Below are 57,671 nucleotides of genomic sequence, written 5' to 3'. Positions count from 1 at the left end.
TGCCTTCAAACAGCCCAAAGTGTTGGGAATCTTCTTCCTTTCTTCTTTTATGATTGGCTTGAACTGGCTGGCTTATTTGTGGGCAATTACTAACGAGCACATTTTAGATGCCAGCCTTGGTTATTTTATTAACCCAATCTTCAATGTATTTGTTGGCTATTTGGTACTCAAAGAACAATTAAATAAAGCTCAATTGCTCTCTGTCGGTTTTGCGATAGCAGGCATTTTATGGCTGGCAATTCCTGCAGGGCAAGTGCCTTGGGTAGCACTCATCTTAGCCGCCAGTTTCTGTATTTATGGGCTAATCCGCAAACTCGCCCCAATGGAGCCATTATCGGGCTTAGCCCTTGAAACCTTGCTGATGTCGCCTTTTGCAATAGCCTACCTTTGCTTTTGTTATAACCAAAACATCTTAGTATTCGGCGAACTCAATAGTTTGCAAATGACAGTACTACTCTGCTCAGGAGCTGCCACCACCATTCCACTACTTTGGTTTGCAATGGGGGCAAGACGCATTTCAATGTCTTTACTCGGTATGTTGCAATACATCTCACCTTCATTACAATTTTTATGTGGCGTGCTGATCTTTAATGAAAAACTCTCTGCCGAACGTTCGGTTGGCTACATTTTGGTTTGGATTGGTGTCATTATTTTCTTACTCAGTATGAAAAAAACCAGAGCAAAAAACACTAAAAAGCATTAAATATTTCGTTTCGGCAATCCTAATGCAGCAAAGCCGAGCAACGGCAAATAGGAACAGGCTTTAAAAATAGCATCTAAGCCGTATCCGTCAGCAAAAAAGCCTAATACAGCAGCACTTAAGCCGCCAATACCAAACATTAAGCCAAACATTGTACCTGAAATCAGCCCAACTCTACCCGGCACCGCTTCTTGAGCATAAACCACCATTGCCGAAAACGCCGATGACATAATAAAGCCGGCGAAAATTGCACATACAATCGTCCAAAACAAATCGGCGTGAGGCAATAATAATGCAAAAGGTGCCATTCCTAAGAAAGAGAACCAAATTACCGCATTTCGTCCGATCTTATCGCCAATCGGTCCGCCGGCAAAAGTGCCTGCTGCCACCGCCCCTAAAAAGGCAAAAAGATAGAGCTGTGCAGTTGCCATATTCAACTGAAATTTTTCCATTAAATAGAAAGTGAAATAGTTGCTAAGGCTGGCGATATAAATAAATTTCGCTAACATTAATAAGGCAATAATTAATAATGCCCTAGCTAATAATTTGCCGTGCAAACGTTGTTGAATATGGTTTGATGAAACAACGAGCGGTTTAGCTTCATATTTTACCCAACGGCTCACTTTATATAAAATCCATAAGGCTAATAATACAAATACGACAACCCAAATCACCGCATTTTGCCCTAACGGTACAATAAATAACGCCACCAAGAGCGGACCTAACGCCGAGCCACTATTTCCTCCCACTTGAAAAAGAGATTGAGCTGTACCAAATTTCCCACCTGATGCCATTCGAGCCACTCGAGAGGCTTCGGGGTGAAAAATCGCAGAGCCAATACCCATTAACGCAGCCGCTATCAGCAATACCCCAAAGTTAGGAGCGAAGGCAAGTAAAATCACAGAGAAAAGCGTAATCAGCATACCAATGGGTAACAGATTTGGCTTTGGGTATTTATCGGTATAAAGCCCGATACCCGGCTGAATAATAGATGCGGTAATTTGGTAAATTAACGAAATCATACCGATTTGAGCAAAACTCAGTTGATAATTTTGTTTCAGCATCGGGTAAATTGAGACCATTACCGCCTGAATTAAATCATTCAGCAAATGAGAAAGGGAGATCAAAAGTAAAATGGGTAAAACCATTTTGGGAGCACTATGTTGTGTATGCATTGTCTTTTTGTTTTTATAAATAAAAAATATTCTACTCACAAATAATGAATGTGCAAGCGGTTGCTTTTTACGACTTTTTTACAAAAGTTATGCTTATTACAAATTCTACCTAATTTGTCATTTTTATAACTTTTTGCTATATTCGGACTTCTGAATAATAAATGATAGAGGTAAATACCATTGGATTTCATCAAAAAATTACAAACAGGAAGTACCTTTAAAGCACCTATCTTCCTTCCTAGTGTCTTTTTTGTCGGCTTTGTGGCGATATTCTGTATTGTCTTTCCTCAGACTGCACAAGCCTCCCTTGATGCAATTAAAAATATCCTTTTTAAAAATTTTAGTTGGTTCTACATTTTTGCCGGCTCAATCTTTTTTCTGTTTCTGATTTTTCTTTCTGTCAGCCGCTTAGGCGATATTAAATTAGGGGCAGATACTGATGAACCTGAGTTTAGTTTTGGCTCTTGGATTGCGATGCTATTCGCCGCCGGTATGGGTATCGGATTAATGTACTTTGGCGTTGCTGAGCCGATTCTGCATTATCTCAAGCCTGTACACGAAAATTTAACGCAAGCAGAACGAGCAAAAGAAGCGATGGTTACTACTTTCTACCATTGGGGAATTCACGCGTGGGCAATTTATGGCGTAATCGCCCTCGCTCTGGCTTACTTTGGTTTTAGATACAAATTACCACTTACGGTTCGTTCCGGCTTTTACCCACTACTAAAGCACCGTATTTCAGGCTTTTGGGGACATACGATTGATGTTATCGCCCTTTGTAGCACTATTTTTGGTTTAACTACCACGCTCGGCTTCGGGGTTATGCAAGTGAGTGCCGGCTTTAATAACTTAGGGTTAATTGAAAACAGTGGTTTTGCAGTGCTTGCGGTAATGGTTATTGTGGCGATGTCATTAGCCGTATTTTCTGCTATTACAGGAGTTGGAAAAGGCGTTAAAATTTTAAGTGAAATCAATCTAACCCTTGCGGGCTTACTACTGATTTTTGTCATTGTTACGGGTCCAACGCTATTCCTGTTCTCAAGTTTAACCGAGAATTTAGGCTACTACTTTAGCTCATTGCTAGAACTCAGTTTCCGAACATTCGCTTATGAGCCTGAAAGTCAAGGCTGGTTAAGTGGCTGGACAGTTCTCTACTGGGCGTGGTGGGCTTCTTGGGCTCCGTTCGTCGGCTTATTTATCGCTAAAATTTCCAAAGGCAGAACCATTCGTGAATTTATTTTAGGCGTGTTATTCGTACCATCGCTGTTTAACATTTTATGGATGACCAGCTTTGGTAGCTCTGCTATCTGGTTTGATCAACAAACCGCCGGAGCATTAGCTGAAGTAAGCAATAACACAGAACAACTACTCTTTACGCTCTTTGAGCAATTACCGTTTGGCATCATTGCCTCTTTCGTTGCGGTTGTTGTAATCTCTATTTTCTTCATTACTTCCGCCGATTCAGGTATCTTTGTGCTTAACAGCATTGCCTCACAAGGGGAAGAAAAAGCCCCGAAATGGCAGACTATTCTCTGGGGTGTGTTGCTCGCCGTATTGGCACTGTCATTGCTTTATTCAGGCGGTTTATCATCGCTACAAACAATGACGTTGATTATCGCTCTGCCATTTACGTTTATTATGCTTATTCTTTGCGTTGGCTTATGGAAAGGTTTAATGGTTGATAACCAATACTTCAATAAAAAACTTTCTCAAGGCAGCCAAAATTGGGCAGGTAAAGATTGGAAACAACGTTTGGAAAAAATTGTTAATCCAAGTAAACAACAAGATGTTCGCCACTTCTTTATTAAAGTCGCAAGACCTGCTTTCCTTGAATTAATTGAGGAATTTGAAAGCTATGGTTTAACCGCAAAAATGAATTTTACCAACCAGAATAACCCTAAACTAGAGTTTGAGGTGGTAAAAGAGAATTTACGTAATTTCATCTACGGTATTGAAAGTGTGCCACGTCAATTATCCGATTTAGTTGTAGGCGATGATAACTTACCGAATATTGAAGAAAATATGGTTTACGAGCCGATCACTTATTTCCTAGACGGGCGAGAGGGCTATGATGTGCAATATATGACCAAAGAAGAATTAATTGCCGACGTGCTACAACAGTATGAACGCTTTATTAATTTAGCGATGGATAACTCGCACAACTTAATGACGGCTGATGTCAATAATTTAGACTAAGTCTTCAACGATTAAACAAGCGGTTAGATTTTCGGAAAATTTTGCAAATTTCTATTAAAATCTAACCGCTTGTATTTTAAAGCCAGCGTCTCACCCGACTTGCATAATCTAAATAAAGTTGTCCAAATTTTTGTGTGAGGATTTGTTCTTCCGGTTTAATTTGAAAATGGGTAATTAGCCCAACGAATAGTGGCAGAACGAACCACGCAAAAATCGAACCAAGCCACAACGCCCACACAATTAAGCCTAACAATAGTGAAAGATACATCGGATTTCTGCTTTTACGATAAATCCCCCAATCTACAATCTGGCAGGTATGTTGTGGCTGAAAAGGGCTTGAAGTTGTCTCTGCTTTTCTCATCGTAACTACTGCTGATACGGCAATTATTAACCCGATTACTGCAATCAATGCCCCTAATATAAATATGATGGGGTGCTGATAATTGGGTAAATGGACCGGTAAAACTCGCTTAATCCCCCACATTAATGCCGCACAAAGTAGAAACCAAACCGGCGGTGGTATTTTTAATTTCAACATTTATTCTGCTGCTCTAAAATCTTTTTTGCGAATGCCTAAGGTAATAATTGCTACAAAATAGCTACCGGCGGCTAAAATCATCAGCCAAACCAGCCAGTAAATTTTCTGCCATAGTGTCATTAACACCCAAGTTTCAATGGCAGGTGTGAAATAAGCCAATAACGCCCCCATCACACAAGCAGCAATCAATAGTTTTAGCACAAAAATAATGGTGGTACGGCTCACTTTATAATATCCGTTTTTTGCTAGGTGGAAGTAAAGCAAGCTCACATTTACTAACGCTGAACAAGCCGATGCCAACGCTAAGCCGATATAGCCTAAAAACGGGGCGAATGCTAATCCGAAAAAAATATTGCTAATAGCGGCAATAATCCCCACTTTCACCGGCATTTTGGTATTTTGGTTAGCGTAAAAACCGTTTGCCAGCACGCTAATCAACATATAGCTGTTCAGCCCCAAGCACATTACGTAAAGCGGATAAGAGGTTGCCAGCACGTCCTCAAAGCCGAATTTACCTCGCATAAACATCGTCATAATGATCGGTTGAGCAAGCACCGCCATACCGATCATCGCCGGAATACCGAGCAATAACACCATTCGCACGCCCCAATCCATTGTATTTTGGAAGTTCTCACCCCGTTGTAATTCGGTCAGATCTTTATTTTTAGCAATTCGGGAAAGGCTTGGCAGCACTACAGTGGAAATCGCAATGCCAAATAAACCAAGCGGAAACTCAATGAGGCGGTCAGCGTAATACATCCAACTGATTGAGCCGGTAATCAAAAATGAGGCGATCACTTGATTGAGCAATAAGTTTAATTGGGTAACTGAAACTCCAAATAAAGCAGGAATCATTAATTTACGAACTTTCGTTACCCCTTCATCTTTCCACGCCCATTTTGGCTTAACCAATAATCCCTCTTTTTTCATAAACGGAATTTGGAACAGGAATTGCAATAATCCGCCTAAAAATACCCCCCACGCAAGAGCAACATCCGGCGAGTCGAAATAATCTCTACCCAGTAACGCCACACCAATAATTGCCACATTCAGCAATACCGGCGAAAACGCCATTACGCCAAACTTTCCGATGGTATTAAGCACTGCTCCGGACAATGCTACGAAGGTGATAAACCACAAATAAGGGAAAGTGATTTTCAGCAAAAAAGAAGCTTGGGTAAATTTCTCCGCATTTGGTCCATCATTCAACCAATCTAAAAACCAGCCTGTTCCGAATAGGGCAGCCACCACAGGCGAGGCAACCATTGCCACAAGGGTAACAATAGTTACTAAGCCTCCCAGTGTACCCGATACTTTGGCGATGAATTCTCTGGTTTTGTTTAGGTCATTATCGGCATTATATTCCGCCAACACGGGAACAAAGGCTTTGGAAAATGCCCCTTCGGCGAACAAACGACGGAGAAAATTAGGAATACGGTTGGCGAATAAGAAAATATCGGCACTCACACCTGTACCTAACAGGGTTGCTACCACAATGTCGCGAATTAATCCCAAAATGCGTGAAATTAAGGTCATTCCGCTTACGATCATTCCTAATCTTAAAAGTTTTTTGCTCATAATAATAGAGTGTAATATTGGTAAAATTATTGAAAAATCAGACCGCTTGTAGTGCGATCCTAAAAATCGATCATAATTTTAGCAGTTTGTTATAGGAAAATCAGAAAAAAACTGTTAAAATCTCGCCCTATCGTTTTCTATCAGAAAAACGGTGTTATTTTCAAGCACGTGTCTCGTTGAAAATGAATTAAAAACTATCGATAGGCAATATAAACCAAAACGGTTTATATCTAATTTTTACACAGATATTTTAGGAGTTTGACCTTGGCTAATATCAAGTCAGCAAAAAAACGTGCGGTTCAATCTGAAAAACGCCGCCAACACAACGCAAGCCAACGCTCAATGATGCGTACATTCATCAAAAAAGTATACGCAGCAGTAGCAACCGGTGATAAAGCAGTAGCAACAGCCGCTTTCGTTGAAATGCAAAAAGTCGTAGACCGTATGGCGTCTAAAGGCTTAATCCACGCTAACAAAGCCGCTAACCACAAATCTAAATTGAGCGCGCAAATCAAAAAATTAGCGTAATATCGAATAGATATGAAAAACCGACTAGCAATAGTCGGTTTTTCATTTTAGGCTTTCGGAAAAAGAAAAAGGACTGTTGTTACACAGTCCTTCCATCTTCAAATCTACAATTATTTTTTCAATAAATCTCGGATTTCGGTTAATAATTTCTCTTCTGCTGTTGGCTCTGCAGGTGCTTTTGGCTCCTCAACCGGAGCTTTCTTCAGTGAATTGAGTACTTTTACCATACCAAATACTGCAATTGCAATGATTAAGAAATCAAATACATTTTGGATAAATGCACCGTATTTTAACGTTACTGCTTCTGCTTCACCTTGTGCTTCTTTTAACACGATAGCGAGATCTTTAAAATCTACCCCACCAATTAACATACCGATTGGTGGCATAATAACATCACTTACTAATGATGAAACAATTTTACCGAATGCACCGCCGATAATCACACCGACAGCCATATCTACAACGTTACCTTTTACCGCAAATTCACGGAACTCTTTTAAAATGCTCATTTAGCTTTCCTTTAATTTAGAAATTAAGATTTTGAATTGTGACCCATCAAGGATCTGGTGGGCGGCTATTATAATCAAAATTGCTAAAATTTATATAAACTTTACACTTCTTTGATTTAGATCATATTTACAATCACTGAAAGTTTAATTTTTCACCAAAACTCTCCACTTTTTGCCAATCCGTATATTCATACTCTTTGCTGGTATCCGTTTCGCCTTTGGTGATCTTCATAATAAAGCGGATCATCACACGGTCGAACAGATTGTATCGTGGATAGAATAACGCTCCGGCGAACACTTCCACCTGTGTTGGTTGCCATTTGATTTTAGCGAGGAACTTTCGAATGTAGGTATTGGTTTCCGGCGTATTGCGGTTCGCTTTACGAGCGGTCAGATTTACGCCATAAAAAGCTGTTTTCTTCTGATTTAACACCACATAATGCTGTTCCACAAACTGATAAACCAGCGGGTTAAAATGCCCATAGCGAATGGAAGCACCAATCACAATTTGATCGGCATTTGCAATTTTTTCACCAAAATCGACCGCTTGATCTTTCAGAGAAATCAACTCAACGTCGTGCGTAATGCTATCTGCCAATCGTTCGGCAATCTTTTTTGTTTGACCATCGGTCGTAAAATAGAGAATTAAGGTTTTCATTAGTCTTTCCAAAATACAGGGCTTAAAATAACCAGTAAAGTAAATACTTCCAAACGCCCGCATACCATCGCAAAAGTGAGCACTAATTTTGCACTGTCCGGTACTTGGGTGAAGTTGCTACTCACATTACCTAATGCAGGACCTAAGTTGTTGAGCGTGGCAATAACCGCATTTAAGGCATCAAAGGTTTCCATTCCGCAGGCAATAGAACCTAGCCAGCAAATCACAAATACAAAAAAATAAGCAGAGAAAAATGCCCAGATGCCGTCCACAACACGTTCCGAAAGCACGTGTTTGCCTAATTTGATTGGTTGAATAACATTCGGGTGAATGTAACGATGGATTTCTCGCTTACTTTGTAAATAAAGCAGTAACACACGGATTACTTTCAAACCACCACCTGTTGAGCCGGCACAACCACCAATAAACGAGGCAAGCACCAATAAAGTCGGTAAAAAAGAAGACCATTGGCTGAAATCATTGGTGGTAAAACCTGCGGTGGTAGAAATTGAAACCGATTGAAACAACGCTTGGCTAATAGTTACCGAAGCGGTATCAAAATAACTGTACGCCATCAGCACTGTTGTACAAATCAAAAACAGTCCAAATTGCACAATTAAGAAGAAGCGGAATTCATAATCCCCCCAGTAAAGACGACTTAGGATATCCCCTCTTTTTCTGGATTGCTTATCACGCAAGCGGTCAATTACTGCAAAATGCAAAGCAAAGTTACAAGCGGAAAGCAGTAAGAAAAAGACAGTAATATAGTTAATCACCGGGCTGTTGAAATAGCCGATACTGGCATCGTGAGTGGAAAATCCGCCAATCGAAACGGTAGAAAAGCTATGTGAAATCGCATCAAAAGCACTCATTCCAGCCAGCCAAAAAACAAAAGCACACAATAAGGTTAAACTTAAATAAATGAGCCATAGTGCCTTAGCCGTTTCGGCAATGCGAGGTCGCATCTTTTGCTCTTTAAGCGGACCTGGCATTTCGGCACGGTAGAGCTGCATTCCACCAATACCCAGTAATGGGATAATTGCTACCGCTAATACGATGATCCCCATTCCGCCGAGCCATTGTAAGAATTGGCGGTAGAACAAAATCGCTTTCGGGAGACTATCTAGCCCTGTAATCACCGTTGCCCCTGTGGTAGTTAAGCCGGAAAAAGATTCAAAAATCGATTCCACTACGTTGAGATCAGGATTTTCTAAAATAATAAAAGGCACAGCCCCCAGTAGCCCTAGCACTACCCAGAACAGCACCACAATTAAAAAACCTTCTCGAGATCGTAGCTCATTTTTGTTATGGCGACACAACCACCAAAGCAGTGTGCCGACTAAAAAATTCAGCACAAAGGCTTCTAAAAAGGCTCGCCCACCGCCATCACCATAGATCAGGGCAACCGTTGCCGGCACAAGCATTGTGAACGAAAAGCACATCACTAAAATGCCGACAATACGAATAATGGAAAAAAATTGCATAACTTAGATGTCTTCTTTAATTAAAGTCAATTTGCCCGAAAAACGCTGGGTAAGCTCTTCAGAAAATGGCTCAAATTCTGTTGGGTTGAAAGCAAGCAATAAATCCACTTTCTCCCCAAAATGCTGCTCTATAATATCAATATCTCGTCCGCTAATTAGATGCGAAATGGTATTAAACTGCTCATATTCACACTGCAAGCGGTAGTTTTTTCGCAAAACTTTACGAATTCGTTCCAGCTGCAATAATGCCTGCTGAACACCGTTACCGTAGGCTTTCACCAATCCGCCCGTACCCAGCTGAATGCCTCCGTAATATCGCACCACCACCGCAGTAATTTCGCCCAAGCCTGAACCGAGCAAATAATTTAACATTGGTTTACCTGCCGTGCCGGACGGCTCGCCATCATCGGAAAAACCGTATTGTTGGGAATCATTCGGCGTACCGGCAACCGTTGCCCAGCACCAATGGCGGGCGTGTGGATGCAACACTTTCATCTCTTGCCAAAAGGCTTTAGCGTACTCCATACCCTCAGTATGGCGAATATAGGTAATAAAACGGCTTTTTTTGATCTCTTCTTCAAAAATTGTATCCGCTTTGGGGATAAAAAATTCCATTGTTTGCATCTCTTAATTTTAACCTTGTAATAATACCACATTAAAGCCACTTTTTATTTGTGCTGTTTAATGGTTTAATACCCCTTTCATTGATAACTTGAACAAATATACTATGTCAAAACTCAATATTATCTTTGCCGGCACGCCTGATTTTGCCGCTCAACATTTACAAGCTTTATTAAATTCCGAACATAACGTGATTGCCGTTTACACCCAACCGGATAAACCGGCTGGACGAGGCAAAAAATTACAAGCAAGCCCGGTAAAACAGCTTGCTGAAGCTCATAACATTCCGGTTTTTCAACCGAAATCGCTCCGTAAAGAAGAAGCTCAAGCAGAACTTAAATCCTTAAATGCAGATGTAATGGTGGTTGTAGCTTACGGTTTAATATTGCCTGAAGTGGTATTAAATGCCCCTAAATATGGTTGCTTAAATGTTCACGGTTCACTCTTGCCACGTTGGCGTGGAGCTGCCCCAATTCAACGTTCTATTTGGGCAGGAGATAAAGAGACGGGTGTAACCATTATGCAAATGGATATCGGCTTAGACACTGGCGATATGCTACATAAAGTAACAACACCGATTGAGCCTAATGAAACCTCCGCCTCACTTTACGCCAAACTTGCCGAGCTTGCTCCTCCTGCGTTACTTGAGGTATTAAATGGCTTAGAAAATCAGACATTCAAAGCACAAAAGCAAGACGAAAGCCAATCTAACTATGCGGAGAAACTTTCTAAAGAAGAAGCAAAATTGGATTGGAATTTATCTGCTATACAGCTAGAGCGTAATATCCGAGCCTTCAACCCGTGGCCTATTAGTTTTTTAACGTTAGAGGTGGAAGGAATTGAACAAAGCATCAAAATCCACCAAGCCAATGTTTTACCTCACCAAAATAAAGTAGCGGGTTCAGTAGTGAATGTAGATAAAACCGGCATTCAAATTGCCACTCAAGACGGTGTGTTGAATATTACCCAACTTCAACCGGCGGGCAAAAAACCAATGTCGGTACAAGATTTCCTCAATGGTAGAGCGGATTGGTTTAAAGTAGGCGAACAACTTTAATTTCAGAGAAAAATAAATATGCACTCACAACATTTAACCATTAAAGAGGCTCAGTTTTCGCTTGCTAAACATCAAAAGCTAACCATTGATGAACTCACTATTCAACCAAATACCTTTTGGGTGATTGTAGGCGGCAACGGCTCTGGCAAAACGGCTTTTTCTCTTGCCTTACAAGGCAAACTCTCGCTATATTCAGGGCAATATGAAAACCGCTTTCAAAATATTCAGCTACTCTCTTTCGAGCAACAACAAAAAATTATTGAGCAGATTTTCAAAGATCGTAACAACGATACTATCTCGCCCGATGATTTCGGCTTAACCGCACGCCAAGTGATTTTAAACGGTAGCTCTAAAACCGCATTATGTGAGGAATATGCAGCAAAACTGCATATTCAGCACTTACTGGATCGCCCTTTTATTCATCTCTCCACCGGCGAAAGTCGCAAGGTGCTATTTTGCCAAATGTTGGTGAGCGATCCTGATTTGCTGATTTTAGACGAGCCTTTTGAGGGTTTAGATCAGCAATCCGTACAGTATTGGACGCAATTAATTTCCGAGCTTCCCGCTAAAATGGCATTAGTGCTGATTGTAAATCGTTTCAATGACATTCCTGATGCTGCTAATCATATTGCCTTATTAGATAACTTGTCGCTGATTTTGCAAGGAAAACGAGCAGAAATCGAACAACAAGCGGTCTATTCTCAGCTAAAATTTGCAGAAGAAAATGTAAATGTGCCACTGCCGGAAAGTGCTGCTCCACTTACTTCTCTACCTGAAAATATCAATCCGTTTGAGCTGGAAAATGTGAATATCCAATATGGAGAGAAGAAGATTTTAGATAATCTCAGCTGGACAGTTCACCCTAAACAACATTGGTGGATTAAAGGACCAAATGGGGCGGGTAAATCGACCCTGCTTTCAATTATCACCGGCGATCATCCACAATCGTATGCCAATAAAGTCCGCCTGTTCGGTCGCCAACGAGGCAGCGGCGAAACCATTTGGGATATTAAGAAAAACATCGGCTACGTCAGCAGCCAATTACATATGGATTATCGGGTAAATTGTGCAGCGATTGATGTGATTATTTCCGGCTTTTTCGACAGTATTGGCGTTTATCAGCAGATCCCGAACAGCTTACAGCTCAAAGCGATGGAGTGGCTGGAACGGTTGAATTTGGCGAGTGTGGCGAAAAAACCGTTCCGCTCGCTCTCGTGGGGACAACAACGCTTGCTACTGATTACCCGAGCGATGGTCAAACACCCGCCGATTTTGATTTTGGACGAACCGCTGCAAGGCTTGGACGGCATTAACCGCAAACTGGTGAAACAGTTTATCGAACAGCTTGTCAATAACAGCCAAACACAGCTTTTATTTGTGTCTCACCAAGACAGCGACGCCCCAAACTGCATTACGCATTTGTTTGAATTTGTGGCGAAAGGGGAAACGAACGAGTTTGGATATGAATATCAGCAAACAGAACTCGGGGCATAAATGAATTTTCTTGCTCACTCATTAATTTCGTTTGAAATTGATGCAAAAACCAACCAGCAAACCTTATATGGCAATTTTTCCGGCGATTTTTATAAAGGCTTAATTCACAACCTTGACTTAGCTGATGATTTAAAAAGCGGTGTCGTATTGCACCGCCTAATTGATAAAATTTGCGACAGGCAAGCTAGTTTAACCGCTAGATTACTACGAGATAGCTTCGGACTTTATAAAGGCATTGTATCAGATATTATGATTGATCATTTTTTGGCTAAAAATTTTCAATCATTATTTGGTAAAGATTTGAATGCAATTCAAAGCAAAATCTTTCAACAAATCAATCAACATCGAGCCATTTTTCCTGAAAACTTTATGCCAATGTTTAATTGGCTGGAAACTCGCAATGCATTGAGTAGTTATGCTGACTTGGTTTTTTTAGAAAAAGTATTCTTAGGAATGTCATCAAGAGTTAAAAAGGGAGAAATTTTAAGAAATGCCGTTAGTGAAATTCAGAAAAACTATACTCTTTTAGAAGAAATGTCGATTAAAGAGTTTTTCATAGTAAAAGAGAGAGCGATCCAAGAATTTAGTAAAATACTTTAGTGACTATCTCGGATATCCTTGAATTTATAGAACTTTTCTCTTATCCTGTCTGATAATAATTCTCAAACATTAAATTTTTATGCAAACAATGCTTTCCCCTCAACAGATCGCTAAAAAACAGCGAGCTATCGAAAAAAAACGCGGTTTTTTATTGCTCTTTTTCTTACTCATTTGTTTACTCAGCCTGATTTTTGACATTATGACCGGTCCTTCCCTACTTCCCTTTAATGAGGTTTGGAAAGCATTATTCCAATTAGGAAAAATTGAAGAAACCACCAAGATTATTGTCTATGAGCTACGATTACCAATGGCGATAATGGCATTAATAGTTGGGGCAGCCCTTGGTGTCGGGGGAGCTGAAATTCAAACTTTGCTCAATAATCCAATGGCAAGCCCTTATACTCTTGGTTTAGCTGCAGCGGCTGGCTTTGGAGCCTCAATTGTGATTGCCTTTGGTGGTTTTGGTTTACCCACCGAAATCGCAGTACCCATTGGGGCTTTTGTAATGACAATATTCTCTTCTGGCATTTTATTTGCCTTTTCTTCCTTGGGGCGTTTTAGCTCGGCAATGTTAGTGCTGGTCGGAATTGCGTTATTGTTTTTATTTCAGTCTTTACTTTCATTGGTGCAATTTATTTCTGCCCCTGAAGTATCCCAGCAAATTCTGTTTTGGCTGTTTGGCAATTTAACTAAAGCCACTTGGCAAACTATCTCAATTGCCTTTGGCGTAACCGCAGTCTGTATTTTATTGCTCCTTCAAGATGCGTGGAAACTGACCGCTTTACGTTTGGGGGAGGCTCGAGCATTGAGCTTAGGTATTAACTTGACTTGGTTGCGAATGAAAACTCTACTGATTGTATCAATTATGACCGCCACCTGTATTAGTTTTGTGGGCATTATCGGTTTTATTGGCTTGGTCGCTCCTCATATTGCCCGAATGCTATTAGGCGAAGATCAACGCTTTTTTCTACCCGGCTCTATGTTAGTCGGGGCGGCATTTCTCTCAATGTCTTCCGTGCTATCAAAAAGCCTTGTGCCGGGTGCATTATTTCCGGTCGGCATTATTACAGCGTTAGTCGGTGTGCCGTTCTTTTTCTGGATTGTGTTAGCGAAACGATAAGGATTTTCTATGCTCAAATTAAACGATGTTACGATTAAGCGTGGAAACTTAGTAGTAGCAGACAAAATCAATCTACATTTTGAACAAGGTAAGATCTATACTTTACTTGGACCAAATGGCGCGGGTAAATCATCTCTACTTAAAACACTGTTTGGGGAAATTGCTCATCAAGGGGCAATTGATTTTGACGGCAATAAATTAACTTCAAGCCACTTGCATAGCTGGCGTAAGAAAATTGGTTATATGCCACAAGATACGCAAGTAGAAGCCTCTCTAAGTGCCCTAGAAGTCATCTTATTAGGGCAACTTGATAGCCTAAATATGTATATTAGCGATGAATTACTCAATGAAGCCGTTGATATTATGGATAAACTCGGCATTTCACACTTAGCTCATCAAGATATTATGAGGCTGAGCGGTGGACAACGGCAGATGGTAATGTTCGCTCAAGTATTATTGCGTAAACCACATATTTTGTTGCTTGATGAGCCTGTCAGTGCGTTGGATATGTATCATCAAATCAACTTGCTTGAATATGTGAACGCCTATACTCGAGCGAATAATTTAATCACTATTATGGTGCTGCACGATTTAAGCCTTGCGGCTCAATTTTCTGATAGTGTGATGTTATTAAGCGAGGGCAAAATTCAAGCACAAGGCAGAGCTTGTGATGTGTTGGAATGCGATATTATTCGAAGACTTTATAATGTCAATATTGAGATTTTATATGATGGAAACGGTTCCCCAATTATCCGCCCACTTCGCAAATGTTTAAATATTGATTGCTGTTTGAACCGCAAATAGTAAGGGAAAATACAAGCGGTCATTTTGCAAATTTATTTTGTAAAATGACCGCTTGTTGCTTTTATTTCATTTGAATAAAGAAAGTGCCTTTTGGCTCAATTGGTAAGTAGTTTTTGTGGAAATCTAAATACGTTTTTTCAGGCTCAATATCTTTAAACAATTCAGGATAAAGTGCTTTCGCCATAAATTGTGAGCTGGCTAAATCTGAAATTGAGCGAGACGCTGTGTGGTATAAACCATAGACACGACCTGATTTTACCGCAGGTAACTCTTTCCAGCCTGTACGCTCCATAAAACCTTTCAAACGTTTTTGAGCATCAGTTTCTTCAATATTGATCCCCATCGACATAATCTCAGAGTTTGTATCATTACCGAGCTCCGTACCAGAGATCATAATCACTTCTGGTTTAGAAACTAACACCTGCTCAGGATTAATCTGCCCCCAGTTTTCTACAAATGGGGCACTAATATTATCGCCTCGTACCGTTTCAGCAATGGCGCCCCACATATTTTTACCAAAGGTAAAACTATGCTCTTTCGGGCCTTTATTACCAAACTCAACATAGATTTTCGGTTTGCTCACTTTTGCATTATCGATACGGTTCTGAATATCCGCAATGCCTTCCGCATACTCTTTGGCAATTTTTTCTGCTCGCTCTTCAGTACCCGCAAGCTGACCAAAAATTTTCACACTTTTAGTATGATTTTCAACAGTTTGTGCGTTGAAATCCACCACTACAACAGGGATTCCTGCTTGTTCAATGCGTGGAATTTCACTTGATAATGCTTGATATTGGATTTCAGGTAAAACTAACACATCAGGTTTTAATGCGATGGTTTTTTCAGTAGAAAACGTCCCGCTATTCACATAACCAATATCCGCAATATTTTTTAAGTTTGGCATTTTTTCTGAAAATAATCCCCAACTGCCCGGGTTGAATTTCTCCCAAAATTCACGGGAAATTCCCACGACATTATCGAAATTTTCAACACCTGTTACCGCAATATAGTCTGGATAATAGAAAGTCAGAGCAACACGTTTAGCTGGCACATCAACCTTTACCTCACGCCCTAATACATCTGTGATAGTTTTAATCTCAGCATTCGCACTTGCACCGAACGCCAATAATGTTGCAGCAAATACGCTTTTTAATAGTAATTTTTTCATTGGAACTCCAAAAAAGAAATGGAAAGCTGAATTGTAGCTTCCTGTAACAAATAGTCAATGAAAATAATTCGCAACAACTGATTTATACGACATCAATTTATAGAAGGATAAAGTAGAGAAGCTACAAGCGGTGCACAAAAAGCACCGCTTTTTGAACGTTGGCTCTGCCAACGGCAGCGAAGCTGTGAACAATCCTTACAAGGATTGTGAATAATTTTCCAAAAACTTTGCAAATAGCAAAAACAAAGGGCGAATAATATTCGCCCTTATCGATGTTATTTCACCAATTCGCCTTTTGCTTGTAAGTCTGCGTGGTAGGAAGAGCGGACGAATGGACCGCAAGCAGCGTGTTCAAAGCCCATTTTTTCAGCCTCTTCTCGGAACATATCAAACTCTGCCGGTGGAACGTAGCGTTCTACTTTTAAGTGGTGGCGACTTGGTTGTAGATATTGCCCAATGGTCAGCATTGTTACACCGTGGTTACGTAAGTCTTGCATTACTTCTAAAATTTCTTCGTTAGTTTCACCTAAGCCCACCATTAAGCCTGATTTAGTCGGAATATTCGGGAACTCTTGTTTGAAGATTTTCAGCAACTCTAACGACCATTTATAATCCGCTCCCGGGCGAACCTCACGGTATAAGCGTGGCACATTTTCCAAGTTGTGGTTGAACACATCAGGTGGATTTTGTTTGAGAATTTCGACCGCTTGTTCAACACGCCCACGGAAGTCCGGCACCAAAATTTCCACTTTGCAGTTTGGATTTAACGCTTTGATTTCACGCACGGTTGCTGAGAAATGCGCTGCACCACGATCCGGTAAATCATCGCGATCCACCGAAGTAATCACCACATATTTTAATTTCATATCCTGCACGGTTTCTGCCACTTTGCGTGGCTCGTCTGGGTCAAGCGGCAACGGTTTACCGTGAGCAACATCACAGAACGGGCAGCGACGGGTACAAATTGCGCCCATAATCATAAAGGTTGCTGTGCCGTGGTTAAAACATTCGTGTAAGTTTGGACAAGAGGCTTCTTCACACACAGAATGTAAGCCGTGGCGACGCATTCCGTTTTTGATGCTATCAATTTTTGCCGAGTTTGCCGGAAGTTTGATTTTCATCCACTCCGGTTTTTTGAGTAATTCTTGGTCTGGATCAATATTTCTGACTTGAATAACGGAGGTTTTAGCGGCATCACGATATTTCACCCCTTTTTCCATTTTAAAAGGGCTCATTTTTTTTGCCGTAACTTGAGCTGTAGCCGTAACCATTAAAATTTTATATCCTAGTTGTTAATAAATTGTATGTCATTATAGCCCAAAATCGCACTAAAGTGGGCGACTAATTTGGGAGAAACCGCTGAACAATCTAAATCATTCCGATTGATTAACTCACTTAGCTGACACATTTCAAGCCCTGCATAACCACAAGGGTTAATATGCTTAAAAGGCGTTAAATCCATATTGATATTAAGAGCTAAACCGTGAAAAGAGCAACCTTTACGAATGCGTAAACCAAGCGAACAGATCTTTTTCTCATTCACATAAACACCCGGTGCATCGGCTTTTGGGTAACTTTCAATACCATAATCAGCAAGCGTTTTCACGACCGTTTGCTCAAGTGCTGTAACTAAATCTCGAACCGATACCTCTCTACCTTGAGATTTCAGTCGCTTGATATCAATCAGCACATACATAATCTGCTGCCCTTCGCCGTGATAAGTAATTTGCCCTCCACGATCACTTTGCACCACAGGAATGTTAGTTGAATTCAGCAGATGTTCAGGTTTGCCCGCAGAACCTTGCGTAAACACTGCCGGGTGCTGAACCAACCAGACTTCATCATCAGTATTCTCATTACGCTTGTCTGTGAAGGCTTGCATTTGATGCCAAACGTCTTCGTAAGGTTGAATACCAAGTTGTCGAATAATCAATTTCATTTTCTATTTTCCAACGTAACTTTATTGAAAAATTGAGGGCGAAATAATTCGCCCTTGTTATTACAGTACCATTCTCACACCGTTGATTTTGGCGAGTTCTGTGTAGAGAGTTTCTACTTGCTCAATATTTTCGGCAATAATATCAATAGAAACCGAGTTATATGTTCCTTTAGAACTTTTTTGCTCACGAGGGTTATAATCGCCTTTGGCATATTTTTGGGTAACAACCACCACATCATCAACTAAATTTTCACGGTTTGCTCCCACTACTTTGAAGGTAAAATTGCACGGAAACTCTAATAAATCTTTTAATTTAGCTTGTGGTAAATCTTGTAAATTGATTGCTTTTGATTGAGACATTTTGGATCCTTATTTTTAAACGGTAAGCGGTGAAATTTTGCAAATTTTTTGCAAAATCACACCGCTTGATCTGTTCCACCTTAAATGGGGATAAAATACTAAATTACAAGATTAATCAAATAAGCTCTTCACAGTTAAAGCGATCCAATCCCACGCTTTGCCAAAAATACCGGCTTCCGGAACATCTTGTAGTGCTTGTAAGTTAGTGCTTGCCACATCTTTACCATCTAATTGGTAAATCATTTTACCGACTACTTGCCCTTTTACTAAAGGAGCTTCAAGGTTTTTCTTCTCTAACTCATAACGAGCTTTTAAGTCTGCCGCTCTGCCCTTTGGAATGGTTACAAAACTATCTTGTACCGAACCTAACTGCACTTTGTTCACTTCACCATAATAAACACTTTGCTCTGCAACAGATTGTGCCGCTGGGAGTGATTTGATGGTCTCAAAGTTTGCAAAGCCCCATTGGAGTAATTTTTTACTTTCAACTTCACGCCCTTTGTAAGTTGGCACGCCCATTATAACAGAAATCAAGCGAGTATTTGGATTAACCGCTGAAGCTACTAAGTTATAACCGGCTTTGTCAGTATGACCTGTTTTTAAACCATCAACTTGAATGGTTTTATCCCACAATAAGCCATTGCGGTTTAATTGTGGTTTTTTGATGTTATATTGAAACTCTTTTTCTGCGTGAATTTTGTATTCTTCAGGGTGATCACGAATAATGTGAGCACCGATAATTGCCATATCACGAGCTGAAGAATATTGCTCCGGGTGATCTAAGCCGTGCACCGTCGTAAAATGTGTATTTTTTAACCCAAATTGCTGTACATATTTATTCATTTCATTAATGAATGCGGCTTCAGAGCCGGAAACGTGTTCCGCAAGAGCTACAGATGCATCGTTACCTGACACGATAATCAAGCCTTTCATTAAATCTGCAACAGAAACTTTAGTGTTCAAATCTAAGAACATTAATGAAGAACCCGGAAACTTTTGTGCCCAAGAGTTTTCCGTTACTGTAACCATATCACTGTTGCTGATTTTCCCTTCTTTTAATGCTTCGCCTACCACATAGCTAGTCATCATTTTGGTTAATGATGCCGGATATTGACGTTGGTCAGGATTTAAACTAGCTAATACTTCCCCAGAATTGTAATCCATCAAAATATAAGTTTGTGCATTAATTTGTGGAGCTTGTAGGTTAAAGTTGGTATTTAAATCAGCGTAAGCAATGCTTGATACCGCAAGACTGACAACACTGACAGCTTTCACTAATGTTTTTTTCATAAATTCGTCTAAATTCCTCTTAAATTAATACAGGGCATAAAGGTCTTTTGTTAAATTCGCATTTTTATTTACTACTGCTATTTTGACTTTAGCTACACCTGAATGATGCATACCAATTTGCTTAGCTGCTGATGATGATAAATCAAGCACTCTAGAGTGAGCATAAGGACCTCTATCATTTACCCGTACAATAACCGAACGCCCATTGCGTAAATTAGTTACTTCAATCAACGTGCCGAAAGGTAGCGTTCGATGTGCAGCTGTCAATTTTGCATTGCTAAAGGTTTCACCATTTGCGGTGCGGCGACCATTAAATTTGTTCGCATAATAGCTCGCTACACCTGTTTGAAAATGTTTATTGATAACCTGTTTATGTAGATTCTTTGGCGATTGCTTATTAATCGTTGCAGTCTCTTTTTTTGTGGCTTTCGTCGTGACTTTTTTGGCAATTTTTGCCGTCTTTTTTGTTGCTTTAGAAGCTGTTTGCTTCTTTGTTGAGATACTCGACTTAGCTTTTGAATCCTTTGTCGCAGCAAAAGAATTTAATGAGCTAAAAGTCAGAAATCCAGCTAACAACAGGGTTACAATTTTACCTAATCTCATATAAGTTTTTTCCTCTATGTGGATGTCGCTATTGTTTGTAACGATGATAGTTTCACTGCTTTTTGATACCGCAAAAAAGCAAAAGTTCAGGGCGTTGATACCCTATTTATTTTAGCTTGTCGTAGGGGTTGTTACTACCTGTACGTTTACGATGCACATAAGTGGACATCATCAAGCCAAATGCAGCCATAAGAGTAACATAAGATGTTCCTCCATAGCTAAAGAGCGGTAATGGTACACCGACTACGGGCAAAATACCACTTACCATTCCAATATTTACAAAAACATAAACAAAGAACAACAGGGCTGTACCGCCCGATAATATACGCCCAAAGGCAGAATCCGATTTTGTGCCAATCATTAAGCCTCTGGCAATAATAAACAAATAAATAGCCAGCAAAATCAAGACACCTATCATACCATGTTCTTCACTTAAAACCGCAAAAATAAAATCAGTATGTGGTTCAGGCAAAAACTCCAGTTGCGATTGCGTACCCTCCATCCAGCCTTTACCGTTAATGCCACCTGAGCCTATCGCAATTTTAGATTGGATAATATGGTAGCCTGCACCCAATGGGTCTTTATCCGGATCGATTAACGTCATTACCCGGGTTTTTTGGTAATCGTGCATCAAGAAAAACCACATTATCGGAATAAAGCCTGCCAAAAACACCACGCCTGCACCAATCAATTTCCAGCTTAGACCAGCTAAAAACAGTACAAAAAGTCCTGCCGAACAAACCAAAATAGATGTACCTAAATCGGGCTGAATCGCAACTAATAAAGTGGGTACAATGATAATTGCCAGAGTGATAAAAGTATCTTTAAAACTAGGTGGAAGTGGTCGCTTACTTAAATAAGTGGCAACCATCAACGGCACGGCGAGTTTTGCAATTTCAGACGGTTGAAAACGAACAAAACCTAAATTTAACCAACGCTGAGCCCCCTTACTGGTTTCCCCCACCAAGTCCACTAAAATCAGCAATATTAAACAAAAAATATATAAATAAGGCGATACTTTTTGATAAAAACGTGGTGGAAACATTGCCATTACCAGCATTAAACCCAAACCAAGCGAGACTTGCACCACTCGGTTAGTAAACATTCTCTCACTTCCGCCACTTGCACTATACAGCACTAATAAACCGTAGCCGGTAATCGCTAATAAACCAATTAGTAAAAGAAGATCGAGCGAAAATAGCTTCCAGAAAAGTTTTTTAAATCCACTATTCATTGTTGCCCTCTGTTACAAGCGGTTGATTTTTCTCAGAATTTTGCAAATTAGATTGTTCATTAACGCCTTTTCTTAGCACATAATCCATAATTTGACGGGCAACCGGAGCTGCTGCACTTCCACCTCCTCCTGCATTTTCTAAAATTAACGCCACTACCATTGTCGGGTTTTCATAAGGGGCATAACCGATATACCACGCGTGGTCGTGCAACTCTTTTTTAATTGCATTCTTGTCGTAGTTTTTGCCGTTCAAGTTAAACACCTGAGCCGTTCCCGTTTTACCCGCAGAATGATAAAACGCACTCGCAAACACCTTACGAGCTGTCCCGTTGGGAGCGTGGTTTACGTTATACATACCGAGTTTTGCTAAATTCCAATACGAATCCGGCACGCCTTTAATATCTTCATAAAGTAACGGATCTTGATATGGTGTTACTGAATTACTGCTTTGTACTTCAAGCATTAAATGTGGTGTATTAACTCGCCCGTTATTGATTAAAATCGCCGTTGCTTTCGCTAACTGAATCGGTGTTGAAATCCAATAACCTTGCCCGATACCAACAGGAATAGTATCGCCCTGCACCCATTGCTTTTTATAACGTTTTTGCTTCCATTCACGAGTTGGCATTACGCCTGCCGATTCTTCAAAAATATCAATCCCTGTTTTTACCCCAAAGCCGAATTTCTTCATCCATTCCGACATTTTATCAATCCCCATTTTGTAGGCTAACTGATAGAAGAAGGTATCGGATGACTCGGTAATCGCTTTATTCACATTGGTTGCACCGTGCCCACTACGCTTCCAGTCTCGATAACGTTGCGTTGTGCCGGGTAAAATCCAATAGCCGGGATCAGAAATAGTCGTTGTCGGCGTAATAAGTCCTTCTTCCAAACCGGCTACCGCCATAAATGCTTTAATAGTCGATGCCGGCGGATAAGTCCCTTGAGTTACACGGCTATAAAGCGGTCTATTTGGATCATCAAGCAACGCTTTATAATCCTTACCTGAAATACCGCCCACAAATAGATTATTGTCATAACTCGGATTCGATACCATCGCTAAAATGCTACTATCACGAGGGTCAAGCACCACAACTGCCCCTTTATGATCGGAGATCAACGACATTACATACTGTTGTAGCTCCACATCTATAGTTAAGCGAATACTACTGCCGGCAACCCCCGCTTGATCACGCAACTTACGGATAACCTTACCACGATTATTGATTTCAACTTCCTCAAAACCTGTTACACCGTGTAATTGATCTTCGTAGAATTTCTCGATACCCAGTTTTCCCATATCGTGTGAACCTGCATAATTACCGAATTTCCCTTCTTCTTGCAGCTTTTTCTTGTCATTTTCGTTAATTTTCGCTACATAACCGATAATATGGGTTAATAATTCTCCATAAGGATAATTACGCTTGTAGTACGCCTGCACATCTAAACTAGGAAAGCGGTACTGATTGACAGCAAAACGTGCCATCTGCGTTTCATTCAAATTGCCTTTCAGCATAATCGGCGTATAACGAGAGGTACGTTTTTTCTCTTTATTGTAGTTCTCGATATCTTCGTCTGTCAGCCCAACCACTTCTCTGAGTTCTTCTAAGGTCTGCTCAATATTCTCCGTTTTTTCCGGCACAATAAACAGCCCGAAATAGGTCAAGTTTTCCGCTAATACTTTTCCATTACGGTCATAAATTAGCCCACGGGCAGGTGGCACTGGCAATAATTTAATACGGTTACCATTTGAACGTGTTTGGTAGTCATCATAATTAACCACTTGTAAATGGTACAGATTAGCTAACAACACACCAGTTAAGGCAAGTACTCCCACAAACGCAACTAAGGCACGGCGGGCATACAGATTACTTTCTGCCTGCCCATCTCGTACCTTTTCTCGCTGATTTGATGAAGTGAATTTTGCTAATTTACCAAACATATATCTAACAACTATTCTCGATGATAAGGGTGATTAATGGTTACCGACCACGCCCGATACAAACTTTCTGCCACCACCACACGCACAAGCGGGTGTGGCAATGTTAAAGGCGATAACGACCAACTCTGCTCAGCCGCTGCTTTACATTCAGGAGATAATCCTTCTGGACCACCAATTAACAAAGCAACATCTCGCCCATCATTTTTCCAGCCTTCTAGTTGAGTGGCTAACTGCTCGGTTGTCCAGGGCTTACCCGGAATATCTAACGTAACAATTTTTGCCTTTCCTGCTGCTGCCAACATCGCCTTGCCTTCAAGCTCTAAAATGCGTTTGGTATCAGCATTCTTGCCTCGCTTTCCCGCTGGGATTTCAATCAACTCAAACGGCATATCTTTCGGAAAGCGGCGTTGATACTCTTCAAACCCCGTTGTTACCCAGGCTGGCATTTTTGTGCCAACTGCAATTAATTGAATTTTCATTTTTCTGATACTCACAAGCGGTCAAAATTAATGATTAATTTGCAAAAAATCAAATAAAAACAACCGCTTGTAATGCTAATCAAAACAGGCTTACACCCAAAGTTTCTCTAATTGATACATCTCACGGCTCTCTTCTTGCAACAAGTGAACTATCGCTTGCCCGAAATCCACCACAATCCAATCTGCTACCGCTTTGCCTTCATCGCCAAACACTTCAACGCCTGCTTGTTTCGCTTCACTAATCAAACGATCCGCCGTTGAAGCCACGTGGCGACTTGACGTTCCTGTGGCTAAAATCATTGTATCGGTAATACTTGATTTACCTTTCACATCAATGGCTAAAATATCTTTCGCCTTTAAATCATCTAAGGTTTTTGTTAAAAACTCGACTAAATTTTGTTCCACTTTATTTCTCTCTCATACCATAAAAACAGAGAATTTTAACATAGATTGGGGAGATATAAGACAACAAGCGGTTATTTTTGCAAGATTTTTTGCAAAAACAACCGCTTGTATAAATAACTATTTACAATAGAAACTAAATTTTGCATACTCTATTTTGATAGCTTGTCGTAGCTCTTTAGCTCTTTAGCTCTTTAGCTCTTTAGCTCTTTAGCTCTTTAGCTCTTTAGCTCTTTAGCTCTTTAGCTCTTTAGCTCTTTAGCTCTTTAGCTCTTTAGCTCTTTAGCTCATCATAGTTTCTATTTTAAATATACAAAGGAATATAGCCATGAATAAAATCGTAAAATTTAGCTTAACGCTTCTTGCTGCTGGTGTAATTTCTGCTTGTGGTAGTTCAGGTGGTGGAAATAATAGTACTTCTCCTGCTGCAAATAATAATACAAATACTTCTGCTAATAAACCTGCACCTACCCAAACAACTCCAACTCAACCAACCCAAACAAACTCTTCTGATGATATGGGAACTGCTTTCCGTGTCAGTGATGGCAAAGAATTTGATATTGCAAAAGCAAACACCTATAAACAACAATTAATTGTTGATGGTAAAACATTCCCTGTTTCTTGGGGTAATATTGTTTCTGGTGGATTTACAAATCTTCAAAATAGCATAATTAACGGCGTAACTTATAAAAACTTTACTGTAAGCGGTGCCAAATTTACTAACGTAAAATTCGGACATATTGATGGTTATGTTTTTGCACAAGGTGATGTTACACCAAAATCTAATATTCCAACTACAGGTTCCGCAACTTATAATGTAGATGGTGTTTTTGTAGCAAATGGTCAAACATCAACCTCTCGAGATCACAAATTAAACGTTGATTTTGCTAACAAAACCATAAACGGTGATGTTGCTCCAAATGTAGCAGTAACAAACGCTAAAATTGATGGTAACGAATTTGATGGAAAAGCAGTCCATAACGGAAAATCAGCCGAGCTAGAAGGTCATTTCTATGGTTCAAATGCAAGCGAAATCGGTGGTGCTTATAGCTCATCAGACTTCTCCGGTGCATTTGGCGGTAAAAAACAATAATTTTTTTATTGATTTTTTTGAAAGGCTATTGAAAAATAGCCTTTTCTATTTCTTTTATAATACTTTACTATGAAAAAAATTATTCCTATTGCTTTCAGTTTAGCTGCACATTTTGCATTAGCTGATACCGCCCCAGATCCAATTCAAGAGAAAATGGATAATCAGCGGATGCAACAAAATCAATCGTTTGAGACACCGGAACATAAAGTTGCTCAAGCTCAGCCCAAAGTGCAAAATAGCAATCAGACTATTTCAATTTCAAGCCAAGAACTCATTCAGCAGCCTGAGTTATTAAATTCAGCAATGCTGACGGCATTGGTAACAGGCAATACCGAAAACGTCCTCTTTTTATTGCCGATATACCAAAAACTCCCTACATCTAAGCAAAATCGTGAAATGATTACGTGGGCAAAGGCAACAGAGGCAAAATCAAATCAAGATTATACTCAATCTATTAAACTTTACCGAGAGTTGCTGGCAAGTTATCCGGAAAATCAGCCGATCCGAATGCAGCTTGCGGTGGCACTTTTTGAAAACCGTGAAAATGAAGCCGCAGAAGCACAATTTCATAAATTACAAGCGGATAAATTACCTATAAAAATTACAAATATCATCAATCATTATTTAGAAGCCATCAGTAAACAAGACAAATGGGTATTTCAAGGCGGCTTAACTTATTTAAATGATCCAAATATTAATAATGCTCCAGCTTCAGGCACAACTTACGGCAGATGGACAGCTCCGAAGAAAGAGTCTGCTCAAGGGATTGGGCTAAGTTTTGACGCTGCGAAAAAATGGTCTTGGGGAAATGGTTTCTTCCACGAGTTTCGCCTAAACGGTAATGGCAAATATTATTGGAATAATAAAAAATATAATGAATATTCGCTTAGAGAAAGTTTCGGATTAGGCTATCAAAGTGCGAAACAAAAAATCACGGTTTTACCTTTCTTAGAGCAAACCTGGTATGCGGGCGGTTCTACTCAAAGTCAAAGCACTAAGCGTTATTCCAATGCAGGCGGTGTTAATACTCGTTGGCAATACTGGATTACGCCACAATGGCAATCCTCAATAACGTATGAATATGCCGAGCAACGTTATACCCGCCGCCAGCACTTAGATGGGAATTATCATTTTGTTTCTCCGAGTATTTACTACCACCCAAGCAGCCAGCAATATTGGTTTGTTGGAGCGAACTTTAACCGCAATAGCACAAGAGATTTAGATGACAGCTTTATTCGTCGAGGTGTTTCACTAGGTTGGGGGCAAGAGTGGAAGAATGGGCTTTCAAGTCAATTAAGCGTGAGCTATGGTCGCAAGCAATATAGAGCACCAATGCCTATTTTCCAAATTACCCAGCGTAATAAAGAATACGGCGTACAAGCGAGTATCTGGCACAGAGCCGTGCATTTTAAAGGCATTACTCCTCGTTTAACCTGGCAATATAACAAAGTAAAAAGTAATCACTCTTTTTATAGTTATGACAAAAACCGTGTGTATATTGAGTTTTCACATACGTTCTAAGCAAAATCGCCCTGTTCAAGGGCGATTTTTTAACTTAGTGATTTACACCTCTAGGAAAAAAAGCGTAAATCATTACATAAGGATCCATTACTAAAAATTTTACAGAATGTCCATTTTTAAGAGGAAATATATGGAATCGCCCATCAGCACATGCATCTGCAATATAACCTAGTTTTTCAGCTAACATTTCATTTCAGTAATAAATCTATCTGAAATTGCTTCATTTTGACTTTGAGCATAGATATACTCCGCTTTATCTAATAGCTGAAATCTCGCCATTTCAGACCAGCGAACAATATAATCTTGTTTCATCGTTTTAACACCTTACGCAAGTCAGCTATTACCTCTTCGTGAGAGTAAGTTTTAATTTTCCCACTTAACACGCCTTGCAAAAAACGTTGCTCTTCCGTTAAAGATTGTTCAAACATTGATAAGATCTTTTCTTGAAAAATCTTTTTTTGCTGGTTTTCTGTTGAATTTATTGGCATATCATTTTCCTTTTACTTACTGGATAAATTATGAGCTTTTTACAAATTGCCGTCAAATAAAACCTTTACCCCAACAACTTCTTCAACCGATAAAGCTCCTCTAACGCTTGTCTTGGCGTGAGTTCATCAGGTTGGATTGCTTTGAGTGCTTTTTCTAGCTCGCTTTCTTCTGCAACAAGCGGTCGAATTGCTTCGTTTTTTTGCAAATCATCGGAAAAGTCTGCTGCAAAAAGCAAATCCGCCTGTGGGTGTTCATTGGCTTGTTTGGTTTGGTGGGAAATTTCTTCTAAATGAGCTAAACGTTGTTTTGCCAATTGAATCACTTGCTTTGGCACACCGGCAAGAGCCGCCACCGCCAAGCCATAGCTTTTGCTTGCCGCCCCTTCTTGTACCGAGTGCATAAAGGCAATGGTGTCGTTATGTTCTCTCGCATCTAAATGTACGTTTGCCACGCCTTTAAGCTGATTTGGTAGCCCTGTTAGCTCGAAATAATGGGTAGCGAATAGGGTTAAAGATTGCGTTTTCTTCGCCAGCCATTCCGCACACGCCCACGCCAATGATAACCCATCATAGGTGGAAGTACCACGCCCGATTTCATCAATCAGCACCAGACTATTTTCGGTAGCTTGGTGCAAAATATTCGCCATTTCGGTCATTTCCACCATAAAGGTTGAACGCCCGGAAGCCAAATCATCACTTGCTCCAATACGAGTGAAAATACGATCAATCGGACCAATTTCCGCACTTTCTGCCGGCACAAAACTGCCGATATACGCCATCAAGGTAATCAGGGCGATTTGTCGCATATAAGTGCTTTTACCGCCCATATTCGGACCTGTTACAATCAACAAATGGCGTTGAGCATTCAGAAATACAGGGTTAGCAATAAACGGATCGGTTAATACCTGCTCAACCACAGGGTGTCTGCCACCTTTGATATTTACCGTTCTAGTTGGGCTAAAGGTCGGGCAAACGTAGTTTAAACTGTCTGCTCGTTCAGCAAGATTAGTCAGCACATCAAGAGTTGAAAGCACCATTGCGGCAAGTTGTAACTCGCCTAATCGTGGCATCAAAATATCGAACAACTCATCATAAAGTTGCTTTTCAAGTGCGAGCGATGCCCCCTTCGCTTTTAATACCTTGTCTTCATAGGTTTTGAGTTCAGGAATAATGTATCGCTCCGCATTTTTAAGCGTTTGGCGACGGACATAGTGAATCGGGGCTTTATGAGCTTGCCCTTGACTGATCTGAATATAGTAGCCATGTACTGCATTAAAGCCGATTTTCAGTGTATCAATGCCAGTGGTTTCACGCTCACGAATTTCCAAATTCTCTAAATATTGGGTTGCTCCATCTGAAAGCTGTCGCCATTCGTCCAACTCCGCATTATAGCCTTCAGCAATCACACCTCCATCACGAATAAGCTGTGGCGGATTTTCAATAATCGCACGCTCAAGTAAATCAAGTAGCTCGCTGAAATCCGCTAATTGAGATAGCAATTTATCTAAACTAGCGGTCAAATTTTGGGAATTTTTTGCAACTTCGGGCAGTTGTGCCAATGCGGTGCGTAAACGAGTGAGATCACGAGGGCGAGCGGAACGTAACGCAACACGGGCTAAGATCCGCTCCATATCGCCAACTTGCTGAAGTAACGGTTGGAGATCGCCTACTCTATCGTGCTGAATAATAGCTGCAATGGTCTGTTGTCTTTCTTGCAGTTTGGCATAATCTCGAATGGGCTGATGAATCCAACGCTTGAGCAAACGGCTTCCCATTGGGGTAACGCATTTATCTAATACGGCAGCCAGCGTGTTTTCCGTGCCACCTGCCAGATTTTGCGTAAGCTCTAAATTACGGCGGGTTGCGGCATCTAATAGTACAGTATCGCTATGTTGAGCTAACTTAATAGAATTAATATGAGGCAATGCGGTACGCTGGGTTTCTTGTGCATAATGCAACACACAACCTGCAGCACAAAGAGCAACGATAGCCTTCTCTACTCCAAACCCCGCAAGACTTTGTGTGCCGAACTGGCGGTTTAATAATTGAATGGAAGTTACCAGCTCAAACTCCCACACCGGACGGCGACGTAAGCCTTTATAATTATTTAAAATGCCCGCAGCCGAGAAATCTTCCGCATACAGAATTTCCGCCGGTTGTAAACGTTGTAATTCTGCCGCCAACGCCTCTTTGTTCGGCAACTCGCTGATTAAAAACCGCCCAGAAGTCATATCCAATGAGGCTATCGCAAAAATACCTTTTTCCTCATAGACTGCTGCCACTAAATTATCTTGGCGTTCAGGTAACAATGCCTCATCGCTAACCGTTCCCGGTGTTACAATTCTCACTACTTTACGCTCAACAGGTCCTTTTGAGGTGGCTGGATCGCCCACCTGTTCGCAAATTGCCACACTCTCGCCCAATGCCACCAGCTTTGCTAAATACCCTTCTACTGCGTGATACGGCACCCCCGCCATTGGAATAGGCTCACCTGCCGATTGCCCACGTTTGGTCAGCGAGATATCCAACAACGCCGCCGCTCGTTTTGCATCATCATAAAACAGCTCATAGAAATCCCCCATTCGGTAAAATAGTAAAATATCCGGATTTTGAGCTTTGAGTTGCAAATATTGCACCATCATCGGCGTGTGAGTAGAAAGATCTTTCGTCATCAATTGTTTAAGTAGTTAGAAATCATTGCCGTTAGTTTAACAGATTAGGGGATCGGAAAAAACAAGCGGTGGTTTTTGTATAGAATTTTACAAATAAAAATGGGGAGTGCCTTTAAGGCAGTCCCCTAGTCATTACTGAATATTGTATTTTTTGATAACCTTACCAAAATAGCTTGTTTCCGCATTACAAAAAGCCTGAATATTTCCGGTTTTTTCTTGAGATGCTCTCAATTTTTCCATTATAACCAAGCTAGTGTCAGTGCTTATTTTAGTTGCCTTTTCTTCATTATAGGAGCAACCATTTCTATCTGCATATTCCTTAAATTGACTATGTCTATCAGAGCTCTCTGTTCTGTAAATAGGATCTACGTCTTCCATAAAAGTACAGCTACTTCTGAGTACCTTGTAATACCCTTCATCTTTCCATATTTGATCGCATTGTTTCTGAGTTGCGTTTTTTGTAGTTTGTGTTGCTGATTTTGTATCGCTCACGCTTTCATTTTTATTATAAGAAGAACCAAAAACTACGAGTAATAAAAATAAGCCTATCCCTTTGAGTGTATTATTACCACCTTTCTTTTTAGAGCGAGGTGAAGAAGTAGCAGATTTTTGCTTTAAAGCATCATCTATCGTCTTTTGTCTTAATTTTTTAAACTGTCTTTCAGAGATGTGCCCTTTATGGAGTTGTTGCTCAAGACGTTCAAGTTCTTTTGTTGGTGATTTTGCCATTTTAATTACCCTTTTATTCATTATCTTCAATGCGTAAATTGCCTGAACGCCATTTTTCTCCATCCCAAGAAATTATGTCAGGTAAGTTTAGTGTTGTAGATAATCTCTTTTTACGTGATTGCCCATTTGGTTTAAACCAATAGTTAAGCACTGTGCCTACTCTTGGTATTAAAATAGTATTTCTATCATTTAGTGCTGGTTGCATAAAATAAGTGAGTAATCTTTCCGGCTCTTTTAAATAGGCTTTATATGCTCCATTATTTGATGGGTAAGGAGTTGAAGCAACTTGCCCCAGCCAAATTTCTTGCTCTCTTGTGATAAATGGAAGTTTATGGTGATTTTTAAAACGAGAAGCATAAGATTGCTCGCAAATACCACAATAAAGAATTTCACCTTCTTTGCGACTACCTTTAAGTTTTCCTATACCTAAATAAAGCCCTGTTTTCCACTTCCATTCATTATTTTCTAAAATATCATCTAATCTGAAAGGACCAAACCAATGAATTAGCGTAAATGGATGACTTTGATACATAAAAGTAAAACCTTAAATAAATAAAAACCATAATTTGTACTATAACCGATATTTTTAAAAGAGTAAAACAGTTACAAAATAGCAATAAAAGATAAATTAGGGCTTGAGTAATGTCGAAACTTTCAGTAACAGAAATAGATAGATTAGTAGGCAAACGAATTCAGCAAAAACGAAAAGAGTTTGGATTCAGTGCTGCCGAATTATCTGAAAAAATAGGTATCGCTCAACAACAGCTTTCTCGCTATGAACGAGGAGAGAATAAAATCAATGTGGCTCATTTAGTCGAAATTGCCACTACTTTAAACACTGAAATTGGTTGGTTCTTTATTGATTGTATTTCGGATCTAAGTATAAATGATAAACAACAATTTGTTCCTATTTCCGAAGATAGTGTTCGCGTTAGATTAAATGCTCACTTAGATCGTTTAAGTGCAGATAAAAAACGTGGGCTTTTGGTGTTTCTTGAAACCGTATTATAAATATTCTAAATAATCCCTCTCAATCTTTGCACTTCACAAGCGGTAGTTTTTCTATAAAATTTTGCAATGGTAAGTCGTTATTTTTTTGCTAGAATACGCAAAATTTTTAATGGGAAACGCATTATGTTTAAAAAAATAATATTACTTTCAACAGGCTTTTTGGCTGTTGCTTGCACATCAAATGAAACAGCAAAACAAGAAGCCTTCCCGGGCGAATTTGCGAATGCTGATTATGTATTATCTGAAGCGGACGCTCAAAAATGGGTGGTGGCAAGCAATCGGGCGAAGCTGTGTATTTACCCGAACCTCACCCGCATTCAGCAGGAACATTTTTCTAAGGAAGATTCCTACATTTTCTCGCAATATGTGTTCTTCTATCCGCTTGAAGAGATTATCGGCGAGCAGTATGTCAAAATCATTCAAAATGATGAAAAATCAATGGGTTACGCTCAGTATTTGTTCAAGAAATTTAAAAATAACGACGCGGTAGAAGAGCTGCCAACAAAGCAGTGTGCCACCTTGCGTGCCAATGCGAAAAACGATCTGTCAGTAGTGAAAGGACAATACCAAAGCGGAATGGTGGAAGAGGCAAAAACTGAAACTAACAAAAGTGGTGAGAAAGTTGCCACTAGCGACAATAAATTTTTCTTCGACATCATTAAATGGGGCAGTGCACTATTGCTCTAATTTTATCCATAAAGTAAGCAGCCATTTTTAGTAAAATAGCTGCTTACTTTTTATAGCTTACCGTTAATTACAAACGCAATGAACTTTATCAAATTGGTAAAGTCTTAGGATAAAGTTTTTTCAATTATTCACCCTCTTTTTTATTTTAAGGATTTTAAATGAAACCACTAAAAACATTATTAGCATTAGGCGTTGCGATGGCTGTTTCAGCAACATCACTTGCCGAAACCAATACACAGAAAGTCAGTGCAAAAGCGGCAACAACCGAACAAATCAATGCAACGAAAGCCTCTACAGTACAAACCGCCACTGAAGTTAAAGAAAGTACAAAAGTAAAAGCGAAAGAAGTAAAAGAGAGTGTTGCAGAGAAAACGGAAGCTGTGAAAGCTAAAGTTGGTTCTGCAACAGAAAATGCAAAAGTGAAAGCAGAAGCCGCTAAAGTAGCGACTACCGAAAAAGCAGCCACTGCAAGAGAAACACTAAATTCAGCTAAATCCGCTACAACAGAAAAAGTAGCAGCAGTAAAAGCAACCGTAGCTGAAAAAACGACTACAGTGAAAAAATCACAAAAAGTCAATATTAACAAAGCAAGCGAAGAAGAGCTTCAATCTTTAGCAGGAATTGGCGAAGCGAAAGCAAAGGCGATTGTAGAATATCGTAAAAAATCGGGCAAAATTAAAAGTGCAGCGGAATTATCCAATATTCCGGGTATTGGCGAGGCAACCGTTGAGAAAGTTGCTCCGTACTTAACCTTCTAATCTTTACAAGCGGTGGTTTTGTTGCAAAATTTTGCAAAAAACTAACCGCTTGTTTCTTTCTTACCTTGTATTTTCAATTTTTATCCCCATTTATCTACCCGTATTTATTCGATACATTATTCAATTAATTAAAAGGAACAACAAATGGCATTAGATTTCAATTCAGTTGCATTAGACTCAGTAGAAGCAAAAGGCGGTTACGGTATCGGTTTACAAATCGGTCAGCAACTTTTAGGTAGCGGTATGGACGTAAATGCAGAAGCGGTGGCTCGTGGTATTTACGATGTATTAAACAATAATGAACCGGCAATTGATCTCAACGAAGTAACAGCGGCATTACAAGAATTAGGTCAGCGTGCGGAAGCCGCTCAAGCGGAAGCGTTCAAAGCGATTGATGCAGAAAACAAAGCCTTCTTAGAAGAAAACAAAAAAGCGAAAGGCGTTGTTGTAACCGAAAGCGGCTTACAATATGAAATCTTAACCGAAGGTACAGGCGGAAAACCAACTGCAACATCAACCGTGCGTGTTCACTACACCGGCTCATTAATTGACGGCACAGTGTTTGACAGTTCAGTAAAACGTGGTCAGCCGGCTGAATTCCCGGTTGGTGGAGTGATTCGTGGTTGGACAGAAGCATTACAATTAATGCCTGTTGGTTCAAAATGGCGTTTAACTATTCCACAAGAATTAGCTTATGGTGAGCGTGGTGCAGGTGCATCAATTCCGCCATTTGCAACCTTAGTGTTTGAAGTAGAATTATTAGATATTCTATAATTTGTTAAAACAGAAACCTGTGGAGCAATCTTCACAGGTTTTTTGTGTTTTTAGCCGTTATATTATTATGAATAAAAAGAAATCGCTTATTAACCGCTTCATCAAAAATATTTTTGTATTCGGCGGCTTATTTATCGTACTCAGTTTTATCGTGGATTGGTATAGATCGCCATCTACCCCAACCCAATTTGAACAAAAGGTACATTACGATATTCAAAATCAACCAAAAATCATTGCCCAGCTTAGCCACGAAAAGCCAATGCTGCTCTATTTTTGGGGAAGTTGGTGTCATTTCTGTAGTGTGGTTTCGCCGAGTGTTCAGAAATTATCTGAAGAAGGTACGGAAGTCTTAGGCGTTGCCTTAAAATCAGGTGGTGAAATAGAAGTCGAAACGTATCTCAACGAAAACGGTTACACCTTCTCAACCCTAAACGACCCAACAGGTGAATTTTCTCAAGGTTGGAACATTCAAGCTACCCCCACTATTTTAATTATCAAAGACGGGAAAATATTTAACCACACCACAGGTTACACTAGCTATTTAAGTTTAAAGCTGAGATTGTGGTTGGCTGAAGTTCTACCTTAAAATAAAGCCCTGTAAATAAAATTTACAGGGCTTTTATATGGCTATCGCACCGTTAAAACGGTTAAGAAACAATATCAAATTGAACAAAAAAAAAACAATATATAATGTTATTATTTTCATTAATATGAGGAGAAATCAATGAAAAAAGTACTCTTAGCCAGTATTATTGCTACTACATTTACATTAGCAGGCTGTTCAGAAAAAGATAAGGCTTACTATTTACAAAATATTGATAAAGCAGAAGCAAAGAAAACCGAGTGTGAAAACAAAGCTAAGGAGGCTTGGAACAAGAAAGATGAAAATACGTTAAAAGCTCTACAAAAAGATGCTGAATGTAACGCCGCTATTGATGCTATTAAAGAAGATCGGAAAATCAAGGCTGAGATAGAGAGAAAAGCAACTGAAGCAAAAGCTAGAGAAGAAATCGAGCGTGAAAAAGCAAAAATAAAACAAGAACTCGGGCAAGTAGATTGGAAAGCAACGGCTCACTATGTTGTAAATTCAGATTGTGCTAAATATGTTAATCAATTCAGCAAAACCGGATTTGTTGTTCCTAAAACTAACTATGCGTGTAAAGCAATTGAGGAAATCCATTTAGAAAATGTTGAACTTGGAAAAACGGAGTTGGTAAAATTTCCTTACGATGAATTACTCAAACAAGAAAAAGAGTTTTGTGCGAAAGATAAACGCCCTCTTTCTGCTTGCTCAATTTGGGAAACCGCATTAGGCGAACAGGCTGAAAAAGCCTTCGAAACTCAAGATTTACCAACCTTAGAGCAACAAAAATCGGAATACGCAATGTTCAATAACAAAAATCCGTTAAGTGCAAAAAGAGCCTTTGAAAAAGCCCTGAAAGCCAAAGAGCAAACTGTAATTGAGAACTACACAAAAAATCCTGAGCAATTAAAACAAGATTACAATCAATGTGTAGAGAAGGTAAAACAAATCGGCGATCACTACAGCAAACACGAACAACGTTCGGCAGTAACCCATTTTTACCCTTGCTCACAAGCACAAGCGGCTCGCCGTAAATTAGGGTTGAGTTACGATAATTTCCAAACACTAATGGAATAAATGACATAAGCCGTTAATGAAATCCTTTCACTAACGGCTTTCTTTTTGCAAAAAATCCCTCAAAACCAACCGCTTGTTAAATCAAAAAAATCACCGGCACTAAATTCATTGTGATTACTGTAGTGATAGACAAAATGAGGCGTGATGAGCCAAAAATAAAGCCTCGATGCGTACCATTGTCAAACTTCACCAATAAATTTGCCATTGCGGTTAAAGCAAACACTTCCACCACCGTAAAAATAACGGTATAAATATAAGCTACGGTTAATGTGGCAAATTTCACCGCCACAAACCAAGGGGCGATAATTGCTACCGCCAATAACGGAGAAACCCAGATCAGTTGCTGTTTGGTAAGATTAATTTTACGAGAAAAGGTAGATTGTAAGCTCACCGTTAAAATACCATTAATAAACAACGCAATAGGCGAATGTTCGGGGGCATTTAACACTTTATCAAACAGATATGGGAAGATAATAAAGTACGAAGAAGCCACACTAAGCGGTATAAATAGCATTAAGTGAGCAAATAAAAACTCTTTGGTAATAATTTCTTTAATTTGTGAGAAACGAAACTTCACACCTCCGTTAATACCTTCCACCGCAGAAAACGGCTTCACCATAAACGCAAATAACACCGCTTCTAAAATAAAGCAGATCCAAATCAACGTTTCAATCATCTCAAACTTGATAAAGGGAATGATGATAAGCGGAGCTAACATTGAAGACATACTGGTAACTTTTAAATATTTGCCCTGTAAGCGAGTTTTTGAGGCATATTCATTGCCTGCAAGAGCAAGTAAGCACGCTCTTGCATTTGTGCCGAACAAGCAACTGCCTAAGCCGAAACAGGTTGTCGCCATCAGCAATACAATATAATTATCTGCTGCTAAAAACAGCATATACGCCACAACATCTAAGAAGCAGCCAAGTAACATCATTTTAGCTAAGCCGTAGCGATCGCCCCAAATTCCTGCCAAAATGGCTAATGCTTGGTTGCAAAATAGTAATAACGAGAGCGAGAAGGCAATTTGGGCGTTGTCTAATCCTTTCCCTTTCAGGTAAAAGAAAAACACACTCTGCATTGAAAAAAATGCGGTGGTGGAAATAAATCGGCGAACAAGTAACAGTTTTTCTAAAGACATTAAATCGAGTGAATTTGTTTAAATAAAAAGCGATATTCTACTCTTTCGGCTTAAGGCGAGCAATCGGCTTTTATTTTACCTTTGGGCTTGGTTTCGGTATTATAGCAATCATTACAAGCGGTCAGTTTTTAGTAAAAATTTACCAAAATCCAACCGCTTGCAACCCAATTTGAGGATAAAAAATGAAAGATACCATTGTTGCTCAAGCCACCCCGATTGGTCGTGGGGGCGTTGGGATTTTGCGGGTTTCCGGTCCTTTGGCGGAGACTGTTGCTGAAGCCGTGTTAGGCAAAAAATTATCGCCCCGTGTGGCAAATTATTTGCCGTTTAAAGATGAAGACGGTACGGTGTTAGATCAAGGCATCGCCTTGTTCTTTAAAGCCCCGAATTCCTTTACCGGCGAAGATGTGCTTGAATTGCAAGGACACGGCGGTCAGGTTATTTTAGACCTATTGTTAAAACGCATTCTGCAAGTCAAAGGGCTACGCATTGCCCATGCAGGTGAATTTTCCGAGCAGGCGTTTTTAAACGATAAGCTCGACCTCGCCCAAGCCGAAGCGATTGCCGATTTAATTGATGCCACCAGCGAGCAAGCCGCTCGTTCGGCATTAAAATCTCTACAAGGCGAATTTTCTAACAAAATCAATGCATTAGTAGATAATGTAATTTACTTACGAACCTATGTGGAAGCAGCTATCGACTTCCCCGATGAAGAAATCGACTTTTTAGCCGATGGCAAAATTGAAGCGAAATTAAACGAAATCATCGCCCAATTAGACGGCGTTCGCCGTGAGGCAAAACAAGGCTCAATTCTGCGTGAGGGAATGAAAGTGGTGATTGCCGGTCGCCCCAATGCAGGGAAATCAAGCCTATTGAACGCCTTAGCAGGGCGGGAAGCGGCAATCGTAACCAACATTGCCGGCACAACCCGTGATGTGCTACGTGAACACATTCACATTGATGGAATGCCTCTGCATATTATCGACACCGCTGGCTTACGTGATGCAAGCGATGAAGTCGAACGCATTGGTATTGCTCGTGCGTGGGACGAAATCGCTCAAGCCGACCACGTTTTATTGATGATTGACAGCACCGAGCAACAAGCCGATCAGTTCCGCAATGAATGGGCGAATTTCTTAGAAAAACTACCAGCAAATATGCCCGTTACCGTCATTCGTAACAAAGTGGATTTATCCGGCGAGCCGGAAGGTTTAATTCAAGTGGACGATTTCACTGTAATCCGCCTATCCGCCCAAACCAAAGTGGGCGTGGATTTACTGCGTGAACATTTGAAAAAATCAATGGGCTATCAAAGCTCAACAGAAGGTGGCTTCTTAGCACGCCGTCGCCATTTACAAGCATTAGAAACCGCCGCTGAACATTTAGAACGAGGGCATATTCAACTTACCCAGTTCTTAGCGGGCGAACTCTTAGCGGAAGAATTGCGATTAGTCCAAAATGCGTTAAGTGAAATCACCGGGCAATTTACCTCTGACGATCTACTCGGCAATATCTTCAGCTCGTTTTGTATCGGCAAATAAAATGACACTTTTTAACCGCTTCCAAGCCGAGTGCATAAAACATCTTCCCCACCAAACCAACTTTTTGATTGGCTTAAGTGGTGGAGTAGATTCGGTGGTATTGCTACACCTTTTTGCTCATACAAACTTTAACATTAGGGCAATTTATATCCATCACGGATTAAGCCCTAATGCAGACAGTTGGGCAGAATTTTGCGAACAATATTGCAAGCGGTTAAATATTCCTTTTATTTTGCAAAAAGTAATGGTTGATTCAACCAACGGTGTAGAAAACGGAGCGAGAGAAGCTCGCTATCAGGCAATTCAGCAACATTTAAAATCGAACGAAATCTTAGCAACTGCTCACCATTTAGACGACCAAGCGGAAACCTTTTTCCTAGCCTTAAAACGTGGGAGTGGAATTAAGGGATTGTCCGCAATGCAAGCGGTTACTTTCTTGCAAAATCTTACCGTTTTTAGACCGCTATTAACCTTCAGTAAAGCGGAATTATTGGCTTATGCAAAATCTCATCAACTTGAATGGATTGAAGATGAAAGCAATGTAGATAATCGCTATGATCGTAATTTCCTCCGTAATCAAATCTTGCCTTTATTGAACCAACGCTGGCAACAATTCAGCCAGATGGTAGCTCGTTCTGCTCAACATTGTTCGGAGCAACAAGAGCTAATTAAAGAACTTCTCAATGATGAACTAACGAAAAATATTGGGGAAAAAAATCAACTGTCTATTGCTCATTTTGAACGTTTTTCATTACTCAAACAGCAACAATTAGTCCGCTTATGGTTGGAAAAATATGGTGTGATGATGCCAAACCAAGCTCAATTACAAGCGGTCATTTCTGAGTTAATTTTTGCAAATGCGGATAAAAATCCGCAAGTTAAAATCGGGGAAAAAATGATTAGACGTTACCAACACGCACTCTATATTACTAACGAGATCCCTGAAATTCCTGCTTTTGAAATCAAATTAGGCACTGAAACCAATCTCGATCTTCCCTATCCATTAGGGCATATTACACGTAATCAACAAGCGATCATTTACAAAAAAATGGATAAAACAGACCGCTTGTTATTACCGGAAACGTTAGCTCAAGAGGAAATTTCACTTAAAATCGGACAACAAGGCAAAGTGAAATGTTATGGAAAACCGCATCGGGAAGAGATGAAAAAAATCTGGCAACAGAACAATGTGCCGGTATGGGAAAGAAGCCACACATTGCTCATTTTTTGGCAAGATGAATTTGTGGCTTGTATCACAAATTAGCCCCTCGGGTGAAATTTTTGATGCAACGATTTCAAGCGGGCTTTTGCCACTTGGGTGTAAATTTGCGTGGTGGATAAATCACTATGCCCGAGCAACATTTGCACTACTCGTAAATCCGCACCGTGGTTTACCAAATGGGTAGCAAATGCGTGGCGAAGCACGTGTGGAGAGAGTTTATCTGCATCAATGCCTGCAAGAACAGCGTAATGTTTAATACGATGCCAAAAGGTCTGCCTTGTCATCTGCTGCCCTCGCCTGCTTGGAAACACCACGTCTGATTGCTGATTATTCAGTAATAGAGGGCGACCATATTGAAAAAATTCCTGTATCCAATAATTCGCCTCTTCACCCAACGGCACTAATCGCTCTTTGTCTCCTTTACCAATAATTCTCACCACACCTTGTTTTAAACTAATATTATCTATTGAAAGCGAAACCAGCTCCGTCACCCGCAAACCCGTGGCGTAAAGCAGCTCTAGCATCGCTTTGTCACGCAACTCAAGCGGATCTAGTGTATTAGGGCAATCCAACAGATCCATCACCTGCTCCTCGCTTAACGATTTAGGTAAATGCGAGCCTCGTTTTGGCGAAGTGAGAGTAAGGGTAGGATCATCTTGCCGATAATTTTCAAGACACAAAAAACGGAAAAATTTACGCAAACAGCTTAGCATTCGAGCAGAGCTTGTTGCCTTATAACCTTGCTCTAAACGCTCGCCTAAAAAGCCTTGAAGGTCGATATGATCGATAGATAAAAAAGCCTTTGGTTCAGAAAAATAATCAGAAAAACGCTCTAGATCAGAACGGTAAGAAGCTATCGTATTTTCAGATAATCCATGTTCTTGCCATAACGTATCAAGAAATTGTTCAATAATAGGGTCAAGTTCAGCCATACAAGCGGTTAAATTTTAGGAAAGTTTTGTAAATTTTAACAAACTTTGGAGGATAGAAACAAAAAAACCGATTAGTTTTCACTAATCGGCTATTAAATAAATTGGCGGAACGGACGGGACTCGAACCCGCGACCCCCTGCGTGACAGGCAGGTATTCTAACCAGCTGAACTACCGCTCCACTAAATTCCTAGATTGATGATGCCCTACTCTCACATAGCGAAACACTACACTACCATCGGCGTTACTGCGTTTTACTTCTGAGTTCGGGATGGTGTCAGGTAGAACCACAGCACTATGGTCATCAATCAAATTCTTTCTATTTCCTGAATGCTCTCAATCAAAAATATTCAGGAAATAATACCCGATGATGCTCTACTCTCACATGGCGAAACACCACACTACCATCGACGTTACTGCGTTTTACTTCTGAGTTCGGAATGGTGTCAGGTAGAACCACAGCACTATGGTCATCGGGATAATTCAGTTAAAATCTAAAAACAAGCTGCTACTTTGAGTATTCTTCTCTTTGTTTGTCTTTTCTTCATTCGTCTTTTTTGTTTAGTCTTTACTTTACTTCGCCTTGTGTCTTCTTGTTTCTCTATAAAAACACTTGAGCGTTGTATAGTTAAGCCTCTCGGGCAATTAGTATGGGTTAGCTCAACGTCTCGCAACGCTTACACACCCCACCTATCTACGTCGTAGTCTCCAACAACCCTTACAGACTTATAGTCTGGGAGAACTCATCTCTTGGCAAGTTTCGTGCTTAGATGCTTTCAGCACTTATCTCTTCCGCACATAGCTACTCGGCAATGCGTCTGGCGACACAACCGAAACACCAGCGGTGCGTCCACTCCGGTCCTCTCGTACTAGGAGCAGCCCCAACCAATTCTCCAACGCCCACGGCAGATAGGGACCGAACTGTCTCACGACGTTCTAAACCCAGCTCGCGTACCACTTTAAATGGCGAACAGCCATACCCTTGGGACCTACTTCAGCCCCAGGATGTGATGAGCCGACATCGAGGTGCCAAACACCGCCGTCGATATGAACTCTTGGGCGGTATCAGCCTGTTATCCCCGGAGTACCTTTTATCCGTTGAGCGATGGCCCTTCCATTCAGAACCACCGGATCACTATGACCTGCTTTCGCACCTGCTCGACTTGTCTGTCTCGCAGTTAAGCTTGCTTCTACCATTGCACTAACCTGACGATGTCCGACCGTCATTAGCAAACCTTCGTGCTCCTCCGTTACTCTTTGGGAGGAGACCGCCCCAGTCAAACTACCCACCAGACACTGTCCGAGTACTCGTTCCGAGTACTTCGTTAGAACATCAAACGTTAAAGGGTGGTATTTCAAGGACGCCTCCACAATCACTGGCGTGACTGCTTCAAAGGCTCCCACCTATCCTACACATCAAAATTCAATGTTCAGTGTCAAGCTATAGTAAAGGTTCACGGGGTCTTTCCGTCTAGCCGCGGGTACACCGCATCTTCACGGCGATTTCAATTTCACTGAGTCTCGGGTGGAGACAGCCTGGCCATCATTATGCCATTCGTGCAGGTCGGAACTTACCCGACAAGGAATTTCGCTACCTTAGGACCGTTATAGTTACGGCCGCCGTTTACTGGGGCTTCGATCAGGAGCTTCTCTTTCGATAACACCATCAATTAACCTTCCAGCACCGGGCAGGCATCACACCCTATACGTCCACTTTCGTGTTTGCAGAGTGCTGTGTTTTTAATAAACAGTTGCAGCCAGCTGGTATCTTCGACCGGTTCAACCTTCATCCGCAAGGGACTACAATCTACGCCGGCGCACCTTCTCCCGAAGTTACGGTGCTATTTTGCCTAGTTCCTTCACCCGAGTTCTCTCAAGCGCCTGAGTATTCTCTACCTGACCACCTGTGTCGGTTTATAGTACGGTTTAGATAAACCTGAAGCTTAGTGGCTTTTCCTGGAAGCGTGGTATCGGTTACTTCAGCACCGTAGTGCCTCGTCATCATCTCTCGGTGTTAAGAATGTCCGGATTTGCCTAAACATTCCACCTACCAACTTAAACAGGGATATCCAACACCCTGATAACCTAACCTTCTCCGTCCCCACATCGCAGTTTATCCAAGTACGGGAATATTAACCCGTTTCCCATCGACTACGCTTTTCAGCCTCGCCTTAGGGGCCGACTCACCCTGCCCCGATTAACGTTGGACAGGAACCCTTGGTCTTCCGGCGAACGAGTTTTTCACTCGTTTTGTCGTTACTTATGTCAGCATTCGCACTTCTGATACGTCCACCGGACTTCTCAATCCAGCTTCTTCCGCTTACAGAACGCTCCCCTACCCAACAGTGTTACCACTGATGCCGCAGCTTCGGTGACTAGTTTTAGCCCCGTTACATCTTCCGCGCAGGCCGACTCGACTAGTGAGCTATTACGCTTTCTTTAAATGATGGCTGCTTCTAAGCCAACATCCTAGCTGTCTAAGCCTTCCCACTTCGTTTCCCACTTAACTAGTACTTTGGGACCTTAGCTGGCGGTCTGGGTTGTTTCCCTCTCCACGATGGACGTTAGCACCCACCGTGTGTCTCCTGAGTATCACTCTTCGGTATTCGCAGTTTGCATCGGGTTGGTAATCCGGGATGGACCCCTAGCCGAAACAGTGCTCTACCCCCGAAGGTGTCCGCTCAAGGCTCTACCTAAATAGATTTCGGGGAGAACCAGCTATCTCCCGGTTTGATTGGCCTTTCACCCCCAGCCACAAGTCATCCGCTAATTTTTCAACATTAGTCGGTTCGGTCCTCCAATTAGTGTTACCCAATCTTCAACCTGCCCATGGCTAGATCACCGGGTTTCGGGTCTATACCTTGCAACTACACGCCCAGTTAAGACTCGGTTTCCCTTCGGCTCCCTTATTCAGTTAACCTTGCTACAAAATATAAGTCGCTGACCCATTATACAAAAGGTACGCAGTCACAGAATTAATCTGCTCCCACTGCTTGTACGCACAAGGTTTCAGGTTCTATTTCACTCCCCTCGCCGGGGTTCTTTTCGCCTTTCCTTCACAGTACTGGTTCACTATCGGTCAATCAGGAGTATTTAGCCTTGGAGGATGGTCCCCCCATCTTCAAACAGGATATCACGTGTCCCGCCCTACTTGTTGTTAGCCTAGTACCACAATAAATACTTCGGATACGGGATTATCACCCTCTACGATTGAGCTTCCCAGCTCATTCTCCTGTATTTACTGCTATCACTAACTGGCTCTTTCGCGTTCGCTCGCCGCTACTAACGAAATCTCGGTTGATTTCTTTTCCTCGGGGTACTTAGATGTTTCAGTTCTCCCGGTTTGCCTCATTATCCTATGTATTCAGATAATGATAGTAGATTCTTCATCTACTGGGTTTCCCCATTCGGATATCTTGGATTAAACGCTTCTTATCAACTCATCCAAGCTTTTCGCAGATTAGCACGTCCTTCTTCGCCTCTGATTGCCAAGGCATCCACCTTGTGCGCTTAGTCACTTAACTATACAACCTCAAATGTTTTCTGTTATTTCAATCCAGAGAAAGAAAAAACAAAACACTTAAAGTTAGTTTTTAAACTAAACACTTAGCTGCTTTTGTTCAGCTAAGATTTTTGAACTACTCAGACTTTCTTTCGAAAATCTCTCAGTTTTTCAGCTTGTTTCTAAATTTTTAAAGAACATTAAGACAATAGGCTTTCGCCTATCATCATACCTAAAATCGCAAAAATCTCGGTATTTTCTACCGCTTGCAACCTTAGGTATGATGATTGGTGGAGATAAGCGGGATCGAACCGCTGACCTCCTGCGTGCAAGGCAGGCGCTCTCCCAGCTGAGCTATATCCCCAATTTCATCTTTCGTTGTTTTCACTCTTCAGTTTGCTTTCGCTCTCGTTTAGAGTGGTGGGTCTGAGTGGACTTGAACCACCGACCTCACCCTTATCAGGGGTGCGCTCTAACCACCTGAGCTACAGACCCAACGGATGACCTTCAGTTTGTCTTCTATTTCATCTATCAAACAATCTGTGTGAACACTTGCTGTCGTTTCTGCTCCACTTCGCTCTCGCTTAGCTTCGCCCTTGATTTTTGGTAAGGAGGTGATCCAACCGCAGGTTCCCCTACGGTTACCTTGTTACGACTTCACCCCAGTCATGAATCATACCGTGGTAAACGCCCCCCCGAAGGTTAAGCTATCTACTTCTGGTACAACCCACTCCCATGGTGTGACGGGCGGTGTGTACAAGGCCCGGGAACGTATTCACCGCAACATTCTGATTTGCGATTACTAGCGATTCCGACTTCATGGAGTCGAGTTGCAGACTCCAATCCGGACTTAGACGTACTTTGTGAGATTCGCTCACCATCGCTGGGTCGCTGCCCTCTGTATACGCCATTGTAGCACGTGTGTAGCCCTACTCGTAAGGGCCATGATGACTTGACGTCATCCCCACCTTCCTCCGGTTTATCACCGGCAGTCTCCTTTGAGTTCCCGACCTAATCGCTGGCAACAAAGGATAAGGGTTGCGCTCGTTGCGGGACTTAACCCAACATTTCACAACACGAGCTGACGACAGCCATGCAGCACCTGTCTCTAAGTTCCCGAAGGCACAAACTCATCTCTGAGTTCTTCTTAGGATGTCAAGAGTAGGTAAGGTTCTTCGCGTTGCATCGAATTAAACCACATGCTCCACCGCTTGTGCGGGCCCCCGTCAATTCATTTGAGTTTTAACCTTGCGGCCGTACTCCCCAGGCGGTCGATTTATCACGTTAGCTACGGGCACCAAGCTCAAAGCCCAATCCCCAAATCGACAGCGTTTACGGCGTGGACTACCAGGGTATCTAATCCTGTTTGCTCCCCACGCTTTCGCACATGAGCGTCAGTACATTCCCAAGGGGCTGCCTTCGCCTTCGGTATTCCTCCACATCTCTACGCATTTCACCGCTACACGTGGAATTCTACCCCTCCCTAAAGTACTCTAGACTCCCAGTCTGAAATGCAATTCCCAGGTTAAGCCCGGGGCTTTCACATCCCACTTAAAAGTCCGCCTGCGTGCCCTTTACGCCCAGTTATTCCGATTAACGCTCGCACCCCCCGTATTACCGCGGCTGCTGGCACGGAGTTAGCCGGTGCTTCTTCTGTAGTTAACGTCAATTGATTGCTCTATTAAAACAATCACCTTCCTCGCTACCGAAAGAACTTTACAACCCGAAGGCCTTCTTCATTCACGCGGCATGGCTGCATCAGGGTTCCCCCCATTGTGCAATATTCCCCACTGCTGCCTCCCGTAGGAGTCTGGACCGTGTCTCAGTTCCAGTGTGGCTGGTCATCCTCTCAGACCAGCTAGAGATCGTCGGCTTGGTGAGCCTTTACCCCACCAACTACCTAATCTCACTTGGGCTCATCTTATGGCAGGTGGCCCGAAAGTCCCACCCTTTAGTCCTTAGACATTACGCGGTATTAGCTACCGTTTCCAGTAGTTATCCCCCTCCATAAGCCAGATTCCCAAGCATTACTCACCCGTCCGCCACTCGTCACCCAAGGAGCAAGCTCCTCTGTGCTACCGTTCGACTTGCATGTGTTAAGCCTGCCGCCAGCGTTCAATCTGAGCCATGATCAAACTCTTCAATTCAAAAAGTTTAATCGCTCAATATGTACTGACATAAAATCGCACTTTCAAACTTAGCTCAACTTAAAAAAGTTCAGTTAAAAGAAAGTAATGAATTTCTAGTTAAGCACCTATTAAGACTTCAAAATTAAAAAAATAGTTTTAAATCAAGTCTATCAACAAGTGCCCACACAGATTGTCTGATAAATTGTTAAAGAACAAAAAAGAACGACGCACTGAATATTAACTTAACTGTTCACAACAGTGCGTCGTTGTGTGCGGTGCATTATAGAGAAATATTAAATCTACGCAAGTGTTTTTTGTAAAAATCTTCCTCGACTGGATTATTTTTCATCAAAAACCTTAACTTCGCTTAAACATCAATCACAGATAGTTGATTAAACCCCCAATCCTGCATAATTTGTCGTTTAATCTCGAATGTGGAAGTTTCTGAGGTACAAAATGCTTCATTAACCAAATCATTCTTTGGATTAAATTTACTTTCTTCTAATAAGCTTAAAACCCGTTTAGCAATTCCTATTCCCGGATCAACAAAGTATTTCACGGTTGGCAATACTTGCTGTAATTCATTTTTTACCAATGGGAAATGAGTGCAACCAAGAATAACCGTATCTAATGTGGAATGATCTTGCCAATCCTCAACAACTTTTTGTAAACGAGCTATATCCACTCTGCCCGTTCTCTGTTTTTCTTCTACAATTTCAACCAAATCCGTTGTACCAATTTTTTCCACTATGCAATCTTGAGCATATTTTGCAATGAGTTCATCAACATAGGGGCGAGAAACCGTTCCTTTTGTGGCTAGTAAACCAATGGTTTTACTTTCAGAAATTGTCGCTGCCGGTTTAATAGCCGGCACAGTACCTACAATTGGAAATTTAAAATGCTCACGCAATGCAGGAAGCACAACGGTGCTTGCGGTATTGCACGCTACAACAACCATATCAAGCGGTCGTTTTTCTGCAATTTTTTGCACAATTTTTACTGCTCGTTCAATCAAAACCGTTTCTGATTTCTCGGAATAAGGGAAAAAAGCATTATCAAAACAATACAAATAGTGAGCGTGAGGTAGCACTTTACGGATTTCATCGTAAATTGTTAAGCCACCCATTCCGGAGTCGTATAAAAGGATTGTTGGTTTCATTGTTATTTACTGATTAATTAAGTGCAGAAATGCTACTCCTTTCCATCGTTATATTCAAGTTATCTCTATTTGACTTGATTATCGAAAATCGCAATAATCATTCTATTATTTAACCAAGGAGAACATTATGCAAAAATTTAATACACAAGAAATTGGTTGGATCGGTTTAGGTCAAATGGGCGAACCTATGGCGAAGCATTTACTTAATAGTGGGGTAAAAGTAGGTGTTTATAACCGTAGTCCGGAAAAAGCCGAGAAAGTAGTGGCAGCAGGCGGTAAATTATACTCTTCTGTTGTTGAGTTAGTGAAAGCTCACGATATTATTTTCTTAATGATTGCAGACTACGCTTCTATTCAGCAAGTATTAAGTGCTGAGGTATTAGCACAGTTAAAAGGCAAATTAGTCGTGAATATGAGCACCATTTCTCCAAGTCAAAACCAAGCGGTTGAAGCATTACTTGCGGAATACGGTGCGGAGTTTGTGGAAGCACCTGTTTCCGGTTCAAGTAAAGTGGCAGAAGCAGGGAAACTCTTAGTACTTTCAGCGGGTAAAGAAGAAATTGTTGAGCAAATCAAGCCACTTTTTGCTGCATTTAGTACAACGACTTTCTATTATGGTTCTGTAGGTAAAGCAGGCGGCATTAAGTTAATGATTAACTCATTATTAGGGATTTTCGTTCAAGCCTACGGCGAAGCGTTGAATTTTGCCGATCAGTACGGCATTCCGAAAGAGCAAGTGATTGAGATGATTTCAGGCTCGTTTATGAATAGCCCTATTTTCCAAGCTAAAGTACCGATGTACTTAGCGAACGAGTTCCAACCTGCGTTTATGATGAAACATATGACGAAAGATTTTAACTTAGCAAGCGAAGAAATTGCGAAGTTAGGTAAATCTTATCCGTTAATTGAACAAGCAACCAAAACATACAATCAAGCAAACGATTCAGGCTTGAGCGAAGTGGATATGGCTGCGATTTATCAATTCTTGGCAAAATAATAAAACAAAATTGGTTGGTTAATACCAACCGATTTTTTATAGATAAGGGAAATCTATTAAAAACAACTCTCTAATTTCAAGCGAATAGCCTTTAATTTCATACACGCCACGCCGAGCAAATAAGCCATTCTCTGCTAGTGTCCATGCTAATTTAGTGCGAGTAGGATTTTGAGAAAATAGCCATAAACCAATCGGCTCATTACCGAGTTTCGGTACATTTTGGGCGATATTTTCTATTGTTGATTTCGGCACAAGGGTTTGAGCGAAAATCCAATTCGTTTCGCCGTCTTTTAATAGCACTTCTCGTAACCAAACATCTTCATTGCAAGCGGTCGTTTTTTCACTATTTTTTGCAACCCATTTTTCTTGTATTACTTCTACATTGAAATGAGTTGCCACATCAAGTAGTTTTTGAGTGAGCGATCCTTCGTGCAAAAGCCAGTTTTGTTGGGAATTTGAAAGCCTATCAGAATCTAAAAACCAAATAGGATCTAAGAGTATTTGTCTATATTGTGAATACATAGAAAATGATTTAGCAACCATGAACTGCACAAGCACCAACCCAAAACATATAGAAAGGTACAGCAACTACTACAGCAACAGGAAGCATTACAACACCTAACGCCCCCTCTGCTGTATTTTGCAATCCACTTTTAGTTTTATAATAACGTACTGTTGCATTAATCGGTTGTTTAAAACGGAATTTTTGCAAAAGCTCTTCTCTATTAGCTAATTTAACCAACTTTCCTTCAGATTGATAAGTAATAGATGGATTTTGAGCTGAATTAAAATTAAAGGTATTAATAACCGTATTTCTTTCACTTTCTGAAAGAGTTTTTCCATCTAAGGTAATTCTATAACTACCCTCAACTTTTGGAGCTTCATTAACATTAAAATTAGCCTCAACAGATTTGATTTTATTGGCAATTAGGGTTTTGAGAAAATTATTCAGTTCCGTAACTTGCTGATGTTCAAATTCGTAGTCGTGCAATTCACCCACTACATATAATTTATTACCAACAATAAGGAATGAATTAATTTTCTCTTGTTTGCTTTCATCAAATTCTAAACTAGAAGAACAAGCAGTAATACCGAAAATTAATGTAATTAACATCAACCATTTTTTCATAAAAAGCTCCGTAAAAAGAAAAAAGGTAAATTATCACGCCGACAATTTACCTTTTTTGCCTTTAAATTTAAAGATTAACCTTTAATTAATTTTCTTACGCCTTCTACCACAACAGAAATTGCTTTATGTTCGGTTTCGTGGATTGTGGCTTCGTTTGGAATTTCTTGTTGAGTACGGTTTACAATCACGCCAGACACCATACCTGCTCGTAAACCTAATGCAGAACACATTGTAAAGAGCGTAGCAGATTCCATTTCAAAATTCATTACATTGAGATCTTGCCACTGTTTTAATGAACCTTGAAAATGGCGATAAATTTTGCCTGTGAAGGTGTCGTAACGCTCTTGTCCCGGATAGAACGTATCAGAAGAAGCAGTAATACCAACGTAAGGTTTAACCCCTGCATCAACCGCAGCAGCGTAAAGTGCGTTAGTACACTCAAAGTTTGCTACAGCCGGATATTCCATTGGTGCAAAGTGTTTGCTTGCACCGTCTAAACGTACTGCACCGGTGGTAATTAAAATATCGCCTACATTGATATGTTCTTGAATTGCACCTGTTGTGCCAATGCGTAAGAAGGTACGAACGCCTAATTGAGCGAGTTCTTCCACACAAATTGAAACCGAAGGACCACCAATCCCCGTTGAACAAATAACTACGGCTTCACCTTCTACATAACCTAACCAAGAGGTAAATTCACGGGTAGATGCTAAAAACTCCGGGTTATCCATTTTTTTTGCAATACGCTCACTTCTGGCAGGATCTCCCGGTACTATCGCAATTTTTGCCCCTTTTAACATCGCTTTTGTTAAACCTAAATGAAATACTTCAGACATAACGATCTCCTTTTGATTTCTAATCATCATTCAAAATCATTCTACCTAGCAAGCGGTTGATTTTCGATATTTTTTTGCGATCAATGTTTGATTTTGTGAAGTAGATCAAAGGCAAACGGTTTCGTTCACTAAGCCTTTTTGATTTGCGATTCGATATAAGTCGGAGCGAAAAAATCCTTATCAGACAGATAGAACACAAAATCTTCTTTAACCAACATCGCAATTAGCTCATTAAGATTTTGAATATCCATCGGTGAATAAATCACCGTTAAATTATCAAATTTTTGAATGATTTCTGAGGCTGGGCGGTAATATTGCTCGCCATTCACAAAAATATAGTGTTTACAAGGGTAGCCTTGCTTTTTCACACTTTCAATTGCTCGCCCCAATTCAGGTTGAGCTGTGGTTAGACTAACTACCGCCACCGTTGGTTGGTTGGTTGATTGGTTGGTTGGTTGGTTGGTTGGTTGGTTGGTTGGTTGGTTGGTTGGTTGGTTGGTTGGTTGGTTGGTTGGTTGGTTGGTTGGTTGGTTGGTTGGTTGGTTGGTTGGTTGGTTGGTTGGTTGGTTGGTTGGTTGGTTGGTTGGTTGGTTGGTTGGTTGGTTGGTTGGTTGGTTGGTTGGTTGGTTGGTTGGCATTCATTCTATTTCCTTTTATTTATATTGCTATTCTTATTTGCAAAAATTAATGCTTTTTTAACCGCTTGTTACTAAGGCAAAATATCTCTCAAAATCGGATTTTGTAGCGAAATCAAAGTTTCTGTTGATTGAATTTCATCAATAGATTGAATTTTGCCCGCTAAAACCGAATGCAATTCTTCAATAGTGTGAGTCATCACTTTAATAAAAATCGAATAATTACCTGTTGTGTAATATGCCTCCACTACTTCATCAAACTCGTTAAGCTTCGCGATTACTTTATCGTAATCTTTTGCCGACTTGAGAATAATTCCTATAAAACAACACACATCATAGCCCAATTTCTGTTCATTGACTACAATTTTTGTTGATTGAATAACCCCTGCTTGTCGCATTTTTTCAACCCGAACGTGGATAGTTGCCGCACTTACGCCAAAATCTTTCGCCATTTCTGCATAAGGTATGCGAGCATCTTTAATTAAACAGCGTAAAATTTGCTGATCGAGTTTATCAATTTCTAATTTCACTTTGTGTTTATTGTGCATTTTTCCTCCTCAAAATCCATTTATTTAGATTTTATCTAAAATAACTCAACTTATTTTAAACTAAATTTAATACATTTGCTTTTTTATTTGATAAATATTGCATTTTTAACAGAATTCTTTAAATTAGCAACTGTTCATATTTCATATTCATTAGGAAAGCAATAAAAATGAAAAAATCATTCATCTTACAACAACAAGAAATCAGTTTTGTTAAAAACACCTTTACGCAATATTTAATCGACAAACTAGGCATTGTGGAAGTGCAAGGTCCAATCTTAAGCGAAGTGGGCAACGGTATGCAGGACAACCTTTCCGGTATCGAAAAAGCGGTAAAAGTAAACGTAAAATGTATTCCAAACGCCACCTATGAAGTGGTTCACTCTCTTGCTAAATGGAAACGCCATACATTAGCTCGTTTTGGTTTTAAAGAAGGTGAAGGCTTATTCGTGCATATGAAAGCATTGCGTCCGGACGAAGATTCATTAGACCGCACGCACTCGGTGTATGTGGATCAATGGGACTGGGAAAAAGTGATTCCTGAAGGTCGCCGTGATTTTGCGTTCTTAAAAGAGACCGTGAACGAAATCTACAAAGCGATTCGTTTAACTGAATTAGCAGTGGAAGCTCGTTTCGATATTCCATCAGTTTTACCAAAACAAATTACCTTTGTGCATAGCGAAGATTTAGTGCAACGCTACCCAAATATGACAGGCAAAGAGCGTGAAAATGCGATTTGTAAAGAGTGCGGTGCAGTGTTCTTAATCGGTATCGGTGGCAAATTATCAGACGGCAAGCCACACGATGGTCGAGCACCGGACTATGATGACTGGACAACCGAATCCGAGCAAGGTTATAAAGGTTTAAACGGCGATATTTTAGTATGGAACGAAGAATTAGGCACAGCGTTCGAGCTTTCTTCAATGGGTATTCGTGTGGATGAAAAAGCATTACGTTTACAAGTAGCAATTACCGGCGATGAAGACCGTTTAGAAATGGATTGGCACAAAGATTTATTGGCTGGCAAGTTACCACTTTCTATCGGCGGCGGTATCGGTCAATCACGCCTAGTAATGTTCTTGTTACACAAAAAACACATTGGTGAAGTGCAATCTAGCGTATGGCCAAAAGCGGTGTTTGAAGAGTTTGAGAATATTCTTTAATGATGAAAAAGCGAACCTTTTGGTTCGCTTTTAGCTTTCTACAAGCGGTTAAAATACGCAAAAAACTTACTATTTTTGACCGCTTGTAAATATATTACTGTCGTTCTCCAGCTATACCAAAAACAGTACCTCTCTCTCTATCACCATATTTTTCAGCAGTTGTCTTATTTGTTGTTATTCCACCTTCAAATTGTTTATAAAGATAGGTCTCACCAGCGATAGCTTGTGCATTTTCACCGTAAAAACCTAATTCGTACTTACCTGAAATACCACCTGAAGCAGAAGCATCTGCTTTAATCATACCATCAGTAATAGAACCTCTCTCTAATTGAATAGTTGGAATAGCAGCATTATTAAATTGTGATATAGAACCTACACCTGTTTTCTCCGCAAAATTTACTTTGTAGTTTAAAAGACCGATATTATCGGAGTTAAAACCTTTTCCTATATAAGTAGCTTCACCAGCTGATGGAAGACTTTCTGTTTTTGTGCCATTAATGCTTTGTACTCTAAAACTACTTTGTTTTGGAGCAGCATCATACCAAAATGCTTTATTATCACGGCTTATCACCATTACATTTAGTGTCAGATAAATATAGTGATCCCCCACAAAAATACCATCTAAATTTTCTGCAGACATATTAATAAAGGCGTGTTTACTTAATCCTTGTGGTAAAGAAGATAATCCTGTGTAATTGACCCAAGAATACTCTCTCCCTTGCTCATTCGTAATTTCTGCTGCTTTACGGACAATTTCTTTAATCACGGCAGTTTTATTTCTTAATGCAAGCTCAGCCGCTTCTTTTTCTTGTTTTGCTGTTGCTAACTGCTCAGCTGTACTATTTTTATCCGCTTGAGCCTTTGCTAAATTTGCTTCAGCTTTCTGTAACTCATTTTTGGCTTTGGCTAATTCAGCATTTACAGAATTTAGCTGATTTTGCACCGCTTGCTTTTCATTATTCATCGTAGCTAACTTACTTTCAGCTAATCCTTTCGCTTTTTCGGTATTTTCAAGGTTTATTTTTGCTTGTGAAAGTTGCTCAGAAGTTGCTGATTGATTATCTTTCAATTTTGCTAATTCTGATTTAGTTTTACCTAACTCTGTTTGAACTGAATTGTTTTGAGTTTTATCAGTAATAACATTTGATGAACCGCCACCGCTACTACAGGCAGTAATCCCAAATAAAATAAGACTAGCTAAAGAGAGTTTTTTAACAGACATAGTGTTTTCCTTATAAAATTGACCGTGCAAATGCACACAAAAATTGTACAAAAAAAAAACAACTTGTCGTCAAGTAGAAATGAATTTAAAAAATATTTATTTGTAAAAAATTAGCATTTTTAGACCGCTTGTAAAAACAAAACCCCACGAAAGTGGGGTTTTTTGATATTAACGTTTGTTCGCTAATTTTGTTTTTGTGAGTTCGTAAACACGCAATTTCGCAATTTCTTTCGCTAATTTCGCTGTTAAATCAGCGTCGTTAGTTTTAGACAAGGTTTCTTCTGCTTTACGTTTTGCAGCAAGAATACGTTGTTCATCAAGTTCATCACCACGAATTGCGGTATCTGCAAGCACGGTAACAATGGTTGGTTGTACTTCAAGGAAGCCACCAGATACATAGATAAATTCTTCTTTGCCATCAGCTAAAGTGAATTTAACCATACCTGGTTTGATAGAGGTTAATAGTGGTGTATGCCCTGCATAAACCCCTAATTCACCATCAACCCCTGAAACACGCACACTCGTTACTGTGCCTTCAAAGATTTTACTTTCCGCACTCACAACTGTGAGTTCAAATTGAGATGTCATACTGTTCTCCTTTGTTTAAGAACAATTACATCTGTTTTGCTCTTTCAACCACTTCGTCAATTGAACCCGCCATATAGAACGCTTGTTCCGGGATATGGTCGTATTCGCCTTCTAAAATGCCTTTAAAGCCACGAATTGTCTCTTTTAATGGTACGAATTTACCCGGTACGCCATTGAATACTTCCGCAACGTGGAATGGTTGTGAAAGGAAACGTTCAATTTTACGTGCACGAGCTACTAAGCGTTTGTCATCTTCCGATAACTCATCCATACCTAAGATTGCGATAATATCTTTTAACTCTTTATAACGTTGTAATGTACCTTGTACACCACGAGCAACATTATAGTGTTCTTCGCCAACAACTAATGGATCTAATTGGCGAGATGTTGAGTCTAATGGGTCTACCGCAGGATAAATACCAAGTGAAGCGATATTACGACTTAATACTACAGTTGAGTCTAAGTGAGCAAAGGTTGTTGCCGGAGACGGGTCAGTTAAGTCGTCCGCAGGAACATATACTGCTTGCACAGAGGTAATAGAACCAGTTTTGGTTGAAGTAATACGCTCTTGTAATACACCCATCTCTTCTGCAAGAGTTGGTTGGTAACCTACCGCAGAAGGCATACGACCTAATAATGCTGATACTTCCGTACCTGCTAAGGTGTAACGGTAGATGTTATCTACGAAGAATAATACATCACGACCTTCATCACGGAATTTCTCTGCCATTGTTAAGCCTGTTAATGCTACACGCAGACGGTTGCCCGGTGGTTCGTTCATCTGACCGTAAACAAGTGATACTTTGTCTAATACGTTAGAGTCTTTCATTTCGTGGTAGAAGTCATTACCCTCACGAGTACGCTCACCTACGCCCGCAAATACAGAGTAACCGCTGTGTTCAATAGCGATATTACGGATTAACTCCATCATATTTACGGTTTTACCTACACCAGCACCACCGAATAGACCTACTTTACCACCTTTCGCAAACGGAGCGACTAAGTCGATAACTTTGATACCGGTTTCTAATAATTCTGTGCTGTTAGCTTGTTCTTCGTAACTTGGTGCTGCACGGTGAATTGTCCAACGCTCTTCTTCACCGATTGGACCAGCTTCATCGATTGGCTCACCTAATACGTTCATAATACGACCAAGTGTTTTTGTACCAACCGGTACTTCAATCGCTTTATTCGTATTTTCAACTTTTAAGCCACGTTTTAAACCATCAGATGAACCTAATGCGATACAACGTACCACACCGCCACCTAATTGTTGTTGAACTTCAAGCGTTAAGCCTGTTTCAACTTTTAATGCATCATAAACTTTTGGTACTGCATCTTGCGGAAACTCAACATCGATTACCGCACCGATGATCTGTACAATTTTTCCCGTTGCCATTACCGTTCCTCTATTCATTGTTAAATTGCTGCGGCACCCGCGACAATTTCATTTAATTCATTCGTAATACTTGCTTGACGAGCTTTGTTATACACCAATTGCAACTCATTGATGAGATTACCTGCGTTATCTGTTGCCGCTTTCATTGCAACCATTCGAGCTGCTTGTTCAGAAGCTAGGTTATCAACGACTGCTTGATATACCTGAGATTCTAAATAACGGACAAGTAAACTATCTAATAACGCTTGTGGACTTGGTTCATAGATATAATCCCAAGAACCTGTTTGTCCTAATGAGTCATTTTCAAGTTCTGGCAATGGAAGTAGTTTTTGTACTGTTGGTTTTTGCGACATTGTGTTTACGAATCGGTTATAAACCACATAAACTTCATCAATCTCGCCGTCACGGAAGGCTTTAACCATACCGTTTACAATACCGACTAAATTTTCCATTGCTGGTGTATCACCCAATCCATTAAGATGACCTTTGATTTCTAATCCCATTGGGTTGAAAAAGGCAATACTTTTACTACCAATCAAACTCAATTCAGATTTAATTCCTTGATCATCTTTATCTTTCAACTCATTTAAAACAGTTTTAAATAAGTTCACATTCAAACCACCACATAAACCACGATCAGTTGAAACTACTAAATAGCCAACTTTCTTCACTGGACGAGAGGTTAGGAACGGGTGTTGATACTCAATGTTACCTTTGGCAATATGGCTAATTACCTTGCGAATACTATCTGCATAAGGGCGAGAAGCCGACATACGCTCTTGGGTTTTACGCATTTTTGATGCGGCAACCATTTCCATCGCTTTAGTAATTTTTTGTGTATTACGAACACTTGCAATTTTGGTTCTTATCTCTTTAGCACCTGCCATATTTTTTCTCCGCTAAAAAGTGTGATTACCAAGCACTGTTCTTTTTGAAACTAGATAAAATCTCATTCAATTTATCTTTAATTTCATCATTGAAATTGCCGGATTTTGACAGTTCTTGCATAAATTCGCCATAGTTGCTTTGAGCATACGCTAATAAGTTAGCTTCAAACGAACCTACACGCTCAACTGGCACATCATCAAGATAACCATACTCAGCAGCAGCTAGAGATAAACCTAACTGTGCAACAGACATTGGCTCAAATTGTTTTTGTTTCAACAATTCAGTTACTTTCTGACCGTGAGAAAGTTGTTTACGCGTTGCTTCATCAAGGTCTGATGCAAACTGTGCGAATGCTGCTAATTCACGATATTGAGCAAGTGCAGTACGAATACCACCGGCTAATTTTTTCACCAATTTAGTTTGTGCAGAACCACCAACACGAGAAACTGAGATACCCGGGTTTACCGCAGGACGAATACCTGCATTGAATAAGCCTGATTCTAAGAAAATCTGACCATCAGTAATCGAGATTACGTTAGTTGGAACGAATGCTGAAACATCGCCCGCTTGGGTTTCGATGATTGGTAATGCAGTTAAAGAACCTGTTTGACCTTTTACAGCACCGTTAGTGAAACGTTCTACATAGTCTGCGTTTACACGAGACGCACGCTCAAGTAAGCGAGAGTGTAGGTAGAATACATCTCCCGGGAATGCTTCACGACCCGGTGGACGGCGTAATAACAATGAAATTTGACGGTAAGCAACTGCTTGCT

Annotated in this window: 54 protein-coding genes, 3 tRNA genes, 4 rRNA genes and 1 pseudogene (2 of these 62 only partly in view); 20 read left to right on the top strand and 42 right to left on the bottom strand. The window is 40.5% G+C overall.

The features are described 5' to 3' along the window. On the top strand, positions 1 to 703 hold the 3' portion of the coding sequence (rarD, locus tag ICJ55_RS02600; protein WP_188157213.1) for an EamA family transporter RarD. Its footprint begins 200 nt before the window's first position; only the last 703 of its 903 coding nucleotides appear in the window; its start codon lies off the left edge, out of view; the stop codon is at positions 701 to 703. On the opposite strand, the gene ICJ55_RS02595 is transcribed toward rarD, so the two are convergent. Continuing rightward, positions 700 to 1,875 carry an MFS transporter gene (locus ICJ55_RS02595; protein WP_188157212.1) on the bottom strand — a complete coding sequence of 392 codons (1,176 nt, stop codon included), beginning with the start codon at positions 1,873 to 1,875 and terminating at the stop codon, positions 700 to 702. The two genes, rarD and ICJ55_RS02595, sit on opposite strands and share 4 nt — an antisense overlap. A 180-nt stretch (positions 1,876 to 2,055) precedes the next feature. On the opposite strand from ICJ55_RS02595, the gene ICJ55_RS02590 reads away from it, so the two are divergent. Further along, entirely contained in the window at positions 2,056 to 4,071 is a 2,016-nt protein-coding gene (locus tag ICJ55_RS02590; protein WP_188157211.1) for a BCCT family transporter, read from the top strand. 76 nt (positions 4,072 to 4,147) lie between these two features. Here the strand turns inward: ICJ55_RS02590 and ICJ55_RS02585 are convergent, their stop codons facing one another. Both ICJ55_RS02585 and murJ read right to left on the bottom strand, forming a co-directional pair. Then, a complete protein-coding gene (locus ICJ55_RS02585) occupies positions 4,148 to 4,609 on the bottom strand; it encodes a methyltransferase family protein (protein ID WP_188157210.1) in 462 nt (153 codons plus the stop codon). After that, complete coding sequence (gene murJ, locus ICJ55_RS02580; protein ID WP_188157209.1) at positions 4,610 to 6,187, bottom strand: murein biosynthesis integral membrane protein MurJ; 1,578 nt, start codon at positions 6,185 to 6,187, stop codon at positions 4,610 to 4,612. It lies immediately after the preceding gene. A 264-nt stretch (positions 6,188 to 6,451) separates the two neighbouring features. Between murJ and rpsT the strand changes: the two genes are divergently transcribed. Beyond that, positions 6,452 to 6,715, top strand: coding sequence for a 30S ribosomal protein S20 (gene rpsT / locus ICJ55_RS02575; RefSeq protein WP_025236938.1), 264 nt, complete (start codon positions 6,452 to 6,454; stop codon positions 6,713 to 6,715). A 110-nt stretch (positions 6,716 to 6,825) separates the two neighbouring features. Here the strand turns inward: rpsT and mscL are convergent, their stop codons facing one another. The 4 genes from mscL to ICJ55_RS02555 all read right to left on the bottom strand — a co-directional run bounded on the left by mscL (position 6,826) and on the right by ICJ55_RS02555 (position 9,981). Then, positions 6,826 to 7,224, bottom strand: coding sequence for a large-conductance mechanosensitive channel protein MscL (mscL, locus tag ICJ55_RS02570; RefSeq protein ID WP_188157208.1), 399 nt, complete (start codon positions 7,222 to 7,224; stop codon positions 6,826 to 6,828). Between the two features lie 133 nt (positions 7,225 to 7,357). Further along, positions 7,358 to 7,882 (bottom strand): menaquinone-dependent protoporphyrinogen IX dehydrogenase, encoded by a 525-nt coding sequence (hemG, locus tag ICJ55_RS02565; protein ID WP_188157207.1) that lies wholly within the window; start codon positions 7,880 to 7,882, stop codon positions 7,358 to 7,360. Then, the gene (locus tag ICJ55_RS02560) at positions 7,882 to 9,366 is read right to left on the bottom strand and encodes a TrkH family potassium uptake protein (RefSeq protein ID WP_188157206.1); all 1,485 of its coding nucleotides are present in this window, start codon (positions 9,364 to 9,366) and stop codon (positions 7,882 to 7,884) included. The genes hemG and ICJ55_RS02560 overlap by 1 nt, the downstream gene beginning before the upstream one ends. A gap of 3 nt (positions 9,367 to 9,369) precedes the next feature. Then, positions 9,370 to 9,981 (bottom strand): YigZ family protein, encoded by a 612-nt coding sequence (locus ICJ55_RS02555; RefSeq protein ID WP_188157205.1) that lies wholly within the window; start codon positions 9,979 to 9,981, stop codon positions 9,370 to 9,372. Positions 9,982 to 10,093: 112 nt separating this feature from the next. On the opposite strand from ICJ55_RS02555, the gene fmt reads away from it, so the two are divergent. The 5 genes from fmt to ICJ55_RS02530 all read left to right on the top strand — a co-directional run bounded on the left by fmt (position 10,094) and on the right by ICJ55_RS02530 (position 15,062). Beyond that, complete coding sequence (fmt, locus tag ICJ55_RS02550) at positions 10,094 to 11,044, top strand: methionyl-tRNA formyltransferase (protein WP_188157204.1); 951 nt, start codon at positions 10,094 to 10,096, stop codon at positions 11,042 to 11,044. Between the two features lie 18 nt (positions 11,045 to 11,062). Next, positions 11,063 to 12,538, top strand: coding sequence for a molybdate ABC transporter ATP-binding protein ModF (gene modF / locus ICJ55_RS02545; protein ID WP_188157203.1), 1,476 nt, complete (start codon positions 11,063 to 11,065; stop codon positions 12,536 to 12,538). Beyond that, a complete protein-coding gene (locus ICJ55_RS02540; protein WP_188157202.1) occupies positions 12,539 to 13,138 on the top strand; it encodes an acyl carrier protein phosphodiesterase in 600 nt (199 codons plus the stop codon). 79 nt (positions 13,139 to 13,217) lie between these two features. Beyond that, positions 13,218 to 14,258: a FecCD family ABC transporter permease gene (locus tag ICJ55_RS02535; protein ID WP_188157201.1), complete on the top strand. Its 1,041-nt coding sequence runs from the start codon at positions 13,218 to 13,220 to the stop codon at positions 14,256 to 14,258. Positions 14,259 to 14,267: 9 nt separating this feature from the next. After that, positions 14,268 to 15,062 carry an ABC transporter ATP-binding protein gene (locus ICJ55_RS02530; RefSeq protein ID WP_188157200.1) on the top strand — a complete coding sequence of 265 codons (795 nt, stop codon included), beginning with the start codon at positions 14,268 to 14,270 and terminating at the stop codon, positions 15,060 to 15,062. A 61-nt stretch (positions 15,063 to 15,123) separates the two neighbouring features. On the opposite strand, the gene ICJ55_RS02525 is transcribed toward ICJ55_RS02530, so the two are convergent. From ICJ55_RS02525 to rsfS, 10 genes are all read right to left on the bottom strand, one after another. Continuing rightward, on the bottom strand, positions 15,124 to 16,230 hold the full coding sequence (locus ICJ55_RS02525) for an ABC transporter substrate-binding protein (protein ID WP_188157199.1): 1,107 nt from the start codon (positions 16,228 to 16,230) through the stop codon (positions 15,124 to 15,126). Between the two features lie 275 nt (positions 16,231 to 16,505). Next, the gene (gene lipA / locus ICJ55_RS02520) at positions 16,506 to 17,501 is read right to left on the bottom strand and encodes a lipoyl synthase (RefSeq protein WP_188157198.1); all 996 of its coding nucleotides are present in this window, start codon (positions 17,499 to 17,501) and stop codon (positions 16,506 to 16,508) included. A 14-nt stretch (positions 17,502 to 17,515) separates the two neighbouring features. After that, positions 17,516 to 18,169: a lipoyl(octanoyl) transferase LipB gene (gene lipB / locus ICJ55_RS02515; protein ID WP_188157197.1), complete on the bottom strand. Its 654-nt coding sequence runs from the start codon at positions 18,167 to 18,169 to the stop codon at positions 17,516 to 17,518. A 60-nt stretch (positions 18,170 to 18,229) separates the two neighbouring features. Further along, entirely contained in the window at positions 18,230 to 18,529 is a 300-nt protein-coding gene (gene ybeD, locus ICJ55_RS02510; protein WP_188157196.1) for a DUF493 family protein YbeD, read from the bottom strand. Between the two features lie 111 nt (positions 18,530 to 18,640). Continuing rightward, complete coding sequence (locus ICJ55_RS02505) at positions 18,641 to 19,819, bottom strand: serine hydrolase (RefSeq protein WP_188157195.1); 1,179 nt, start codon at positions 19,817 to 19,819, stop codon at positions 18,641 to 18,643. 24 nt (positions 19,820 to 19,843) lie between these two features. Continuing rightward, complete coding sequence (locus ICJ55_RS02500) at positions 19,844 to 20,422, bottom strand: septal ring lytic transglycosylase RlpA family protein (RefSeq protein ID WP_188157194.1); 579 nt, start codon at positions 20,420 to 20,422, stop codon at positions 19,844 to 19,846. A gap of 106 nt (positions 20,423 to 20,528) precedes the next feature. After that, the gene (rodA, locus tag ICJ55_RS02495) at positions 20,529 to 21,656 is read right to left on the bottom strand and encodes a rod shape-determining protein RodA (protein WP_188157193.1); all 1,128 of its coding nucleotides are present in this window, start codon (positions 21,654 to 21,656) and stop codon (positions 20,529 to 20,531) included. After that, a complete protein-coding gene (mrdA, locus tag ICJ55_RS02490) occupies positions 21,649 to 23,598 on the bottom strand; it encodes a penicillin-binding protein 2 (RefSeq protein ID WP_188157192.1) in 1,950 nt (649 codons plus the stop codon). Before mrdA ends, rodA begins: the two co-directional genes overlap by 8 nt. A gap of 11 nt (positions 23,599 to 23,609) precedes the next feature. Then, positions 23,610 to 24,077: a 23S rRNA (pseudouridine(1915)-N(3))-methyltransferase RlmH gene (rlmH, locus tag ICJ55_RS02485; protein WP_025216358.1), complete on the bottom strand. Its 468-nt coding sequence runs from the start codon at positions 24,075 to 24,077 to the stop codon at positions 23,610 to 23,612. A gap of 90 nt (positions 24,078 to 24,167) precedes the next feature. Further along, complete coding sequence (gene rsfS / locus ICJ55_RS02480; RefSeq protein WP_188157191.1) at positions 24,168 to 24,482, bottom strand: ribosome silencing factor; 315 nt, start codon at positions 24,480 to 24,482, stop codon at positions 24,168 to 24,170. A 325-nt stretch (positions 24,483 to 24,807) separates the two neighbouring features. On the opposite strand from rsfS, the gene ICJ55_RS02475 reads away from it, so the two are divergent. Both ICJ55_RS02475 and ICJ55_RS02470 read left to right on the top strand, forming a co-directional pair. Then, positions 24,808 to 25,572 (top strand): Slam-dependent surface lipoprotein, encoded by a 765-nt coding sequence (locus ICJ55_RS02475; protein WP_188157190.1) that lies wholly within the window; start codon positions 24,808 to 24,810, stop codon positions 25,570 to 25,572. A gap of 69 nt (positions 25,573 to 25,641) precedes the next feature. Continuing rightward, the gene (locus tag ICJ55_RS02470) at positions 25,642 to 27,093 is read left to right on the top strand and encodes a porin family protein (protein ID WP_188157189.1); all 1,452 of its coding nucleotides are present in this window, start codon (positions 25,642 to 25,644) and stop codon (positions 27,091 to 27,093) included. A 34-nt stretch (positions 27,094 to 27,127) separates the two neighbouring features. On the opposite strand, the pseudogene ICJ55_RS02465 reads toward ICJ55_RS02470, so the two are convergent. From ICJ55_RS02465 to ICJ55_RS02445, 5 genes and pseudogenes are all read right to left on the bottom strand, one after another. Beyond that, a pseudogene (locus ICJ55_RS02465) lies at positions 27,128 to 27,405 on the bottom strand (type II toxin-antitoxin system RelE/ParE family toxin). Next, positions 27,402 to 27,581, bottom strand: a complete 180-nt coding sequence (locus ICJ55_RS02460; RefSeq protein WP_188157739.1) for a hypothetical protein — start codon at positions 27,579 to 27,581, stop codon at positions 27,402 to 27,404. The pseudogene ICJ55_RS02465 and the gene ICJ55_RS02460 overlap by 4 nt, the downstream one beginning before the upstream one ends. Positions 27,582 to 27,646: 65 nt before the next feature. Beyond that, a complete protein-coding gene (gene mutS / locus ICJ55_RS02455; RefSeq protein ID WP_188157188.1) occupies positions 27,647 to 30,253 on the bottom strand; it encodes a DNA mismatch repair protein MutS in 2,607 nt (868 codons plus the stop codon). Between the two features lie 132 nt (positions 30,254 to 30,385). Then, positions 30,386 to 30,982 carry a hypothetical protein gene (locus ICJ55_RS02450; protein WP_188157187.1) on the bottom strand — a complete coding sequence of 199 codons (597 nt, stop codon included), beginning with the start codon at positions 30,980 to 30,982 and terminating at the stop codon, positions 30,386 to 30,388. Between the two features lie 13 nt (positions 30,983 to 30,995). Beyond that, the gene (locus tag ICJ55_RS02445) at positions 30,996 to 31,514 is read right to left on the bottom strand and encodes a hypothetical protein (protein WP_188157186.1); all 519 of its coding nucleotides are present in this window, start codon (positions 31,512 to 31,514) and stop codon (positions 30,996 to 30,998) included. Positions 31,515 to 31,624: 110 nt separating this feature from the next. Here ICJ55_RS02445 and ICJ55_RS02440 point away from each other — a divergent pair, with 110 nt between their 5' ends. The 6 genes from ICJ55_RS02440 (at position 31,625) to ICJ55_RS02415 (ending at position 35,872) form a co-directional block, all read left to right on the top strand. Further along, positions 31,625 to 31,993: a helix-turn-helix domain-containing protein gene (locus ICJ55_RS02440; RefSeq protein WP_188157185.1), complete on the top strand. Its 369-nt coding sequence runs from the start codon at positions 31,625 to 31,627 to the stop codon at positions 31,991 to 31,993. Positions 31,994 to 32,116: 123 nt separating this feature from the next. Further along, positions 32,117 to 32,680 (top strand): DUF5358 domain-containing protein, encoded by a 564-nt coding sequence (locus ICJ55_RS02435; RefSeq protein WP_188157184.1) that lies wholly within the window; start codon positions 32,117 to 32,119, stop codon positions 32,678 to 32,680. A gap of 158 nt (positions 32,681 to 32,838) precedes the next feature. Continuing rightward, positions 32,839 to 33,438, top strand: a complete 600-nt coding sequence (locus ICJ55_RS02430; protein ID WP_188157183.1) for a ComEA family DNA-binding protein — start codon at positions 32,839 to 32,841, stop codon at positions 33,436 to 33,438. A gap of 144 nt (positions 33,439 to 33,582) precedes the next feature. Next, positions 33,583 to 34,212 (top strand): BamJ family beta-barrel-assembly machinery protein, encoded by a 630-nt coding sequence (gene bamJ, locus ICJ55_RS02425; RefSeq protein ID WP_188157182.1) that lies wholly within the window; start codon positions 33,583 to 33,585, stop codon positions 34,210 to 34,212. Between the two features lie 67 nt (positions 34,213 to 34,279). Then, on the top strand, positions 34,280 to 34,798 hold the full coding sequence (locus ICJ55_RS02420) for a protein disulfide oxidoreductase (protein WP_188157181.1): 519 nt from the start codon (positions 34,280 to 34,282) through the stop codon (positions 34,796 to 34,798). A gap of 138 nt (positions 34,799 to 34,936) precedes the next feature. Beyond that, entirely contained in the window at positions 34,937 to 35,872 is a 936-nt protein-coding gene (locus ICJ55_RS02415; RefSeq protein WP_188157180.1) for a hypothetical protein, read from the top strand. A 76-nt stretch (positions 35,873 to 35,948) separates the two neighbouring features. Here ICJ55_RS02415 and ICJ55_RS02410 read toward each other — a convergent pair whose 3' ends face one another. Beyond that, on the bottom strand, positions 35,949 to 37,013 hold the full coding sequence (locus ICJ55_RS02410) for an MFS transporter (RefSeq protein ID WP_188157179.1): 1,065 nt from the start codon (positions 37,011 to 37,013) through the stop codon (positions 35,949 to 35,951). 182 nt (positions 37,014 to 37,195) lie between these two features. Between ICJ55_RS02410 and mnmE the strand changes: the two genes are divergently transcribed. Continuing rightward, positions 37,196 to 38,554, top strand: a complete 1,359-nt coding sequence (mnmE, locus tag ICJ55_RS02405; RefSeq protein WP_188157178.1) for a tRNA uridine-5-carboxymethylaminomethyl(34) synthesis GTPase MnmE — start codon at positions 37,196 to 37,198, stop codon at positions 38,552 to 38,554. 1 nt (position 38,555) lies between these two features. Next, a complete protein-coding gene (gene tilS / locus ICJ55_RS02400) occupies positions 38,556 to 39,818 on the top strand; it encodes a tRNA lysidine(34) synthetase TilS (RefSeq protein WP_188157177.1) in 1,263 nt (420 codons plus the stop codon). Here tilS and xerD read toward each other — a convergent pair. The 9 genes from xerD to murI all read right to left on the bottom strand — a co-directional run bounded on the left by xerD (position 39,815) and on the right by murI (position 47,496). Continuing rightward, a complete protein-coding gene (gene xerD / locus ICJ55_RS02395) occupies positions 39,815 to 40,708 on the bottom strand; it encodes a site-specific tyrosine recombinase XerD (RefSeq protein ID WP_188157176.1) in 894 nt (297 codons plus the stop codon). The two genes, tilS and xerD, sit on opposite strands and share 4 nt — an antisense overlap. A 102-nt stretch (positions 40,709 to 40,810) precedes the next feature. Further along, positions 40,811 to 40,887 (bottom strand) — tRNA-Asp (locus ICJ55_RS02390). 12 nt (positions 40,888 to 40,899) lie between these two features. Continuing rightward, a 5S ribosomal RNA gene (rrf, locus tag ICJ55_RS02385) occupies positions 40,900 to 41,015 on the bottom strand. A 53-nt stretch (positions 41,016 to 41,068) separates the two neighbouring features. Continuing rightward, positions 41,069 to 41,184: ribosomal RNA gene (gene rrf / locus ICJ55_RS02380) — 5S ribosomal RNA — on the bottom strand. A gap of 146 nt (positions 41,185 to 41,330) precedes the next feature. After that, positions 41,331 to 44,230: ribosomal RNA gene (locus ICJ55_RS02375) — 23S ribosomal RNA — on the bottom strand. A 266-nt stretch (positions 44,231 to 44,496) separates the two neighbouring features. Then, positions 44,497 to 44,572: transfer RNA gene (locus tag ICJ55_RS02370), tRNA-Ala, on the bottom strand. 54 nt (positions 44,573 to 44,626) lie between these two features. Further along, positions 44,627 to 44,703, bottom strand: a tRNA-Ile gene (locus tag ICJ55_RS02365). A gap of 112 nt (positions 44,704 to 44,815) precedes the next feature. Next, positions 44,816 to 46,355, bottom strand: a 16S ribosomal RNA gene (locus ICJ55_RS02360). Together the 16S, 23S and 5S rRNA genes with 3 tRNA genes alongside form the textbook arrangement of a ribosomal RNA operon. A gap of 349 nt (positions 46,356 to 46,704) precedes the next feature. Then, entirely contained in the window at positions 46,705 to 47,496 is a 792-nt protein-coding gene (murI, locus tag ICJ55_RS02355; protein ID WP_188157175.1) for a glutamate racemase, read from the bottom strand. Between the two features lie 127 nt (positions 47,497 to 47,623). Between murI and ICJ55_RS02350 the strand changes: the two genes are divergently transcribed. Beyond that, positions 47,624 to 48,493, top strand: coding sequence for an NAD(P)-dependent oxidoreductase (locus tag ICJ55_RS02350; RefSeq protein ID WP_188157174.1), 870 nt, complete (start codon positions 47,624 to 47,626; stop codon positions 48,491 to 48,493). A 36-nt stretch (positions 48,494 to 48,529) separates the two neighbouring features. Here ICJ55_RS02350 and ICJ55_RS02345 read toward each other — a convergent pair whose 3' ends face one another. The 5 genes from ICJ55_RS02345 to asnC form a co-directional block, all read right to left on the bottom strand. Then, complete coding sequence (locus tag ICJ55_RS02345) at positions 48,530 to 49,015, bottom strand: chorismate--pyruvate lyase family protein (RefSeq protein ID WP_188157173.1); 486 nt, start codon at positions 49,013 to 49,015, stop codon at positions 48,530 to 48,532. A 10-nt stretch (positions 49,016 to 49,025) separates the two neighbouring features. Continuing rightward, positions 49,026 to 49,622: a hypothetical protein gene (locus ICJ55_RS02340; protein WP_188157172.1), complete on the bottom strand. Its 597-nt coding sequence runs from the start codon at positions 49,620 to 49,622 to the stop codon at positions 49,026 to 49,028. Between the two features lie 74 nt (positions 49,623 to 49,696). After that, on the bottom strand, positions 49,697 to 50,458 hold the full coding sequence (gene udp, locus ICJ55_RS02335) for a uridine phosphorylase (RefSeq protein ID WP_025216331.1): 762 nt from the start codon (positions 50,456 to 50,458) through the stop codon (positions 49,697 to 49,699). A gap of 128 nt (positions 50,459 to 50,586) precedes the next feature. Then, positions 50,587 to 51,096, bottom strand: a complete 510-nt coding sequence (locus ICJ55_RS02330; RefSeq protein WP_188157171.1) for a glycosyltransferase family protein — start codon at positions 51,094 to 51,096, stop codon at positions 50,587 to 50,589. A gap of 71 nt (positions 51,097 to 51,167) precedes the next feature. Beyond that, positions 51,168 to 51,641 carry a transcriptional regulator AsnC gene (gene asnC, locus ICJ55_RS02325; RefSeq protein ID WP_025236978.1) on the bottom strand — a complete coding sequence of 158 codons (474 nt, stop codon included), beginning with the start codon at positions 51,639 to 51,641 and terminating at the stop codon, positions 51,168 to 51,170. Between the two features lie 167 nt (positions 51,642 to 51,808). Between asnC and asnA the strand changes: the two genes are divergently transcribed. Beyond that, complete coding sequence (gene asnA, locus ICJ55_RS02320; RefSeq protein WP_188157170.1) at positions 51,809 to 52,801, top strand: aspartate--ammonia ligase; 993 nt, start codon at positions 51,809 to 51,811, stop codon at positions 52,799 to 52,801. Between the two features lie 94 nt (positions 52,802 to 52,895). Here asnA and ICJ55_RS02315 read toward each other — a convergent pair whose 3' ends face one another. The 5 genes from ICJ55_RS02315 to atpA form a co-directional block, all read right to left on the bottom strand. After that, on the bottom strand, positions 52,896 to 54,053 hold the full coding sequence (locus tag ICJ55_RS02315; RefSeq protein WP_188157169.1) for a factor H binding protein domain-containing protein: 1,158 nt from the start codon (positions 54,051 to 54,053) through the stop codon (positions 52,896 to 52,898). 138 nt (positions 54,054 to 54,191) lie between these two features. After that, a complete protein-coding gene (locus ICJ55_RS02310; RefSeq protein WP_188157168.1) occupies positions 54,192 to 54,611 on the bottom strand; it encodes a F0F1 ATP synthase subunit epsilon in 420 nt (139 codons plus the stop codon). 25 nt (positions 54,612 to 54,636) lie between these two features. After that, a complete protein-coding gene (atpD, locus tag ICJ55_RS02305; protein ID WP_159628803.1) occupies positions 54,637 to 56,010 on the bottom strand; it encodes a F0F1 ATP synthase subunit beta in 1,374 nt (457 codons plus the stop codon). Positions 56,011 to 56,030: 20 nt separating this feature from the next. Beyond that, the gene (gene atpG, locus ICJ55_RS02300; RefSeq protein ID WP_188157167.1) at positions 56,031 to 56,897 is read right to left on the bottom strand and encodes a F0F1 ATP synthase subunit gamma; all 867 of its coding nucleotides are present in this window, start codon (positions 56,895 to 56,897) and stop codon (positions 56,031 to 56,033) included. A gap of 25 nt (positions 56,898 to 56,922) precedes the next feature. Then, positions 56,923 to 57,671, bottom strand: the 3' portion of a protein-coding gene (gene atpA, locus ICJ55_RS02295) for a F0F1 ATP synthase subunit alpha (protein WP_188157166.1). It continues 793 nt past the right edge of the window; only the last 749 of its 1,542 coding nucleotides appear in the window; its start codon lies beyond the right edge, outside the window; its stop codon occupies positions 56,923 to 56,925.

It is taken from the genome of Mannheimia bovis (assembly GCF_014541205.1).
Classification (GTDB): domain Bacteria; phylum Pseudomonadota; class Gammaproteobacteria; order Enterobacterales; family Pasteurellaceae; genus Mannheimia; species Mannheimia bovis.
The sequence above is the reverse complement of the archived record's forward strand: the minus strand, read 5'-3'. Positions and strand labels throughout refer to the sequence as shown.

What these genes read in the sequence shown, in the direction of transcription:
- ICJ55_RS02555 (WP_188157205.1), bottom strand. Translation starts at nt 9,981, where the DNA reads ATGGAATTTTTTATCCCCAAAGCGGATACAATTTTTGAAGAAGAGATC.
- mrdA (WP_188157192.1), bottom strand. Translation starts at nt 23,598, where the DNA reads ATGTTTGGTAAATTAGCAAAATTCACTTCATCAAATCAGCGAGAAAAG.
- ICJ55_RS02530 (WP_188157200.1), top strand. Translation starts at nt 14,268, where the DNA reads ATGCTCAAATTAAACGATGTTACGATTAAGCGTGGAAACTTAGTAGTA.
- ICJ55_RS02535 (WP_188157201.1), top strand. Translation starts at nt 13,218, where the DNA reads ATGCAAACAATGCTTTCCCCTCAACAGATCGCTAAAAAACAGCGAGCT.
- ICJ55_RS02430 (WP_188157183.1), top strand. Translation starts at nt 32,839, where the DNA reads ATGAAACCACTAAAAACATTATTAGCATTAGGCGTTGCGATGGCTGTT.
- xerD (WP_188157176.1), bottom strand. Translation starts at nt 40,708, where the DNA reads ATGGCTGAACTTGACCCTATTATTGAACAATTTCTTGATACGTTATGG.
- ICJ55_RS02330 (WP_188157171.1), bottom strand. Translation starts at nt 51,096, where the DNA reads ATGCCAACCAACCAACCAACCAACCAACCAACCAACCAACCAACCAAC.
- ICJ55_RS02435 (WP_188157184.1), top strand. Translation starts at nt 32,117, where the DNA reads ATGTTTAAAAAAATAATATTACTTTCAACAGGCTTTTTGGCTGTTGCT.
- ICJ55_RS02440 (WP_188157185.1), top strand. Translation starts at nt 31,625, where the DNA reads ATGTCGAAACTTTCAGTAACAGAAATAGATAGATTAGTAGGCAAACGA.
- ybeD (WP_188157196.1), bottom strand. Translation starts at nt 18,529, where the DNA reads ATGTCTCAATCAAAAGCAATCAATTTACAAGATTTACCACAAGCTAAA.
- ICJ55_RS02310 (WP_188157168.1), bottom strand. Translation starts at nt 54,611, where the DNA reads ATGACATCTCAATTTGAACTCACAGTTGTGAGTGCGGAAAGTAAAATC.
- ICJ55_RS02350 (WP_188157174.1), top strand. Translation starts at nt 47,624, where the DNA reads ATGCAAAAATTTAATACACAAGAAATTGGTTGGATCGGTTTAGGTCAA.
- atpG (WP_188157167.1), bottom strand. Translation starts at nt 56,897, where the DNA reads ATGGCAGGTGCTAAAGAGATAAGAACCAAAATTGCAAGTGTTCGTAAT.
- mutS (WP_188157188.1), bottom strand. Translation starts at nt 30,253, where the DNA reads ATGACGAAAGATCTTTCTACTCACACGCCGATGATGGTGCAATATTTG.
- atpD (WP_159628803.1), bottom strand. Translation starts at nt 56,010, where the DNA reads ATGGCAACGGGAAAAATTGTACAGATCATCGGTGCGGTAATCGATGTT.
- ICJ55_RS02525 (WP_188157199.1), bottom strand. Translation starts at nt 16,230, where the DNA reads ATGAAAAAATTACTATTAAAAAGCGTATTTGCTGCAACATTATTGGCG.
- ICJ55_RS02595 (WP_188157212.1), bottom strand. Translation starts at nt 1,875, where the DNA reads ATGCATACACAACATAGTGCTCCCAAAATGGTTTTACCCATTTTACTT.
- tilS (WP_188157177.1), top strand. Translation starts at nt 38,556, where the DNA reads ATGACACTTTTTAACCGCTTCCAAGCCGAGTGCATAAAACATCTTCCC.
- ICJ55_RS02560 (WP_188157206.1), bottom strand. Translation starts at nt 9,366, where the DNA reads ATGCAATTTTTTTCCATTATTCGTATTGTCGGCATTTTAGTGATGTGC.
- ICJ55_RS02475 (WP_188157190.1), top strand. Translation starts at nt 24,808, where the DNA reads ATGAATAAAATCGTAAAATTTAGCTTAACGCTTCTTGCTGCTGGTGTA.
- ICJ55_RS02505 (WP_188157195.1), bottom strand. Translation starts at nt 19,819, where the DNA reads ATGAAAAAAACATTAGTGAAAGCTGTCAGTGTTGTCAGTCTTGCGGTA.
- mscL (WP_188157208.1), bottom strand. Translation starts at nt 7,224, where the DNA reads ATGAGCATTTTAAAAGAGTTCCGTGAATTTGCGGTAAAAGGTAACGTT.
- ICJ55_RS02415 (WP_188157180.1), top strand. Translation starts at nt 34,937, where the DNA reads ATGAAAAAAGTACTCTTAGCCAGTATTATTGCTACTACATTTACATTA.
- modF (WP_188157203.1), top strand. Translation starts at nt 11,063, where the DNA reads ATGCACTCACAACATTTAACCATTAAAGAGGCTCAGTTTTCGCTTGCT.
- mnmE (WP_188157178.1), top strand. Translation starts at nt 37,196, where the DNA reads ATGAAAGATACCATTGTTGCTCAAGCCACCCCGATTGGTCGTGGGGGC.
- rodA (WP_188157193.1), bottom strand. Translation starts at nt 21,656, where the DNA reads ATGAATAGTGGATTTAAAAAACTTTTCTGGAAGCTATTTTCGCTCGAT.
- ICJ55_RS02460 (WP_188157739.1), bottom strand. Translation starts at nt 27,581, where the DNA reads ATGCCAATAAATTCAACAGAAAACCAGCAAAAAAAGATTTTTCAAGAA.
- ICJ55_RS02340 (WP_188157172.1), bottom strand. Translation starts at nt 49,622, where the DNA reads ATGAAAAAATGGTTGATGTTAATTACATTAATTTTCGGTATTACTGCT.
- ICJ55_RS02345 (WP_188157173.1), bottom strand. Translation starts at nt 49,015, where the DNA reads ATGTATTCACAATATAGACAAATACTCTTAGATCCTATTTGGTTTTTA.
- ICJ55_RS02470 (WP_188157189.1), top strand. Translation starts at nt 25,642, where the DNA reads ATGAAAAAAATTATTCCTATTGCTTTCAGTTTAGCTGCACATTTTGCA.
- ICJ55_RS02540 (WP_188157202.1), top strand. Translation starts at nt 12,539, where the DNA reads ATGAATTTTCTTGCTCACTCATTAATTTCGTTTGAAATTGATGCAAAA.
- ICJ55_RS02585 (WP_188157210.1), bottom strand. Translation starts at nt 4,609, where the DNA reads ATGTTGAAATTAAAAATACCACCGCCGGTTTGGTTTCTACTTTGTGCG.
- asnA (WP_188157170.1), top strand. Translation starts at nt 51,809, where the DNA reads ATGAAAAAATCATTCATCTTACAACAACAAGAAATCAGTTTTGTTAAA.
- rlmH (WP_025216358.1), bottom strand. Translation starts at nt 24,077, where the DNA reads ATGAAAATTCAATTAATTGCAGTTGGCACAAAAATGCCAGCCTGGGTA.
- ICJ55_RS02450 (WP_188157187.1), bottom strand. Translation starts at nt 30,982, where the DNA reads ATGGCAAAATCACCAACAAAAGAACTTGAACGTCTTGAGCAACAACTC.
- ICJ55_RS02420 (WP_188157181.1), top strand. Translation starts at nt 34,280, where the DNA reads ATGAATAAAAAGAAATCGCTTATTAACCGCTTCATCAAAAATATTTTT.
- udp (WP_025216331.1), bottom strand. Translation starts at nt 50,458, where the DNA reads ATGTCTGAAGTATTTCATTTAGGTTTAACAAAAGCGATGTTAAAAGGG.
- murJ (WP_188157209.1), bottom strand. Translation starts at nt 6,187, where the DNA reads ATGAGCAAAAAACTTTTAAGATTAGGAATGATCGTAAGCGGAATGACC.
- hemG (WP_188157207.1), bottom strand. Translation starts at nt 7,882, where the DNA reads ATGAAAACCTTAATTCTCTATTTTACGACCGATGGTCAAACAAAAAAG.
- lipA (WP_188157198.1), bottom strand. Translation starts at nt 17,501, where the DNA reads ATGGTTACGGCTACAGCTCAAGTTACGGCAAAAAAAATGAGCCCTTTT.
- ICJ55_RS02445 (WP_188157186.1), bottom strand. Translation starts at nt 31,514, where the DNA reads ATGTATCAAAGTCATCCATTTACGCTAATTCATTGGTTTGGTCCTTTC.
- murI (WP_188157175.1), bottom strand. Translation starts at nt 47,496, where the DNA reads ATGAAACCAACAATCCTTTTATACGACTCCGGAATGGGTGGCTTAACA.
- asnC (WP_025236978.1), bottom strand. Translation starts at nt 51,641, where the DNA reads ATGCACAATAAACACAAAGTGAAATTAGAAATTGATAAACTCGATCAG.
- ICJ55_RS02500 (WP_188157194.1), bottom strand. Translation starts at nt 20,422, where the DNA reads ATGAGATTAGGTAAAATTGTAACCCTGTTGTTAGCTGGATTTCTGACT.
- bamJ (WP_188157182.1), top strand. Translation starts at nt 33,583, where the DNA reads ATGGCATTAGATTTCAATTCAGTTGCATTAGACTCAGTAGAAGCAAAA.
- fmt (WP_188157204.1), top strand. Translation starts at nt 10,094, where the DNA reads ATGTCAAAACTCAATATTATCTTTGCCGGCACGCCTGATTTTGCCGCT.
- ICJ55_RS02410 (WP_188157179.1), bottom strand. Translation starts at nt 37,013, where the DNA reads ATGTCTTTAGAAAAACTGTTACTTGTTCGCCGATTTATTTCCACCACC.
- lipB (WP_188157197.1), bottom strand. Translation starts at nt 18,169, where the DNA reads ATGAAATTGATTATTCGACAACTTGGTATTCAACCTTACGAAGACGTT.